Consider the following 56,011-nt stretch of genomic DNA (forward strand, 5'->3'; position numbering starts at 1 on the left):
CCGGTCGCCCCGGAGCCGTCGCCGGCCTCCGGCAAGCCCCTTCCCCGCGGGCCGCTCACCGGCCGCACCGTGGTGATCGACCCGGGCCACAACCCCGGGAACCGCGACCACACGCGGGAGATCAACAGCAGGGTGGCCATCGGCACGGGGCGCAAGGAGTGCGACACCACGGGCACGGCCACCGACGCGGGGTACGCCGAGGCGCGGTTCACCCTGGACGTCTCGCGCCGCCTGCGCACGCTGCTGGAGAAGCGGGGCGCGAAGGTGGTGCTCACCCAGGACGGCGACCGCCCCTACGGACCGTGCATCGACGAGCGGGCCCGGATCGGCAACGGGGCCGGGGCCGACGCGGTCGTGTCGGTGCACGCGGACGGTTCGGCGCACGGCAACCGCGGCTTCCACGTCATCCTGCCCGCCGCCGTGCGCGGAGGGGGCGCGGACACCTCGGGGATCGTCGTCCCGTCCCGTGAACTGGGCGAGCGGATCGCCGGGAATTTCGCACGCGTTACCGGAAGTGCCCCCTCCAATTACATCGGCGGGGATACCGGACTGGACACCCGCAAGGATCTCGGCGGCCTGAATCTGTCGACCGTGCCCAAAGTGTTCATCGAATGCGGCAATATGCGTGACCCTGAGGACGCCGCTCTGCTCACCAGCGCGGACTGGCGCCAGAAAGCGGCTCTCGGCATTGCCGAGGGCATCGGCGGCTTTCTGAAGAGGTAGTTCTGCGGTGATGGTGACGACATTGGGGGGATAGCCGGTCCGAGGTCCGGGCAGCCTCACCACGCACCCGGGCAGACGATAGATTCATCCATACGATGGGGGCCGCGCCCGAGCTTCGCGCCGTACCCGCCGTTCCGGCGGCATCGACGACCGCCCCGACGAGACGACCGACTAAGGACCTTCACGTGAATATCCGCTCCCTCTCCCGAGGCGACGGCGTGGTGATCGGAGCAGCGGTCGTGCTGTTCATCGCCTCTTTCCTCGACCTCTCCGGCTTCGACTGCCCCTCGGGCGTGGACTGTTCCGGCTACAGCGCGAACGCCTGGGACTCGCTCTCCCTCCTGATGGGCATCTTCCTGGCCGGCATCATCGGCGCCGCGCTGCTGATCGTCAGCCGCGCGATGCCGGGCCGCAAGATCGCCGGTTTCGAACTGGGCCAGTTCGGCGCGGCGTTCACCGTGTACGCGCTGTGGACCATGTTCTGGACGATCATCGACGCCGGTGACGCCGGTGCCGGTCTGATCCTCGGGCTGCTCGCCACCCTCGTGCTGGCGGGCGCCGCGGTCGCCACCCCGCTGGTCCCCGCGCTGAAGGCGCCGCTCATGGGCGCTCCCCGTCCGGCGCAGGGCGTCCAGCCGGCCTACGGCCAGCAGCCCGGCCAGGGGTACGGCTACCCGGGCCAGCAGCAGTTCGGCGGACAGCAGGGCCAGCCGCAGCCGTACGGCGCGCAGCAGGCGCAGCCCGGCCAGCAGGAGCAGCACGCGGCTCCGCAGACCTCCCAGGGCGGTGGCGCACCGGCCGCCGACTTCACGCCGTTCTGGTTCGCGGTGCCGGTCGCGCGTCCGCTGTACGGCGAGGACGGCTCCCCCAACCCGATCGCGGAGCTCGCCCCCGGCACGTGGTACCTCGCGGTCGAGCAGCGCGGCCCCGGGCTCATCGCCCAGACGCAGGACGGCCGTCGCGGCCTGCTGCAGGACACCACGGGCATCCAGCGAGGCTGATCCGTCGCAGGCAGAGTGGCCCCCGCCGGACGGCGGGGGCCACTGCCGTCGCCGGACCGGTGCGCCGGCCCGGGCGGGCCGCTCAGCCGAACGACGACCTCTCCAGCCAGAAGTCCAGCAGGCTCCGGTCGCCCAGCACCTCCAGTCCGCCCTCGTCCGGCTTCCGCCTGCGGTTGAACGCGAGCATGAGCCCGGTCAGCGGGCCCCGGAGGGCCACCGTCGCCTTCGCGTGGGCGTGCCGCCAGGTGAACCCGTCCTCGCCGAACTCGATCAGCCACTCCGCGTCGGCCGCGTCGGTCGCGTGCAGGTGCAAGGACCGCCCGCCGCCCCGGAGTTCGGCTGCTTCGGGGTCTCCCCCGGCCTGGGCGAACGCGACGATCTCCAGCCATTCGGTGATCGTGTCGGCGGCCAGGTCCGGCGCCACCTCGAAGTCCCGGCCCACGGCCGCCGCGGCGTCCGCCCGGTGGACGGCGGTCTCGTGGGCCATGCGACGGGCCCAGAACGCGGTGCGGCGTTCCCACGCCCACGTCCACACCTCCGTGTCCGGGCCTGCCTCCCGCAGGGCGGCGACGGTCGCGGCGGCGCCCTCGGCGAGCCAGGCGTCCAGTGCGGCGGCGTCACCGGAGGCCGGACCCCCGCTGCCGGGCACCGCGTCGTCCGGGATCTCCGCGGCCGCCCGGGTGCGCACGATCTCACCGGCCCAGCGGTGCGCCCCGCCGACGTGGACGACCAGCTCGCGCAGGTTCCAGTCGGGGCAGGTGGGAACCCGCGCGGCCAGGTCCGCGTCCCTGACGAGATCCCTCAACAGGTCGGTCTGGGCCAGGATCTCGTCGCAGTAGCGCGCGTGCGCAAGAGGCGTCATCCCCGCACCCTATGGGGCTGCCCCGGGCCGCTTCAGCCGGATTTCCGGCCCGCCGTCATCCGGTCAGCTGGGAGGTGGACGGCACCTTGTCCGTCACCTCGGCGCCCGCACTCCTCCCGGCGTCCTTGACACCGTTGATGACGTCCTCGACGGCGCCGACGTCACCGGCCCCCGCCTCGCCCTTGCCGAACTTCGCGGCCAGGCCCTCCAGGGACGCGATGCCCGCGGTGAGGGGAGCGACGGCCCTGGACAGCAGGGGGTCGCCCTTGGCGTTGCCCGCGGCCGCCTTGAGCCGGTTGAACGCGAAGGCGCTGGCGAGGCCCGCCTTGACCATCGCGAACTTCCGCCCGTCCGCGCCCTTCTTGAACTTGCCGGCCCGGTAGGGCTTCACGATCCACTGGTACGCGGCTCCGGCCGCGAGGCCGGCGTTGGCGACGAACTTCGTCTTCGCGTACTTCTGGGCCTGCGCCGACGTCGTGGGGCTCGCGCCCGTGGAGCTGCCGGCGCTCGCGCTGCTGCTGCCGCCGCCGGAGTCGTCCCCGCCGCAGGCCGTGCCCGCCACGAGCACGGCGCAGCAGAGCAGTACCGGCAGGAGAAGGCGGCGGAGCGGGGCGGTACGGGGCACGGCGAGCCTCCTTGGCCGGCGCTTCACGGTGAGTGACGCGACTCGGCACTCACGGCCAGGCTCACCCCTGCCGCGGCGGTCCGCCACCCGGTGCCCGCCGTACGGGTTTCACCCACGGCGAAGCGGCAATCAGGAGTCCATGTCAACTAGACGAAGCTCAGGAAGCAGCACCGCCGCGCGGGTCATAGCCATCATCGCGGACATCATGGCGTTCATCCTCATCCTGTGGATCCTGATGTACCTGCTCGACGCCAACCGGGGCAACGAGCTGGTCCAGTTCGTCCACGACTCGGCCAACTGGCTGGCCGGCTGGTCGTACGACCTGTTCACCTTCGACAAGGCCTGGGCGCGTGTCGTCGCCGGTTACGGTCTGGCCGCCGTCGTCTACCTCTTCATCGGGCACGCCGTGGCGGGCCGGGTCCGCCGCTGACCCGCCGCCGGCGGCCCTGGCTTCGGGTCCGCACCGAGCCCCGCTCGGTGCGGACCCGAAGCCAGGGGTTACGGGACAGCCCTCAGCGGCAGCAGTCCGGTTCGAGTCCCGACGGCAGGCGCTCGCCGCCGAAGACGGCGGTGGTCGCCTCGTCGCCACCGAGGGCGGCGACCGCGAGGAGCAGCGAGCCGGCCGTCCAGGTGGTGAGCTCCTCCGGCCAGACGGCCTTCTCGCCCTCGAAGACGTAACCCGTCCAGTACAGCCCGCCCTCGGCGCGCAGGTGCTGGACGGACTGCAGGATCTCCAGCGCCCGGTCGGACTCCCCCGTCGCCCAGAGGGCCAGGGCCAGTTCGCAGCTCTCCCCGCCGGTCACCCAGGGGTTGGGCACCACACAGCGCACTCCGAGCCCGGGGACGACGAAGCGGTCCCAGCCCTCCTGGATCCTCCGCGTCGCCTCGGCCCCGGTGACCGCGCCGCCGAGGACCGGGTAGTACCAGTCCATCGAGTAGCGGCTCTTGTCCAGGAAACGCTCAGGGTGCTCGCGGATCGCGTGACCGAGCGCCCCGGCCGCCAGCTCCCAGTCGGGCTGCGGCTCCTCGCGCTGTTCGGCCAGGGCCAGCGCACAGCGCAGCGCCTGGTGGACCGAGGAGGAACCGGTCAGCAGGGCGTCCGTGACGGGGGTGCCGTCCGCCTCGCGTTTCCAGCCGATCTGCCCGCCGGGCTGCTGGAGTCCCAGCACGAACTCCGTCGCCGCGTAGACCGTCGGCCACATCCGGTCGGCGAAGGCGTCGTCGCCGGTGGCCAGGTAGTGGTGCCAGACGCCGACGGCGACGTACGCGCAGAAGTTGCTCTCGCGGCAGTGGTCGGTGGGACGGTCCGGGTCGCCGTCCTGGTACGCGGCGTACCAGGAGCCGTCCTCGTTCTGGTTGCGGGCCAGCCACGCGTAGGCCCGTGCGGCGGCCTCGTGCTCGCCCGCCGCGTCGAGCGCCATGGCGGCCTCGGTGTGGTCCCAGGGGTCGAGGTGGTGGCCGCGGAACCAGGGCAGCGCCCCGTCCTCCCGCTGCACGGCGAGCAGCGCGCCCACCGTCTCGGCGGCCTGCGCGGCGGTGAGGACGCCCGGCAGGACCAGGTGTTCGGTCTGCTCGGGTGTGCTCACGCCTCGGCCCTGGGAAGGTGCGGCTTGGTCGCGTACGCCACGAAGCTCTTCCCGACGACCGGGTTGAGCAGCTGCTCGGCGACCCGGGTGGCCAGGGGCTTCTTCATGATGTCCCAGACCAGGAGCTTGTGATAGGCGCGCACCGGCAGCGCCTTCTCGTTGTCCACGCCGAACGCGCACTTCAGCCACCAGTAGGGGCTGTGCAGGGCGTGCGCGTGGTGGGTGCCGTAGGGCTTGAGACCGGCCTCGCGGATGCGGCCGAGCAGTTCGTCGGCCTTGTAGATCCGGATGTGGCCGCCCTCGACCTCGTGGTAGGCGTCGGAGAGCGCCCAGCAGACCTTCTCGGGGCCGTAGCGGGGCACGGTGACCGCGATCCTGCCGCCCGGCCTCAGCACGCGGACCATCTCGGCGAGTACGCCCTTGTCGTCGGGGATGTGCTCCATGACCTCGGAGATGATCACCACGTCGAAGGACTCGTCGGGGAAGGGCAGGTTGAGCGCGTCGCCCTCCATCGCGGTCGCGGTCGCGCCCTCGGGGGCCTCCCCGGCCTCCTTCATCGCGGCGAACCACTTCGCTACCTCGCGGATCTCCTCGGCGTTCCGGTCGAGGGCCACCACCTGGGCGCCGCGCCGGTAGCACTCGAAGGCGTGCCGGCCGGCGCCGCAGCCCAGATCGAGCACCCGGTCGCCGGCGGCGAGCGGGAAGCGGGTGAAGTCGACGGTCAGCACGGGGGCCTGCCTTCGAGGTCGGAGGTACGGGTTCCGGGGGCGGCGGGGGCGGTCACCTGCGGGCTCCCCGGGCGGCGATCGACCGGCGGTACAGGTCGACGGTGCCGAGGGCGGCGCGGGCCCAGGTGAAGCGGGCCAGCACCCGGGCGCGGCCCGCCCGGCCGAGGCGGGCGCGGAGTCCGGGGTCGCCGAGGAGCCGGCCGAGCGCCGCGGCGAGGGCGTCGGCGTCGCCGGGCGGCACGGCGAGGCAGGTCTCCCCGTCGGGCCCCGTGACCTCGGGGATCGCACCGCCGGTGGTGGCGACCAGCGGGGTGCCGGTGGCCATGGCCTCGGCGGCCGGGAGGGAGAAGCCCTCGTACAGCGAGGGGACGCAGGCGACCTCGGCACCGCGGACCAGGTCGACGAGTTCGGCGTCGCTGATGCCCTTGACGAACTCCACGGCTTCCTGGAGTCCGTAGCGTTCGATGGCCTGGGCGACGGGCCCGTCCTCGGCCCGCTTGCCGACGACCACGAGGTGCGCCGCGGGGTTCTCGGTGCGGAGCTTGGCGAGTGCCTCGACGAGGTGCACGAGGCCCTTGAGGGGGACGTCGGCGCTGGAGGTGGTGACGATCCGTCCGGGGATCTCGGCGACCGACGGGTCGGGCGACCAGAGGTCGGTGTCGGCCCCGATGTGCACGACGTGGACGCGGTCCCGGCGCACTCCGAGGTGCTCGACGATCTCCTGCTGGGAGGAGCCGGAGACGGTGAGGACGGAGGGCAGACGGCGGGCGACCCGCTTCTGCATGCGCGTGAAGGCGTACCAGCGGCGGACGGAGAGGCGCCGCCGCCTGGAGTCGGCGGCGTCCAGGTCGAGTTGCCGGTCCACGGTGATGGGGTGGTGGATCGTGGTGACGAGGGGTGCGCCGAGGTCCCCCAGCAGGCCGTAACCGAGCGTCTGGTTGTCGTGCACGACGTCGAAGTCGCCCCGTCTGGCCAGGAGATGGCGTCGCGCCCGCAGACTGAAGGTCAGCGGCTCCGGGAAACCGCCGGTCCACATGGTGGCGACCTCCGCGGCGTCGATCCAGTCCCGGTACTCGCCGCGTCCGGGGGTGCGGAACGGGTCGGGCTGGCGGTAGAGGTCGAGGCTCGGCAGCTCGGTGAGCGGCACGCCCTCGTCGAGCACGGGGTAGGGCTGGGCGCCGATCACCTCGACGCTGTGGCCGAGCCGGGCGAGTTCGCGGCCGAGGTGGCGGACGTAGACGCCCTGGCCGCCGCAGAAGGGGTTGCCCTTGTAGGTCAGGAGTGCGATGCGCAACGGCCGGTCACCGTCGGTGTCCGACACGCCGCCGCCCGCGAAGGGGCCTGTCTCTATGGCCTCAGCGGTCACACTCGGCCCCCTTCTCACTGCGTTTTCGCCGGAGCGTAACCGGTCGCGCTAATCTAGAACAAGTTACAGACTTGTTCGTTCAACACGCATCGAATCTACCGGCAGGTAGCGTCTGCGCGACGGCCGGATCAGGTGATTCACGCCACGACGGACGCCCTGGCCGGCCGTGCGCGCCCCGAGACCGTGGCCGGCCGGACAGGTAACCGGTTCTCCCTTCTTGGACGGGGCAGATGACAGCGGAAGCCAGGCCTGCGGCAGGCGCCCTGACGGAACGGCAGGAGGCCCGCCGCCGCCGCATCCTCCAGGCCGGCGCCCAGCTGGCCGGGCGGGGCGGCTTCGAAGCGGTGCAGATGCGCGAGGTCGCCGACGCCGCCGGGGTCGCCCTCGGCACGCTGTACCGCTATTTCCCGTCCAAGGTCCATCTCCTGGTCGCGGTGATGCACGACCAGCTCCAGCAGCTTCAGGTCACCCTGCGTCGTCGCCCGCCGGCGGGCGACGACGCGGGCCGACGGGTCTCCGAGACCCTGATGCGCGCCTTCCGCGCCCTCCAGCGCGATCCGCACCTGGCCGACGCGATGGTGCGGGCGCTCACCTTCGCCGACCGCGGGGTCAGCGCCGAGGTGGACGCGGTGTCCCGGCTGACCACGGCGATCGTGCTCGACGCCATGGGGCTGGAGGAGCCGACGCAGGAGCAGCTGTCCGTGGTCCGCGTCATCGGGCACACGTGGCATTCGGCGCTGATCACCTGGCTCTCGGGGCGTGAGTCGATCGCCCAGGTGGGGCGGGACATCGAGACGGTGTGCGGGCTGATCGGCCGGACGGCCGGCGCCCGCTGAGGCGTGCCCATGTGCGGCACGCACACCGGCACCCGCCGAGGTGAGGTGGTCTGCACCATGTCGACGGCGCCCCGGTGTTCGTACGGTTCGGCCGACATCACCCGAACCACGCCGAGGAGCCGGTCACCATGCGTCGCAGAGCCGTAGGCACCGTCCAGAGAAGAACCCTGACCGCGGTCGCGCTCTGCGCCGCGGGTCTGCTCGTGGCGGGCTGCACCGCCGCCGGACAGGCGGGCAGCGAGACCGGGTCCGCCAAGGACGGCGACGGCAGCGTGAAGGTCGGCCTCGTCTACTCCCGCACGGGCCTGCTCGCCGCGTACGGGAAGCAGTACCGCGACGGGTTCATGGCGGGCCTCGACTACGCCACGAAGGGCACCGGCAAGGCGGGCGGCCACACGATCGAGGTCACCGAGCAGGACGACGCGGGCGACCCCGGCAAGGCGGTGTCCGCGGCGAAGAACCTGATCGGCAAGGGCTACAAGGTGCTGGCGGGCACCACCGACTCCGGCGTGGCCCTGCAGATGGCCCCGCTCGCCGCCCAGAACGAGGTGCTCTACGTCAACGGCCCCGCCGCCACGGACGCCCTGACCGGGGTCAACGACTACACCTTCCGCTCGGGCCGGCAGTCCTACCAGGACATCCTCACCGCGGGCACCATGCTCGGGGACCCCAAGGGCAAGAAGGTCACCGTCCTCGCCCAGGACTCCACCTTCGGACAGGCCAACGTCGCGGCCGTCAAGGCGGTCCTCGGCGCCCGGGGCGCGACGGTCGGATCGGTCCTCGCGCCGCCCAGCGCCACCGACCTGACGCCCTTCGCCCGGCAGGTCAAGGCCGGCGGGCCCGACCTGGTCTTCGTCGCCTGGGCCGGTGCCACCGCGCCCGCCCTGTGGACCGCGCTCGACCAGCAGGGCGTCCTGACGGCCGGCAAGGTCGTCACGGGCCTGGCGGGCACCGCCTCGTACCCCGTGTTCGGGAAGGCGGGCGCGAAGGTCTCCTTCCTCGCGCACTACTTCCCGGGCGCGGGCGGCGGCAACGCCGTGGAGAAGGCGATGCTGGAGCGCGTCGGGAAGGCGGGCGGCACCCCCGACCTGTTCACCCCCGACGGTTTCACCGCGGCGCAGATGGTGGTGCGCGCGGTCGAGGAGGGCGGCGCCACCGACACCGCCGCGATGGTGAAGGCCCTGGAGGGCTGGAGCTTCGACGGGGTGAAGGGCAGGGAGCAGATCCGGGCCGAGGACCACGCGCTGGTCCAGCCGATGTTCGTGGCCAGGCTGAAGGGCGCGGGAGCCGCCGCGCTGCCCGAGCTGGTCAGCACGCAGCCGGCCGACGCCGTGGCGCCGCCCGCGAAGCCCTCGGCGGGCTGACCCGTGACCGCGACCGGCTCCGCCACCGAGCGGGACGAGGGGACGCGCACGGGCGCCCCGGTGCTTCGACTGGACGGCCTGGGCTGGCGCGTCGGCGGGGCGACCATCGTCGAGGACGTCACCCTCGACGTCCGGGAGGGCGAGTTCCTCGCCTTCATCGGTCCCAACGGGGCAGGCAAGACCTCCCTGTTCAACCTGATCAGCGGGATCGTGCGGCCCACCGCGGGCACCCTCGCTCTGGACGGCGAGGACCTCACCCACGCGCCCGTCCACACCCGGGCCCGGCGCGGGATCGGCCGGACCTTCCAGACGTCCAGCCTCTGGCCCGCGATGACGGTGGCCGAGCACGTGCGGCTGGCCGCGCAGGCCGCGCACGGGGGATCGCACCGGCTGTGGCGGCGGGCCTCGGCGTACCCGGCCGAGGTGGCCGGCGTCCTGGAGCGCACCGGGCTCGGCCACCGGGCCGGGGCCACGGCGGCCGAGCTGTCGCACGGCGAGAAGCGGAAGCTGGAGCTCGCGGTGCTGCTGGTCGGCGAGCCCCGGCTGATGCTGCTCGACGAGCCGATGGCCGGGGTGAGCGCCGAGGAGGTGCCGGCCCTCACCGAGCTCATCCGCACCCTGCACCGCGAGGAGGGCCGCACCGTGCTCATGGTCGAGCACCACATGGACGTCCTGCTGGGCCTCGCGGACCGGCTCGCCGTGATGCACCACGGCAGCCTGCTGGCCCTGGACACCCCGGCGGCGGTGACGGCCGACCCGGTCGTCCAGCAGGCCTACCTCGGGGAGGGGCTGTGACGACGCCCGAGACGCCCCTGCTGGCGGTACGGGACCTGCGGGTCCTCATCGGCGGCCGGCACATCCTGCACGGCGTGGACCTGGAGGTCGCCCGCCACGGCGTGACCGCTCTGCTCGGCCGCAACGGCGCGGGCAAGACCACGACCGTGCGCGGCATCCTCGGACTCGTGCCCCGCGCCGGGAGCGTGCGCCTCGACGGCGAGGAGACCGTGGGGATGGCCACCCACACCCTGGTCCGCCGGGGTATCGGTTACGCCCCCGAGGACCGTGGGATCTTCGCCGGCCTCACCGTCGCCGAGAACCTGCGCCTGGCGGAACGCCGCGGCGCGGACGGGCCGGCGTACGGCCTGGTCCATGAGCTCTTCCCCGAACTGAAGCGCCGAGCGGCCCAGTCGGCCGGGACCCTGTCCGGCGGCCAGCAGCAGATGGTGGCGATCGGGCGGACCCTGCTGAACGGCAACCGGCTGATCATCGCCGACGAGCCCACCAAGGGCCTGGCGCCCAAGGTGGTCACCGAGGTGACCCAGGTCCTGGAGCGCGCCGCCGAGGCCGTCCCCGTGCTCCTGGTCGAGCAGAACCTCGCCGTCGTACGCCGGCTCGCCCTGCGGTGCGTGGTGCTCGCCGACGGCCGGACGGCCCACCGGGGCGACGCGGCCGCGCTGCTGGGCGACGCGCGCGCCACGCGCGACCTGCTCGGCGTGGGCCGCGGCCCGCTCGCCACACACACCGCGGAGGCGGATTCCTGATGTCCACCATCGTGCTGCTCACCATGACCGGACTCGGCCTGGGTGCGCTCTACTTCCTCATCGCGTCGGGCCTCTCCCTGATCTTCGGCCTGATGGACGTGCTCAACTTCGCCCACGGCGCGCTGCTGTCGATCGGCGCGTACGGCACCTGGTGGGCCGCGTCCGGCCATCTGCCCGGCGCGGGTCCCGGCGGGTGGGGCTTCGCCCTGGCCGTGCTGTTCGGGACAGCGGTGGGCACGCTGGCCGCCGTGGTCCTGGAACTCGCCGTCGTGCGCCCGCTCTACACCAGGCCGCGCGAGCAGGTGCTCGCGACGGTCGGCGTGGGGCTCGCCGTGCCCGCCCTGCTGTCCGGCATCTGGGGTTCGGACGCCCGGACCTTCCCCGGGCCCGAGGCCCTGTCCGGCACCTTCGGACTGCTGGGGGCCGAAGTGCCCGTCAACCGGCTGGTGCTGATCGCGGCCGCGGTCCTGGTGCTGCTCGCGCTGCGGGTGTTCCTCGGCCGGACGCGGCACGGCCTCGTCGTACGCGCCGGTGTCGAGGACCGTGCCATGGTCACGGCGCTGGGCATCGACGTCCGCACAGCGTTCACCCTGGTCTTCGCGATCGGCGGCTGCGTCGCCGCGCTCGGCGGGGCGCTCGGCGGGCTGTACTTCGGCTCGGTCGACCCCCGTCAGGGCACCTCGCTGCTGATCTTCGCGTTCGTCGTCGTGGTCACCGGAGGCATGGGGTCGGTGACCGGCGCCGCCGCGGCGGCCGTCGTCATCGGCCTGGTCCAGCAGTTCGCCAACTACTACACCGCAGCGGGCCTCGGCGACCTGGCGGTCGTCGTCCTGCTCGCCGCGCTGCTGCTGTTCCGGCCGCGCGGACTGACCGGGAGGCTCGCGTGAGCACCGCCACCACACCCGCACCCGCGCCCGCCGCGGTCACCACCGCACCGGAGCCGCGCGGGGCCCGGCTGCTGCGCTGGTGGCCGGCCGGGGTCCTCGTGCTGCTGGCCGTCGCGCCCTACAGCGCGCTCCCCGCGCCCGGCCTGCTCGACGGCCCGGTCGGAAGCCCGGGGTCCCTGCAACTCCTGGCGACCTGCCTGCTGTTCGGCGCACTCGCCACCGGGTACGACCTGTTGCTCGGCCGGACCGGTCTGCTCTCCTTCGGGCACGCCCTGTACTTCGCGGCGGGCAGCTACGCCACGAACATGTTCCTGCTGGAGGCCGGGCTGCCGTTCGCGCTCGCGGCCGTGCTGGGGCTGTGCTCCGGCATCGTGCTCGCCGTGGTCCTGGGGTCGGTGAGCCTGCGGGTCACCGGCATCGGCTTCTCGATGGTGACGCTCGCCTTCGCCCAGGCCGGCTCGATCCTCGTCTCCCGCAACCCGGGCGGTCTCACCGGCGGCGAGGAGGGCCGGGCGGCCCCGGCGGAGCTCCTGCCGTCCTGGCTGGTCGGCATCGGCAACACCGCGAACCTGTACTGGATCGCCCTCGCCTACCTCGTCCTCACCCTGGCCGTGGTCCGGTGGGCGGTGCGCTCCCCCACCGGCCGGGTCTGGGAGGGCATCAAGGAGAACGAACGCAGGGTCGAGGTGCTGGGCCTGAAACCGTACGGCTTCAAGCTGACGGCCTTCGTGCTGGCCGGGGCGCTGGCGGCGGTCGGCGGGCTCGTCCACCTGCTGCTCACCGGTGGCTCCACCCCCCAGACCACGACCTCGGACTTCACCCTGTCGCTGCTCGTGATGGTGGTGCTCGGCGGATCGGGCACCCGCTGGGGTCCGATGGTCGGCGGCATCCTCTACACCTGGGCCGACCACAGGCTCGGCGACCTGGCGGGGTCGGGCGCCGTCGCCGACCTGCCGGCGGTCCTGCGCGTGCCGCTCTCGCAGCCGCTGTTCCTGCTCGGGGTGCTGTTCGTGGCCGTGGTACACCTGCTGCCGGGCGGCCTGGCCCGCCTGCCGTCCCGTCTGAGCCGGTCCCGTGAGGAGAAACGATGATCCCGTACGAGGAGATACGCGTCCCCGTGGCAGGGGGCGAGACGGCCGCGCTGCGCTGGCCCGCCCGCGACCCGGGAGCCGCCCCCGTGATCGTGGCCCTGCACGGCATCACGGCCAACGCCCTCTCGTGGGCCGCGGTCGCCCGCCACCTGGACGGCCGGGCCACGCTGATCGCGCCGGACCTGCGGGGCCGGGCCGCCAGTGCGGGGCTGCCCGGTCCGTACGGCATCGCCGCGCACGCGGACGACACCGCCGCCCTCGCCGCCTGGCTGGGGCTCGACGGGGTGGTGCTGGCCGGCCACTCGATGGGCGCCTTCGTGGCGGCGCTCGCGGCCGTGCGCCACCCGGAACGCTTCGGTGAACTGGTCCTCGTCGACGGCGGGTTCGGCTTCCCGGCGCCGACGCACCTGTCGGCGGACGAGCTGATGACGGCGGTGATCGGCCCGGCCATGGACCGGCTGTCGATGACGTTCACCGACCGGGAGGCCTACCGGTCGTTCTGGCGGGCCCACCCCGCGTTCGGCGCCGACGCCTGGTCGCCGGAGGTGGACGCCTACATCCAGCGGGACCTGACGGGCGAGGAGCCCGCCATGCGCTCCAGCTGCCTCCTGGAGGCCGTGCGCACGGACGGCGTGGGGCTGTTCCAGGACGAGGTGCTCAAAGCCGTACACGAACTCCCGCACCCGGCCGTGCTGTTGTGGGCGGAGCGCGGCCTGATGAACGAGGAGCAGGGGCTGTACGACGAGTCCCGGCTCGCGACGGCGGGGCAGCCCGGGACGGGCGTCCGGGCGGTACGCGTCGACGGGGTCAACCACTACACCGTACTGACCGGCGACAAGGGGGCCGGGGAGGTCGCCCGGTCGCTGCTGGAGGCGGCGCGCTGAGCCCGCCGGGGCCGTACGCCCGACGGGGCGTGCGGCCCCTCAGCCGTCCCGGCCGCCGGACAGCAGGTGCAGTCTCAGGGCGAGTTGCAGCTCCAGGGCCCGGTCGGGCTCGTTCCAGTCGCGGCCGAGCAGCACCTGGATGCGGTCGAGGCGCTGCACCACCGTGTTGACGTGCACGTGCAGTTCGTCCTTGGCCCGGATGAGGCTGCCGCCGGCCCCGAAGTACGCGCGGAGCGTCCGCACGAGGTGGGTGCCGCGCCGCTCGTCGTAGCGGAGCAGCGGGCCCAGCACGGCGCTCACGAAGCCGTCCACGTCCTTGGCGTTGCCCAGCACGACGCCCAGGAAGCCGAGTTCGTCGACGCAGGCGCCCTCGCCCCCGCGCCCGAGCACGCGCATGGCGCGCAGGCAGCGGGCCGCCTCCGCGTAGGCGGCGGCGAGTGCGCGGGCACCCTGGGCGGGGCCCGTCGCGGCGACGGTCACGGGGGCCTGGACGAGGTGGCCGAGCTGCGCCGCCGCCGCGCGCGCGGCGTCCCCGGCGTCGGCGGCGGAGCGGCCTTCGCCGTCGATCAGCAGGACGACGGTGCCCGCGTGTTCGGCGCTCACCCCGTGGATGTCGCCGCCGAAGAGGTAGCGCATGGCCGCGCCGCCGAGCTTCTCGCGTGCGGCGGCCTCGGCCACCAGCAGCAGGTGCGGCCGGTCGAGGTCGATGCCCAGGCGCCGGCCGCGTTCCGCCAGGCCGGCGGGGTCGCGTTCCGGGTCCCCGAGCAGGTCGCTGATCAGCTCGCCGCGTATCCGGTTCTCGGTCTCGGCGACGGTGCGGCGCAGCAGCAGGAGGAGGCCGGTGACGACGGCGGCGCGTTCGAAGAGCCGCCGGTCGGAGTCGTCGAGCCGGTCGGGCCGGTGCAGGACGAGGCTGGCGAGCAGTTCCTGGCCCGCCAGCACGGCGCAGACCCACCGGCCGTCGCGGTGCACCGCCCTCGCCCCGTGGCGGGACTCCTCGGCGGCGGCGTCGAGCCAGCCCGCGTCCATGCTGTCGGCGGCGAACGCGGAGCCGTCGGGCCGCACGGCGGCCAGCGGGCGCCCGCCGGGGTCGTGGATGGTCAGGGGCCACTCCAGCAGGCCGGCCACGGACACGGCGACGTCCGTCACGTCACCGCCGCGCAGCACGAGGTCGGTGAGCCGGTCGTGGGCCTCCTCGGCCCGCTGCATGGCCGCCGAGTGCGCGCGCACGGCGGCGTTGGCCCCGGCCAGTTCGGCGTTCGCGCCGGCGAGTTCGGCCAGAGCGGTCCTGGTGTCGTCGAGGGCCCGGGCGGTGTCGATGGCGATCGCGGCATGCGCGGCGAGCGAGCAGAGCAGGGCCACCTCGTCGGGGCTGAACACCCGCGCCGCGCGGTCGGCGGCGAAGAGCACGCCGATGACCTTGCCCGTACCGCCCCGGCTGGAGCCGAGCAGCAGGGGAACACCGAGGATCGCGACGAGCCCCTCGTCGAGCACACCGGCGTTGATGTTGCGGGTGTGGCGGAAGCGTTCGTCGGTGCGGTAGTCGGGGGTCGCGTACGGGCTGGCGGTCTGGGCCACGAGCCCGCCGAGTCCCTCGCCCAGTTCGAGCCGGAGCCGCTGGAACAGCACGGAGACCGAACCGTCGGTCACCCGCATGTAGGTGTCCCCGGCCTCCTCGTCGGGGAGCGTGAGGTAGGCGGTGTCGGTGCCTAGCAGCATCCTGGCCCGCCGCACGATCGCCTTGAGGACGTCGTCCAGGTCCCTGGAGGCGGCCAGGTCGCCCGCCGTGTCGAACAGCGCGGTGAGCTGGAGTTCCCTGCGCCGGTGCTGGCGCAGGGCGCTCCTGATCCGCAGCGCGGTGGCGGCCGCCCGCTCCACCTCGGCCAGTTCGGCGGCGGGCACGCCGGCGGCCCGCGCCCGGGAGGTGACGGCGCCCAGTTCCTCGGCCGGGGCGTCGTCGGCCAGCAGGTCGAAAAGGCGGGCCGTCAGGTGCGCGGCGGAGGGGGAGGGTTCAGACATGGGCGGCCATCGTTCTTCCGGCTTGCGGGGGCGGTCGGGTGTCAGTTGGCGGTCCAGCCGCCGTCCATGGCCAGCGAGCTCCCGGTGACGTGGGCCGTCCCCGGGCCGCACAGCCACAGGACCGCACCGGCCACGTCGTCCGGCTCGATCAGGGACTTGAGGGCGCTGCGCTCCAGGAGCACCTTGCCGACGACCTCCTGCTCGGAGATGCCGTGGCTGCGGGCCTGGTCGGCGATCTGGTTCTCGACCAGCGGCGTGCGGACGTAGCCCGGGTTGACGCAGTTGCTCGTCACGCCGTGCGGCGCCGCTTCGAGTGCGACCACTTTGCTGAGCCCCTCCAGTGCGTGCTTGGCCGAGACGTACGCCGACTTGTAGGGGCTGGCGCGCAGCCCGTGTACGGACGAGATGTTGACGACGCGGCCCCAGCCGCGTTCGTACATCCCCGGGAGCGTACGGCGCAAGATGCGGAACGGTGCTTCCACCATGACGCGGTGGATCAGCGCGAAGCGGTCCGGCGGGAACTCGTGCACGGGGGCCACGTGCTGGAGCCCGGCGTTGTTGACGACGATGTCGGCGTCGGCGGGCAGCGCGTCCACCGCCTCGGGCACCGAGAGGTCGGCCACCCAGGCCGTCCCCCCGATCCGTTCGGCCAGGCTCCTGGCGGCCTCCCCCTGCTTGTCCACCACGTGCACGTGCGCGCCGGCGGCGGCGAGCGCCTGTGCGCAGGCCAGTCCGATGCCGCTCGCGGCCCCGGTGACCAGGGCGGTGCGCCCGGCGAGGGAGGCGGGGGCGGGAGGTTCGTGCTGCGGGGTCCGGGAAGTCTGCATGGGCGTCACCGTAAGGACGTCGCCGCCGCCATCACACGGGGTCGGTGCACACACCCCCGGGCGGCGGCATGGTGGCGGCGTACATGGTGCGGGTGGCGGCCCCGGAGCGGGCGGCCCGCCCCTGGTCCGGGGCGTGGCGGAGGTGCGGGGGCCCGCGCAAGGGGAGCGCCGCACACAGCGGTGCGCGGCGCGTGGCCGCCTGCCACATGGGCGGCGCCGCCCCCGGCTCGTAGGTTCCGGCAGCATCCCGCACGTCCGACCAGGGAGGCCCCACCGTGCGTCCACCGAACCCCCGCCCGCCGATCCTGCGCCGCCTGCTCCGCCGCGTCGCCCCCCTCGCCGTCCTGGCGCTGCTCGCCGTGAACCCGGCGCCTGCGTCGGCCGCTCCGGCGGCCACCGCCGCCGCGGGCCTCCAGCAGGTCACCGGCTTCGGCTCGAACCCCGGCAACCTGCAGATGTTCGCGTACACGCCCGACGACGTGCCCGCCGGGCGGCCGCTGGTCGTGGCCCTGCACGGCTGCACCCAGACGGCGAACGCCTACTACACCAACTCGGGCTGGCCGAAGTACGCCGACCTGTGGGGCTTCGACGTGGTCTTCCCGCAGACCACCTCGGCGAACAACTCGCTGTCGTGCTTCGGCTGGTTCGACCCCGCCGACAGCACCCGGGGCAGGGGCGAGGCGGCGTCCGTCGTGCAGATGGTCGAGTACGCGAAGCAGACGTACGGCTCGGACGGCCGCCGCGTGTACGTCACGGGGCTCTCGGCGGGCGGCGGGATGACCGCCGACCTGCTGGCCGCCTACCCGGACGTGTTCGCGGGCGGGTCCGTGGCCTCCGGGCTGCCGGCGCAGTGCGCCACCAGTCAGGCCGCCGCCTCCGGCTGCCAGACCGGACCGCAGAAGCTGACGCCCGCGCAGTGGGGCGACAAGGTCCGCGGCTCCTACCCGGGCTGGACCGGTCCGTGGCCCAGGGTCGCGATCTGGCAGGGCACGTCCGACTACACGGTCTATCCCGCCAACGCCACGGCGCTGCGCGACCAGTGGACGAACGTGTGGGGGCTCGGCCAGACCCCGTCCCGCACCGAGACCCTGCCGGGGAACACCACCCGGAGCGTCTACGACGACGCGTCCGGGCGGCCCGCGGTGGAGACCTTCTCGGTGTCCGGCATGGGGCACGGCCTGCCGGTCGGCCCGGGGTCGGGCACCGAGCAGTGCGGGTCGACGGCCGCGTACTTCCTGAACACCATCTGCTCGACGTACCACACCGGCGTGTTCTGGGGGCTGGACGAGGACGCCCCGGGCGGTGGGACCGGGCTGCCCGCCCCCACCGGACTGAAGGTCGCCGGGGTCACCGACAGCACCGCGTCGCTGGCGTGGAACACGGTCGGTTCGGCGGCCTCGTACCTCGTGTACCGGGACGGCGCGAAGGTCGCCACGACCACCGCGGCGTCGTACACGGACACCGGGCTGAAGGCCGGCACCTCCTACCGCTACACCGTGGCCGCGGCCGACTCCGGAGGCACGGCGGGGGCCGCGTCCGCCGCGGTCACCGCGACGACGTCGGGCGGCACGGCGCCCGCCCGGTGCTTCACGGCCACGAACTACGCCCACGTCACGGCGGGCCGGGCGCGCACCTCCGGCGGGCACGCCTACGCGAACGGTTCCGGGCAGGACATGGGCCTCTACAACGTGTTCGTGACCCACACGCTCCGGGAGTCGCCCACCGGGTACTTCGTGATCGCGGACTCGGGCTGCCAGGCCTGACCGGTCCTGTCTCTCAGGCCGGGTCCTCGTAGTCGCCCCTGATCTGCCGGGGCAGCTCGCAGCCGTCCTCCACGGCGGTGAGGGACACGATCTGGTCGGGGCCGAAGCCCTTCATCGTGTAATGCCTGGCGAAGAGCTTCCAGCCCCGCTTGGCGAGGGTGCGGTAGGTGACGTCCTTCTCCGCGTGACTGGAGACGATCTCCCAGTCGTGCTGCCGCAACCGCGTCACCGTCGCGTCGAACGCGCCGGCGGCCCCGGCCGCCGGCGCTTCGCCCAGCCAGGGCGCCACGCACGACCGGTAGTCGCCCGTCGGCAGCCCGGCCGTGGAGGTGTCCCCGTCCGGCAGCCCCCCGGCCCGGGCGAGCGACGCTATCTCCGTCGCCGCCGACTCCCTGGTGTACGGGACGAGCGGCACCGGGGAGGCCGCCGGCGCGGCCTCGTCGTGCCCGACGAGTCCGCAGCCCGTCATCGTCATGAATCCGGCCACCGCCGCGGCCGCGGCCGCCGTACCTCTTGTGCGCACTGGTGCTTCCCACCCGGTCGTGTCCGGCCACGGGCGGGCGCCCAGGTGACCCCGCCGGAGTCTGGCACGGGCTCTGACCTGCTGGGAAGCCCTCGTGACCGGGGGATGCGGGCGTCCGCCCGGAGGGGGCGCGGACCGCCCCGGTAGAGTGAGTGACTCGTCATCCTGCCCGTACAGGGGGAAGCCGGTGCGAATCCGGCGCCGGTCCTTCCCCGCGCGCCCGGTTCCGCCCGGCAGGGGAAACCCGTTCGAGAGGCCCAGCCCGTCATGTCCGTACGCCGCCGCGCGGCAGCGCTCGCGATCACCGCCGTGCTCTGTGGAGCGGCCGCCCCGGCGGCGCTCGCCGCGCCGAGTCCGACCCCCTCCCCCTCGGCGCCCGCCCTCCCGGCCGGCCTGTACGGGACCAAGGACCCGACGTACGACGGGGTGTGGCGCCAGTCGATGGCCTTCCTCGCCCAGCGCGTCGAGCTGGTGACCCCGGCCGTGAAGTCGGTGGACTGGCTCGTGGGCCAGCAGTGCGCGAGCGGGGCCTTCGCCTCGTACCGCGACGCCTCCGAGCCCTGCGACGCGAAGACCGTCGCGGACACCAACGCCACGGCGGCCGCGGTCCAGGCCCTGGTCGAGCTCGCCGCGCACCGCGACGTCGTGGACAACGGCGTCAGCTGGCTGAAGTCCGTGCAGAACGAGGACGGCGGCTGGGGCTACAACCCGGGCAGCCCGAGCGACGCCAACTCCACCGCCGTGGTGACGGGCGCCCTGGCCAGGGCGGGCGTGCCGCTGGCCGACCTCACCAAGGACGGCGGGAAGACCCCGTACACCGCGCTGCAGTCCTTCGCGCTGCCCTGCGGGGGCGAGGACGGCGGGGCGTTCGCCTACCAGCCCGACAAGAACGGCAAGCTCACGGCCAACGCGGACGCCACGGCGGCCGCGGTGATCGGCGCGATGGGCAAGGGCATGGCCGCGGGCAACTCCAACGCCGTGAAGGCGCCCGTCTGCACCGACGGCACCGGCCTGACGCCGGAGCAGTCCGCACAGAACGGCGCCCACTACCTCGCCGGCGCACTCGCCGTCTCCGGCCGTCTCGACCTGCCGCCGATGCCGGGCGCCGAGGACTCGGCCCCGCAGCCCGACTTCGGCAACACGGCGGACGCGGTCGTGGCGCTCGCGGCCTCCGGCCACAAGGACAAGGCCGCCAAGGCGGTCGCCTACCTGGAGAAGAACGCCCAGGGCTGGGCCCGCGAGGGCGGCCCCGCCGCCTCCGCCCAGCTGGTGCTGGCCGCCCACGCGACCGGGACCGACGCGCGGAACTTCGGCGGTGTCGACCTCGTGAAGCAGCTCAACGCGACGGGCCCGGCGCCGGCTGCCACCGCCGTGCCCTCCCCCACGGCCACCTCGCCCGAGAAGCCCGCGGACACGAGCAGCGACGACGAGGGCCTCGGCCTCTGGTGGATCATCGGCATCGGTCTCGCCTTCGGCGCGGGCATCGGCTTCCTGCTGAGCGGCCGCCGGAAGAACCAGCAGCTGTGAGGCGCCCGCTGGGTACGGCGGTGCTGCTCCTGCTGGTCGGCGCCGTGCTCGCCGTACTCGGCGCGGGCGGTGCCCAGGCCGCCGGCTACCGCTACTGGTCCTTCTGGGAAGGGGACGGCGGCACGGGCTGGACCTACGCCACCCAGGGCCCGTCGCTGGTCCGCCCGGACGACGGCGCCGTGCAGGGCTTCCGCTTCTCGGTGAGCGAGGACTCCCAGGACTCGGCCCGCCCCCGCCGCGCCCCGGACTTCGGGGCGGTCTGCGCGGACACCCCGGCGAAGGACGGCCGCAAGCGGGTCGCCGTGGTCATCGACCCGGGCACCCCCGCGGACGCTCCGGACGGCGAGCGGCCGCCCGCCCTGCGCGCCGCGTGTGCCCAGGTGGCACCGGACGCGAGCACCGCGGAGGCGCTGGCCTCCGTCGCCAGACCCCTGCGGTACGACAGCGCCGCGATGCTCTGTGCGATATCCGGCTATCCGCGGTCGGGCTGCGGTGAGCAGGTCGCGGACGGCGGCCGGGACGAGGTGACCGGTGCGGCCGAGCCGTCCGCCGCCGGTTCAGGTGACGGCGATGGTGACGGCGATGGTGACAACGGCGGCGGCGCGTCGGTGGGAGTGCTCACCGGCGTGGGCGCGGTGCTCGTGCTGGGTCTCGCCGCAGTGCTCAGGGCCCGCCGCCGCCGATGACCCGTTCCACCGGCCCCGCCCGGCTCCGCCATGCCCTGAGCGCCCCGGGCGCCACGCGCGGCAACGCGACACCGGCGGGGGCCTGGTGGCTGTGGGCACTGGGGCTGGCGACCGCCGCGTCCCGCACCTCCCATCCGCTGCTGCTGGGTCTGCTGGTGGGCGTGGCCGGCTATGTCGTGGCCGCGCGCCGCACGGACGCGCCGTGGGCCCGCTCCTACGGGGCGTTCATCCGGCTCGGGCTGTTCGTGGTCGCGGTGCGGCTGGTCTTCTCCGTCGTCCTCGGCTCCCCGGTGCCCGGCGCGCACCCGCTGTTCACGCTGCCCGAGGTGCCGCTGCCCGGCTGGGCGCAGGGGGTCAGGCTCGGCGGGCGCGTCACCGCCGAACAGCTGGTCTTCGCGCTGTACGACGGGGCGAAGCTGGCCACCCTGCTGATCTGCGTCGGCGCGGCGAACGCGCTGGCCAATCCGGCGCGGCTGCTGAAGTCGCTGCCGGGCGCCCTGTACGAGGTGGGGGTCGCCGTCGTCGTGGCCATGACCTTCGCGCCGAACATGGTCGCCGACGTGGCCCGCCTGCGGACGGCCCGCCGGCTGCGCGGCCGTCCCACCGGCGGCATCGGCGCGGTGCTCCAGATCGGCCTTCCGGTGCTGGAGGGCGCGCTGGAGCGGTCGGTGGCCGTGGCGGCATCGATGGACGCGCGGGGGTACGGGCGCACCGCCCGGGTCCCGCGCGCCGTGCGGCGTACCACCCATGTGCTCACCCTCGGCGGGCTGCTGGGGGTGTGCGCGGGCACCTACGGACTGCTGGCCGCCCAGGGCGCGGTGTACGGACTGCCGCTGCTGCTGGCCGGGCTGGCGGCGGCGATGGCCGGGCTCAGGCTCGGCGGGCGCCGCTCGGTCCGCACCCGCTACCGGCCCGACCGCTGGGACGTACGCGCCTGGCTCGTCGCGGGGTCGGGCGTCGCCGTGGCCGCCGCGATGATCTGGGCGGGCGCCGCGGACCCGGAAGCCCTGCACCCCGGTGTCGTACCGCTGACGGCTCCCGTACTGCCCCTGTGGCCCGCCGCCGCCGTCCTGACCGGGCTGCTGCCCGCCGTCGTGGCGCCGCTGCCCCCTTCCCTCCCGGACTCCAAGGAGAGCGCGTGATCCGGTTCGAGCAGGTCTCGGTGCGGTACGAGGGTGCCGCGCACCCCACCCTGTCCGGGGTCGACCTCACGGTGCCCGAGGGCGAACTCGTGCTCGTCGTCGGCCCGTCCGGGGTCGGGAAGTCGACCCTGCTGGGCGCGGTGTCCGGTCTCGTGCCGCATTTCACGGGCGGGGTGCTGTCCGGGCGGGTCACGGTCGGCGGCCGTGACACCCGCACCCACAAGCCGCGCGAACTCGCGGACCTCGTCGGCACGGTGGGCCAGGACCCGCTGGCCCACTTCGTCACCGACATCGTCGAGGACGAGCTGGCGTACGGCATGGAGTCGCTCGGCCTCCCCCCGGACGTCATGCGGCGGCGCGTCGAGGAGACGCTGGACCTGCTGGGCCTGGCCGACCTGCGCGACCGGCCGATCGCCACGCTCTCCGGGGGCCAGCGGCAGCGGGTCGCGATCGGCTCGGTCCTCACCCCGCACCCCCGCGTGCTGGTCCTCGACGAGCCGACGTCCGCACTCGACCCGGCGGCCGCCGAGGACGTCCTCGCGGTGCTCCAGCGGCTGGTGCACGACCTGGGCACGACGGTGCTGATGGCCGAACACCGGCTGGAGCGCGTCGTGCAGTACGCCGACCAGGTCCTCCTGCTGCCCTCGCCGGGTGCCGCCCCGCTGATGGGGCCTCCGGCGGAGGTCATGACCCTGTCGCCGGTCCGGCCGCCGGTCGTGGACCTGGGCCGGCTGGTGGGCTGGGACCCGCTGCCGCTGTCGGTGCGCGACGCGCGGCGCAGGGCGGCGGACCTGCGCGAGCGGCTGACCGGCGTCGAACCGCCGCCGCCCGCCGGGCCGGTGGCCTCCGCCGTCGCCCCGCTGCCCGCGCCCGTCCCCGCCCGCCCCGGGTTCCTGGACCGTCTGCTCGGCCGTCGCACGCCCGACGCCCCTGCGGGTCCCCCTCCCGGCGCTCCCGTCACCCGGACCGAGGGACTCGGGGTCCGGCGTGGACGGGTCCAGGCGCTGCGCGGGGTGACGCTCTCCTTCGCACCGGGCGAGACCGTGGCCCTGATGGGCCGCAACGGCGCGGGCAAGTCCACGCTGCTGACCACGCTCGTCGGGATGACCGAGCCCACGACGGGTTCGGTGCTGGTCGGCGGCGTGTCCCCGTCCCGTACGCCGCCCCGCGACATGGTGCGCCGGGTCGGGCTCGTGCCGCAGGAGCCACGCGACCTGCTGTACGCGGACACGGTCGCCGCCGAATGCGCGGCCGCGGACTCCGACGCGGGCGCGCCGGGCGGCACCTGCCGCGCCCTGGTCTCCGAGCTGCTGCCCGGTGTGCCGGACGACGTCCACCCCCGTGATCTGTCCGAGGGGCAGCGGCTGGCGCTGGCCCTCGCCCTGGTGCTGACCGCCCGGCCTCCGCTGCTCCTGCTGGACGAGCCGACGCGCGGCCTCGACTACGCGGCGAAGGCCCGGCTGGTCGGGGTGCTGCGCCGGCTGGCCGCCGGGGGCCACGCCATCGTGCTGGCCACCCACGACGTGGAACTGGCCGCCGACCTGGCGCACCGGGTGGTGATACTCGCCGACGGGGAGGTCGTCGCGGACGGCCCGACCCGGCAGGTCGTGGTCTCGTCCCCGGCGTTCGCCCCGCAGACCGCGAAGATCCTGGCGCCGCTGGCGTGGCTGACCGTGGCACAGGTGCGTGCCGCGCTGGACGGTCCGTCGTGAGCGCCCGGTCCCCGCGCGCGGTGCGGCTGGGTCCCCGGGCCGTCGCCGCGCTCGTGCTGGTGGGCGCGGTCGGTCTGGTCGCGTTCGGCTGGCCGCTGCTGGCCGGTGCGGATTCGGGCCTGGCCCACGCCGAGGACGCGCCGTGGCTGTTCGCCGCGCTCCTGGCGCTGCTGGTCGCCGTGGTCGTCGCGACGATCGCCGACTCCGGTCTGGACGCCAAGGCCGTCGCGATGCTGGGGGTGCTGGCCGCCGTGGGCGCGGCGCTGCGCCCGCTGGGCGCGGGGACGGCCGGCCTGGAGCCGATGTTCTTCCTGATGGTGCTGAGCGGGCGGGTGCTGGGGCCCGGATTCGGCTTCGTGCTGGGTTCGGTGACGATGTTCGCCTCGGCGCTGCTGACCGGCGGGGTCGGGCCGTGGATGCCGTTCCAGATGCTGTCGATGGGCTGGTTCACGATGGGCGCGGGGATGCTGCCCGGCCACGGACGCCTGCGCGGCCGGGGCGAACTGCTGATGCTCGCGGTGTACGGCTTCGTGGCGGCCTTCGCGTACGGCACGGTGATGAACCTGTACGGCTGGACGATCGTGCCGGGCCTCGGATCCGGCATCTCCTTCGTCGCGGGCGACCCGCTGCACGAGAACCTGGTCCGCTTCCTGGCGTACTGCACCGCGACGTCGCTCGGCTGGGACCTGGGCCGGGCCGTGCTCACGGCGGCCCTGACCCTCGCCGTCGGCCCCGCTCTCCTGCGGGCTCTGCGCCGGGCGACACGCCGCGCGGCCTTCGACGCGCGGCCCGCCTTCGAACGGCCGCCGGCCGAGGCGCAGGCGCAGGACGTGCGGGAGGCCGGGGGCTGAGACGAGCCGCCCCGGCCCCCCGCCCGCGAACAGGGTGGCTACACCGGGCTGCCGGCGGTCCCGGCGCGTTCGGGGACCGGTGGTCCGGCGGCCTCCGCGGGCTCAGGGCCCGGGGACTCGTCCGCCGCGGCGCCGGACCGCAGCCGCCGCGGCCCGCACAGGACGTACGTCAGGCCGAATCCGGCGGCCACCACGGCGCCGCCGCCGACCGCGTCCAGCACCCAGTGGTTGCCGGTGGCCACGATCGTGGAGACCGTGAACAGCGGGTGCAGCATGCCCAGGACCTTCATCCACACCTTGGGGGCGAGGAGGAGGATCACGACACCGCACCAGAGCGACCAGCCGAAGTGCAGGGACGGCATGGCCGCGTACTGGTTGGTCACCGCGGTCAGCGCCCCGAAGTCGGGGCTGTCCAGGTTCTGCACCCCGTGGACCGTGTCGATGAAGCCGAGTCCCGGCATCAGGCGCGGCGGGGCCAGCGGGTAGAACCAGAACCCGGCCAGGGCGAGGACCGTCGCGAAGCCGATGGAGCTGCGGACCCAGCGGTAGTCCGAGGGCCGCCGCACGTACAGCACCCCGAGGATCGTGAGCGGCACGATGAAGTGGAAGGTCGAGTAGTAGTAGTCGAAGAAGTCGCGCAGCCACGGGACGCCGACGACCGTGTGGTTGGCCCAGTGCTCGATGTCGATGTGCAGCCACCGCTCGGCGGCGTGGATCTGCCGCCCGTGCTCCTCCGCGGTGGGCCGTCCGGCCGTGGCGGCCAGCCTCACCTTCGCGTACGCCGAGTAGACGACCCTGATGAGCAGGAGTTCCAGCAGCAGGTTGGGGCGGCTGAGCACACGGCGCCAGAACGGGAACAGGGGTACCCACGCGAAGCGCGGCTCCACCGGCCGGGCGTGGTCCGTGGGGACCGGGCGCGCCCAGTGCGGGGAGGTCCGGGACAGGAACGGCGCCACGCAGGCCGCGCCGAGCGCCGCGACCAGCAGCACGTTGTCGCGTACGGGCAGCAGCACGCCGACGTTCGGCAGCAGCATCTTCCCGGGCAGGGTGAGCACGAGCACCACCACGGCCGGCCAGACGAGCCGGTCGGAGGCCCGTGTGCCGACCCGGCCCACGACGGCGAGCAGCACCCAGAGCAGCTGGTGCTGCCAGGCGGTCGGCGACACGGCGACGGCGACGCAGCCCGTGACGGCGACGGCCAGGAGCAGCTGCCCGTCCCGGGCGTAACGCACGGCGCGGCGCAGGCCCACGATGACCACGGCGGCGGCCAGGACGAGGAACAGGGCGGTCTCCAGCGGCCCCTGGAGACCGAAGCGGAGCAGAGCGCCGTGCAGGGACTGGTTGGCCAGGCTGTCGGGCCGCTCGCCCAGCCCGGCACCCGCGAGATGGTGCACCCAGTACGTCCACGAGTCCTGCGGCATCACCGCCCAGGCCAGCGCCGTACAGGCGGCGAAGGTGGCGCCCCCGGTGGCAGCGGCCCTGCGTCTCCCGGTCAGCCAGAACAGCGCGGCGAAGAGCAGGACGGCGGGCTGGAAGGCCGCCGCGATGCCGGTCAGCACTCCCGGGAGCCGCTCGCCCCGTGCGACGAAGCAGGCGAGGAGCACCAGCAGGACGGGCAGGATGCTGGTCTGACCGAGGAACAGGGTGTTGCGGACGGGCAGCGACACCATGAGCAGCGCGATCGCGAAGGGGGCTGCCAGGAACGCGGTGCGCCGGCTCACCGGGGCGGGCAGCGCGCGGACGGCGACGAATCCCAGCGCCACGACGAGCAGCAGCGACCCGAAGGTCCAGACGACCCCGAGGGCGTCCTCGGCGGAGGCCGTGAGCGGCTTCAGGACCAGCCCGGCGAACGGCGTCCCGGTGAACCGGCCCGGGTCGTAGAGGGAGCCTGCCATGTGCAGGACCCCGCTCGCCCCGGTCCAGGTCTCGAAGTCGGTGAGGCGCTCGCCGGGCGGCCTGCGCAGCACCACGGCGACCTGCCGGACCGCCAGGACGGCGACCAGTACCCAGAGGACGGCCCGGGCCGCCGCGGCCCTCGTCCCGGGATCCGCGGCCGCGTCCCCCCGCACACTGTGTTCAGCATTCGTCACGCTGCGCCGATCCTCCCAGTTCGTGCACTGTCCCCTCGGCCCGGGTATGTGCGGATGAAGCCTTGCATTGCCCTATGAGGTAGACACAATCAACCCCCTCTTCGCCTGAGTGTCACTACGCATAGGGCGAAAGAATGCGGGGAGACTGCCCGCCGGACCCGGGAGCGTCGGCCGGTCAGCACCTCTGTGCGCAGGGTGACGCCGCCGCGCCGGCGTCCTCGGCGCCGGCGCGGACCGGCGTAAAACGGGTCGTCATCCCGTCGCGCCACGCCGAGAATGACCCGATGACCTGGACCGTGGCCCCCGAACACTTCGCCCGTCCCGACGCGCTCCAGCTGCGCCGGGACTACTACGACGAGGTGGCGAGCCGCTACTGGGGCCGCCCGGCCACCCGCGCCGAGATCGACGAGGGCATGACGGACGACGGCGTGGAGCTGCTCGCCCCGCCCACCGGGGAGTTCCTGGTCGGACGGTACGACGACCGGCCGGCGAGCTGCGCGGGCCTGCGCCGGGCCGGCGAGGGCGTGGCGGAGCTGACCCGGGTGTACGTGCGCCCCGGGTTCCGCTCCACGGGCGGCGGCGGGCTGCTGCTCGCGGGCATCGAGAGCGCGGCGCGGGCGCTGGGGGTGCGGCGGATCAGGCTCGACACGCGCACCGACCTGGTCGAGGCCCGCGGACTGTACGCGAAACACGGGTACCGCGAGGTCCCGGCGTTCAACCAGGGGCCGTACGCGGAACACTGGTTCGCCAAGGACCTGTGAGGGCCCGGGCCGCACAGCCCGACGGGCTCGCGGGTGCGTCCGGGCGGCCTCCCGGCCCCGGGCTCCCGCAGGGGCGTGCGGTCAGCCGGCCCAGTGGTCGCGGCGCGGCTCGGGCATGTGCGGCCGTTCCCTGCTCGACCCGCTCACCTCGGCCGTCAGCTCCGTCACCAGGCGGACCAGGTCGGTGGGCCGGTCGGGGCCCCACCAGTCGCCCAGCAGTTCGGCCAGTGACTCCTCGCGGGCGTGCGACAGCCGTACCACCGCCTCGGCGCCCGGCTCGGTGAGGACCAGTTGCATGCCTTCCCGCCGGGCCAGCCCCCGCTCCTCGATCTGCCGGGCGGCGGAGGTGATGACCCGGAGCGGCACGGGGGCGACGTCCGCGAGCAGGGACGGTTCGACGGTGCCGTGCCGTTTGATGCGGAGCAGGAGCCAGCTCGCGGCGGGCTGCAGGTCGTAGCCCGCTCTGGCGGTGATCTTCTCGTAGATCTCCCGGCGTCCCTCACGGCTGGCGAGCACCGACAGCGCACGGGCGCACTCGTCGTAGGAGGACCGCTCCACCGGGTTCGTGGCCAGGGTCTCGCTCGCGTCGGGTGCGGTGACCGAGCCGCGCAGCGGTTCCTCCTTGAGGAACCAGGCGAGGACGAACGCGACCAGGACGATGGGAGCGGCGTAGAGGAAGACGTCGGTGATCGAGGTCGAGTACGCGCCGAGGACGGACCGGCGCAGGTCCTCGGGGAGCCGGCCGATGGCCCGCGGGTCGGCGGAGAGCGACCCGACGTCGACACCGGCCGGCAGGTCGCGGCCGGTGAGGGCCTTCTCCAGCTGGCCCGTCAGCCCGCTGGCGAAGATGGTGCCGAAGATGGCCACGCCGAACGATCCGCCGATCGACCGGAAGAACGTCACCCCGGACGTGGCGACGCCGAGGTCCTCGTACGTGACGGCGTTCTGCACGACCAGCACCAGCACCTGGATGACCATCCCGAGCCCTGCCCCGAAGACGAAGAAGCACAGGCTCGTCGCCCAGGTGGAGCTGGTCTCGGACAGCCGGCCGAGCAGCAGCAGGCCGACCGCGGCGACCGCGGTCCCGGCGATCGGGAACACCTTCCAGCGCCCCGTACGGCTGACGATCTGGCCGGAGGCCGTCGAGGTCACCAGCAGGCCGAGGACCATCGGCAGCAGGTGGACACCGGACAGGGTCGGGCTGATGCCGTGCACGATCTGGAGGAACGTCGGCAGGTAGGCGAGCGCGCCGAACATGGCGAAACCGACGACCAGGCTGATCGCGGAGACGAGCGTGAAGGTCCTGATCCGGAACAGCTTGAGCGGCAGGACGGGTTCGGCCGCCCGGCGCTCCACCGCGACGAACGCGCCGATCAGCACCACGGAGAGGACCGCGAGGCCGACGATCTGGCCGGAGCCCCAGGCCCACGTGGTTCCGCCGAGTGAGGCGACGAGGACCAGTGAGGTGGCGGCCGAGGCGATCAGCAGCGTGCCCAGGTAGTCGATGGTGTGCTTGGTGCGCCGGACGGGGATGTGCAGGCTCACCGCGATGACCATGAGCGCGACCACACCGATCGGCAGGTTGATGTAGAAGACCCAGCGCCAGCTGAGGTGCTCGGTGAAGAAGCCGCCGAGGAGGGGTCCCAGCACGCTGGTCACGCCGAACACCGCACCGAAGAGACCCTGGTACTTGCCCCGTTCGCGCGGTGCGACGATGTCGCCGACGATCGCCGTCGACAGCACGATCAGCCCTCCGCCGCCGAGCCCTTGCAGGGCGCGGAAGCCGATCAGCTGCGGAAGGTTCCCGGCCACCCCGCAGAGGGCGGAACCGATGAGGAAGATGACGATGGCCGCGAGGAAGAGCTTCTTGCGTCCGTACTGGTCGCCGAGCTTGCCCCAGAGCGGCGTCGCGGCGGTGGCCGCCAGGATGTACGCGGTGACGACCCAGGAGAGGTGCTCCAGGCCGCCCAGCTCGCTGACGATCGTCGGCAGGGCGGTGGAGACGATGGTCTGATCGAGTGCGGCGAGCAGCAGACCCAGCAGCAGGGCGCCGATGGACACCAGTACATTCCGCCGCGACCGCCCCTCACCCGGTGCGAGGGGCGGCGGGTTCAGCTGCTGGGCCATGGACGTCTCCTCGGGTCCGGTTCACCCCATCCTGGCCGCAACATGCCGTTACGGCCTGCCGAGCAGCGGTACGGCCGTTGGGCTTCTCCGCGGCGACCTGCATAATCGCAGGCAGTTCAAAGGGGAGGGGAACCCACGATGACCGGACATATGTGCCCGGAGTGCGGCGGCGAGCGGGAAGCGAGACCCGGCGCCGGGTGCGTCTGCGGTGACCGCGCCGCGTCCGGGGAGGCCCGGCGGGCCGCCCGATCGGCGGAGACGGCGGCGGCCGAGGACTTCGACCCGTTGCGGATCCGCCCGTACGTGACGCTGCACAGCGACGACGCGCACACCCACGACGACGCGGACACGGCGGCGTTGCCGGTGCTCCCGGAGGAGGCGCCCGCCCCGGCCCCGCATCCGGTGCCCGGCCCGCTGCCCGATGCCGTGGCCGCGGACGGGAGCCGCCGGCGCAGCGCGGCCGCCTATGCGGGCGACGGCCCCGATCCCGTGCAGCCCCGCCGGCGGAGGCCGTTCGCCGTGGTCGCGGTCGGTGCCGCCGTCGCGGCCGTGGTGGGTACGGCCGCCTTCGCGGGCGGCCTGTTCGACGACCGCGGCGGTGACGACGCGGCCCTGCCCGAGGTCACGGCGGAGGTCCAGGACGCATCGGAGGCACCGGCGGTGTCCGTGTCGGAGTCTCCGTCGGCCTCACCCTCGGCCACGGCGTCCCGCTCCGCGTCCGCGTCCGCGTCGCCCTCGGCGTCCCCCACCCCGTCACAGAGCCCGTCCGCGTCCCGGTCCGCCGCCGCGCCGACGACGGCCCCGCCCCCCTCGGCGTCCGCGACATCGGCGCCCCCCACGCTCGCGGCACCGCCGCCGGCCCAGGCACCGGACGGCACGCTGCGGCCCGGCGACACCGGCGCGGAGGTCGGGGAGCTCCAGCGCCGCCTCCAGGAGATCTGGGTCTACCGGGGACCGGACGACGGCAGGTACTCGGACCGGGTGGAGCAGGCGGTCGCGGAGTTCCAGCGATGGATGTCGGTCCGGAACGACCCCTCGGGGGTCTACGGACCGGAGACCCGCCAGGCGCTGGAGTCGCGGACGACGGGCCAGGGGCGCCACTCCTGACGGAGGGGGTGCGGGGCGCCGTCGCGCGAGGTTCGAGGGCCGGGATTGGCGTTTCGGGCGCGGTTTTTGTATCGTGGTGGAACAAAGTAGCCTCCGCCCGTTCTCCCTGACCGGCGGGCGGGGCTGCTTGTCTCTCTTCACCCGCAGCAGTGAGCTGTCCCCCCGCGCTCTGGAGCACGCCGATGCCCGCCACCGTCCTCGAAGCCCGTGCCCTCCTGCTGGACATGGACGGCACCCTCGTGAACTCCGACGCGGTGGTGGAGCGCTGCTGGCGGCGCTGGGCGCTCGCGCAGGGGCTCGACCCCGTCGCGGCCCTCAAGGTGGTGCACGGCCGCCAGGGCTACGCCACGATGGCCGCCCTGCTGCCGGACCGGCCGATGGAGCAGAACTACGCCGAGAACCGGATCATGCTCGCCGAGGAGACCGCCGACACCGAGGGCGTGGTGCCCGTCGCCGGAGCCCCGGCCTTCATGGCGTCCATCGCCTCCCTGCCGCACGCGCTGGTGACGTCGGCCGACGAGGCACTCGCTCAGGCCAGGATGACGGCCGCCGCCCTGCCGATGCCGGCGACCCGGGTCACCGCGGAGCTGGTCGGTGCGAGCAAGCCGGACCCCGAGGGCTTCCTGAAGGGCGCGGCCGAGCTGGGCTTCGCCCCGGCGGACTGCGTCGTCTTCGAGGACTCCGAGGCAGGCATCACCGCGGGCCGGGCGGCCGGCATGCGCGTCGTGGGCATCGGCCCCCGCGCGGCGGCCCTCTCCCCCGACGCCCACGTGGACGACCTGACGCGGCTGCGGGTCGAAGCGGGCGCGGACGGGACGATCCTGCTGCACTTCGACGCCCGCTGACCCCGGGCGGCCACGCCCGCACGACGGTCGCGGCTCCCGCACCGGTCACCGATCGCCGGTGACCGCCCCCGACGGGGCGGTCACCGGCGATTCGGCGTTCCCCCGTACGCACCGCGACGGCGAACACCAGTGCCGGGAAACCCCGCGAGGACTCCGGGAGTGAACCACCCGGCCGGTGAGCATCAATACGCCGGCGGGCCGCGCCGCGGCTCGCATCCGCGCCGCCGATCCGCCCATCCGTCAGTCCTTTTGTCCGAACAGACTTCGGACGGGACGTCAGAACGATCGTCCTGCCTCTTGATGTGACGTGCGCATGTCGCCACTCTGTTACCTGGCGACCACCCCACCGAAACCCGGCGCCGCCACGATGGCCTGGCTCCACAGGTCGCCGCCCGCCAAGGTTCCCCCACATCAAGGGAGTTCGCATGTCCGGTATCTACGCGCGTCGCAGCCACGGTCGCCGCATAGCCGTCGTCGTCGCCTCGGCCGCGCTCGCCGCCTCGTCCGGGCTCCTCACCGCCCCGGCCGCCCAGGCCGCGATGCCCACCCCGGTCAGCGCCTCGACCGCCCGCACCTACCTGGGCCAGCTCACGGTCTCCGCCGAGGGCTCCTCCTCCGGCTACAGCCGCGACAAGTTCCCGCACTGGATCACCCAGTCCGGCGCCTGCGACACCCGCGAAGTCGTCCTCAAGCGCGACGGCACCGGCGTCGTCCAGAGCTCCACCTGCGCCGCGACGAGCGGCAGTTGGTACTCGGAGTACGACGGGGCCACCTGGACCGCCGCCTCCGACCTGGACATCGACCACATGGTCCCGCTCGCCGAGGCCTGGCGGTCCGGGGCCAGCGGCTGGACCACCGCCCAGCGCCAGTCCTTCGCCAACGACCTGACCCGCCCTCAGCTCATCGCCGTCACCGACAACGTCAACCAGTCCAAGAGCGACCAGGACCCCGGTGAGTGGCTCCCGTCGCGCACGGCGTACCGCTGCACCTACGCCCGCGCCTGGGTGCACGTGAAGCACTACTACGGCCTGAGCGTCGACTCCACCGAGAAGAGCGCCCTGCAGTCCGTGCTGAACGGCTGCTGACCCGCCCCGCCCGGGGCGGAAGGGTCCCGCCCTCCTCCGTCGTTCCGTACCCTTCGGAGCCATCGGTCACGGCGACGCGAGGAGGGCACACATGAGCGGGCTGCGCCTGGGACCACTGCTGCGGTACGTCGACTGGGAGACGGGCTCACGGGCGACGGTCTGGGTGGAGACGACCAGGCCCTGCACGGCGGAGGTCCGCTGCGCGGACGGGGCGGCGGGCACCTCGCCCACGTTCGCCGTACAGGGGCACCACTACGCCCTGGTCGTCGTGGACGGTCTGACCCCCGGCTCGACGACGGCCTACGAGGTGCTGCTCGACGGGCGCCGGGCGTGGCCGCCCGAGGACTCCCGCTTCCCGCCGAGCACCATCAGCACTCCCGCCGTGCCCCGGCCCGAGGACGCGGGTCCGGTGCGGGTCGCCTTCGGCTCCTGCCGCTGGGCCGCCCCTCCCGCCGACGGCCACGACCCGGTCGGCCCCGACGCGCTGGACACGCTGGCCGTCCGCCTCGCGGCCGACCCCGGGGCGACCCGCCCCGACGTCCTCCTGCTGCTCGGCGACCAGGTGTACGCCGACGAGACGTCGAAGGCCATCCAGCGGCGCATCGCCGCCCGCCGCGATCTGGCCGAGGCACCGGGCGCGGAGGTCGCGGACTACGAGGAGTACACCCACCTCTACGACGAGTCCTGGCGCGACCCGGACGTGCGGTGGCTGCTGTCCACCGTCCCCAGCTGCATGATCTTCGACGACCACGACGTCGTGGACGACTGGAACACCAGCGCCGCCTGGGTCCGCGACATGCGCGCCACACCGTGGTGGCACGAGCGGATCGTCAGCGGCCTCATGTCGTACTGGGTCTACCAGCACATCGGCAACCTCTCCCCCGAGGCCCTGGAGGCCGACCCGGTCTACGCGGCCGTGCGCGCGGTTCCCGACGGCACCGAGACCCTGCGCGAGCACGCGGCGGCCTCCGACGCCGAGCCCGCCCGGACCCGGTGGAGCTACCGGCGCGTCTTCGGCCGCGTGCGACTGGTCATGGTGGACACGCGGGCGGCCCGGGTCCTCGACGAGCAGGACCGGGCGATGCTGCGCGACGAGGAGGCCCGCTGGCTGCGCGCGGAGATGCTCGACCGCCCGGACTCCTACGACCACCTCCTGATCGGCACCTCGCTGCCGTGGCTGCTGCCGCACCTGATCCACGACGCGGAGACCTGGAACGCGGCGCTGTGCCGGGGCGAGCGGGGCGGCCGCTGGGCGCGTCTTGGGGAGAAGGTCCGCCGCGCCTGCGACCTGGAGCACTGGGCGGCCTTCCCGGAGTCCTTCCGCCGGCTGTCGGAGCTGCTGCGGGAGGCGGGGACGGGTCCCGCCGCTCCCGCGACGGTCTGCGTGCTCTCGGGCGATGTGCACCACGCGTACATCGCGGAGCCCAGGTGGCCCGCCTCCACCCCGGGCGGCAGTCCCTCCGCACGCGTCCTCCAGCTGACCTGCTCCCCCGTCCACAACTCCGTCCCGGCGTCGATCCGCCTCGGATTCCGCTTCGGCTGGAGCCGGGCGGGCCGGTGGCTCGGGCGGGTGCTCGCGGCCCACGGGCGCACGGGAGGCCCGCCGATGCCGTGGCGCAGGACGGGCGGCCCCTGGTTCGGCAATCAGCTGATGACCCTTAGTCTGCGTGGCCGGAAAGCGACTCTGACATTGGTGCAGGCCACCTCCGGTCCCGCCGGAGCCCAGCTGGAGACCACCTTGGAGCGCTCTCTCACCCCGGAAGAGTGACGGCTACTTTCAGCCAAACGACCGAATGTTGAACTTGTAAGCACTAATGAGGCATTCCTAACCTGATGGGCCCCACTCGGTTCACGTCCCCAACCGAAGGAGCTCGTCACCATGTCCGTACGCCTGAACCAGGCCCAGCCCTACGCACTCGGTCTCTTCCGCGCAGTCGTCGGATTCCTCTTCGCCTGCCACGGGGCAGCGGCCCTGTTCGGGATACTCGGCGGTGCCATGGGCGGCGGCACCGTCCCGGCCGGCGCCTGGCCGGGCTGGTACGCCGCCGTCATACAGCTCGTCGGCGGCACCCTGGTCGCCCTCGGCCTCGGCACCCGTGGCGCCGCGCTCGTCGCCTCCGGGTCGATGGCGTACGCCTACTTCAAGGTCCACCAGCCCGAGTCGCTGTTCCCCCTGCAGAACGGCGGCGAGGCCTCGGCGGTCTTCTGCTGGGCGTTCCTGCTGATCGTCTTCACCGGCCCCGGCGCCCTCGCCCTGGACCGGCTGTTCTCCTCCCGGGCGGCCGACGCCGTCCGGCTCGCCGGATCCCGGGCCGAGAAGACCCGGCCCGTCTCCGTCTGAGCTCCCGCGCCGTGTGTGCTCCGGCCCCTCCCCCGCGAGGGGCCGGAGCACACACGGCGCGGACGGCCCGAGCGCCGCACACCGCCACCCGCCGGGAGCCACGTGACCTGCACAACATCATCCGCACATCGGCGATTGCCTGGCGAAGCACAGGCGTACGCTGTACAGCTGAGCCTGCCGCTCCTGCCGCTCCCCTGCGACGCCGCGGTGTTGACGCGAAGAACCGGGAACGGGGAGTAGAAGTGCTGGAGAGTGTGGGCGCGCTGACAGGCAGCCCATGGATCTACGTGGTGGTCGCCCTCTCGGTGCTCCTGGACGTCTTCCTGCCCGTCCTGCCGAGCGGTGTGCTCGTGATCAGCGCGGCCACGGCGGCCGCGGCGAGCACGACGACGGTCACCGCGGCCGCCGGGGAAGCCACCCGGCACGTGCCGTCGCTCCTCGTCCTGACCCTCTGCGCGGCCGCCGCCTCGGTCCTCGGCGACCTCGTCGCCTACCGGCTGGCCTGGCGCGGCGGGGACCGCCTCGAACGTGCCATCGCCCGCTCCCGCCGCCTCACCTCCGCGCAGGAGCGCCTCGGCACGGCCCTGAGCCGCGGCGGTGGCGCCCTCGTCGTCATCGCACGCTTCGCGCCGGCCGGGCGCTCGGTCGTCTCGCTGGGCGCGGGCGCGGCGCACCGCAGGGTGAAGGAGTTCCTGCCGTGGTCGGCCGTGGCGGGTGTCGCCTGGGCGGTCTACAGCGTGGGCCTCGGCTACTTCGGGGGCCAGTGGCTGGGCGCGGGCTGGCTCGGCACGGCCGTCTCCGTCCTCGCCCTGTTCGTCGCGGGCGCCCTCGCGGCCGTCGTCATCCGTCGCCCCCGGGACGCGGCGGCCCTCACCTCGGCGGGAGCCGCGGCCGGGACCTGAGACGGCGGGCGCCCACGGTCAGACCCGCGCGGCGCCCCTCACCTCCAGGCCGTCCAGCAGCCGCCGGGTGGCCTCGGCGATCTCCTCGACGGCACGGTCGAAGACCTCCTGGTTGTGCGCTGCGGGAGCGCGGAAGCCCGACACCTTGCGCACGTACTGCAGGGCGGCGGCTCTCATCTCCTCCTCGGTGGCCTCTTCGGGGAGGGCGGGCGGTCGGAGCGTCTTGATACTGCGGCACATGACTCCAGTGTGCGGCGTGCCACTGACAACGCGCCCCTCGGCGCACACGCGACGGGCCGCCGACGGGCCGGGCGCTACCCCTCGGGGCCTTCCCGCAGCCGCTCGACCGGCGGGATCACGTAACTCCCGTCGAGGACGCCGCGCTCGGGAAGGTACAGGCGCGTCACCGGACGGAAGGCCCCGGCCGGCACGGGAAGCCAGTTCGCCGCCCGGTCCGCCTCCGCCGGCCGCCGCGCGGACAGGTACAGGGTCAGCGAGCCGTCCTCGGCGTACACCAGGCCGGGGGTCCGGCTCCCGACGACGTAGCGCTCCTCGGGATTCGGGGCCAGGCCGCCGCCGGGACCGTACACGGTCACCGACCAGAAGGCCCGGACGGGCGGCGGCTCCGCGAAGCGGAGGGTGTAGCCGTGCGCCCCGTCGAACGGCCGTCCCCGGGAGTCGTGCGGTGTGTGGGCGTCGACGGCCTCGTAACCGTGGGACGGCTGTCCGGGCCATCGCGCCGCCACCGCCCGGAGCAGGTACGAGGCCTGCCGGTCGGGCACCTGCCACTCGGGCGGGCCGAGCGTGCCGACGCCGAAGTGGTCCAGGTTGTAGTCGCGCAGGTGCGGCTCCGTGTGCCAGGAGCCCTGCGGGCCGCCCGCCTCCGCCGACCGCAGTGCCTCCTCCACCCGCGACCGGCCGAGCGCGAGTCCCCGTGTCAGCGCGCGCACGAGCCCGGGCGGGGCCGAGACGTACGGGGAGACGCCCTCCTCCAGGAGGCCGAGCGGCTGGAAGCGGTCCTGGTGGGCGCGATCGGCCGCGGCGGGCGGGAAGTCCGCCATCCACACCCTGAGCTCCTCGAAGAAGCGCAGTTCCTCGGGCACCCCGGTCTCGGCCGACGGGAGCCCGGTCCGGTGGGCGCGGTCCCCCAGGTGCGTGAGGGTGAGCTCCTGCTGGAGCGACCGGATCCGCGCCATGTCGTGCGGGCCGTCGCAGGCGAGCCCGCCGACGAGGGACACGACGGAGGTGGGTGCGTCGATCACCCCGGACAGCCCCTCGGGCACGGTGCCGGCCCATCCGGGCGGAACGACCAGCCAGTCCCCCTCCTCCGTACCCGTGGCCCGGGTGCCCAGGTAGGCGAAGACGTTGCTCCAGGCGTCCACGAACCGCAGGACGAAGTAGGCGCCCGGGGTGTCCGGCACGTGGAGCCGTACCGGCCCCCCGGACAGATCGAGCTGTGCGAGCGCGTCGACGAGGTCGGCGGGCGCGTAGGGCGCGTGGGCACCGGGTACGGCCGGCCCGTCCGCGTGGGCGAAGGCGTTGAAGGGCGTGGGCCCGGCCGCCCCGCGGCCCCCCTGGAGGCAGGCCCGGATCCTCCACAGCCGGTGGACCAGCGGCGCCCCGTAGACATACGCGTCCGCGGCCAGGGCCGTCCTGCCCTCCGTCATCGCGTACGTCTCACGGGTCACGTCAGTAGGCCCCCTTCGGCCGGTCCGTGCCGTCCGCACGGTCGGTGTGGTGCGTGTGGTGCGTGTGGTCCGTGCACAGGGCCCAGATCACGAACGCGTCGATCGCGATCGAGACGATCGCCCAGACCGGCTGGTAGGGCAGCCAGATGAAGTTGGCGATGATGTTCAGGGCGGCGAGACCGACACCCGCGCCACGGGCCCAGACGGAGCCCTTCAGGATGCCCAGGCCGACGATCACGAGGATCACGCCGAGGACCAGGTGGATCCACCCCCACGACGTCACGTTGAAGGCGAACGTGTAGTTGTTGACGACCGCGTAGACGTCGTCCGTGGCGATGCCCGCGATCCCCTTGAAGACGGACAGCAGCCCGTCGACGAGCAGCAGCACCCCGGCGAACATCGTGCCGCCGGCCGCCCAGCCGCCTCCGCCCTGCCCGGTGCCGGTGCCGGTGCCGGTGCCGGTGGGCCGGGGGTTTCCGGGGGTGGGAGCTGACTGAGCCATGGATCCTCCACTCGGCAGACGAACGGCCCGGCAGGTCGGCGGGCAGGACCGACCCTGTGCCAAGGGCGCCCCCGCGACGAGCCGGAGGCCCCCGTTCGGGTGACGCGGTCCGGCCGTCGACGGGGCGTCGGACTCACCCCCAGGTGTCGAGGTCACCGCCCCGCCACTCGATCAACTCCGGCTGGTCGAGGTCGATGTCACCGGCGCCCGGGGCGAACCCGGCCTGCCGCAGCAGGGAGGCGACCTCCCCGCGCCCGTGCGCCAGCCCGACGATCCGGCCGTGCACCGTGACGCGCCGGCCTCCCGTCGACGAGGGCGGATAGACGATCACGGGGCGGTGTCCGGACATGCCTCCACGGTCCCCCGTGCCCCGCCCGCGCGCATCCCGGACCGTGTCGGGGGCGCGGGATCCCCGCGCAAGGCGCACCCCCGCAGGGGGAACCCGTCTGCCGTACGGCCGCGGGCTCTGCTGTACTGCTGGCAGTGTGGGTACGGCCGGGCGAGCGGGGGAAGAGCATGGACGCGGGCAGCCGTGGGGTACTGGCCGTCGTGGGTGCGGCGGCGGACGGGGTCGAGAGGCTGCGGACCGGCCTGGTCGAGCCGGCCATGGCGCTCGGCTGGACCGTGGCCGTGACCCTGACCCCGAACGCCGGACGGTGGCTGCGGGCGAACGGTGAGGTGGACCGCCTGGAGCGGCTGACGGGCCTGCCGGTGCGCGACACACCACGCCTGCCGGCCGAGCCCCGGCCCCACCCGGTCGCCGACTGCTACGCCGTCGCCCCCGCCAGCGCCGACTTCGTCGCCAAGCTCGCGACGGGCATCGCCGACAACCAGGCCCTGACGCAGGTGGGCGAGGCGCTGGGCACCGTCGGCGTACCCGTCGTGCTCTTCCCCCGGGTGAACGCCGCACACGCGCGGCACCCGGCCTGGGACGGACACCTCGCGGCGCTGCGGAGGGCGGAGGTCGAGGTCGTCCAGGGCGCCGGCGTCTGGACGCTCCACGAGCCGCGCGAGGGACCCGCGGTGCGCGAGCTCCCCTGGTCCGCCGTGCTGGACGCCGTCACGCGGCTGACGGCCCCCGCCCGGGACCCTGACGGGACGCGTGCGGCCGGGAATCCGCCACCCGGGCCCTTGGACCGCCCTTAGGGTCGCACGCATGGGTACTGCCATAGCCACCATGGTCACGGCCGTCGTCGGGGTGCTGGGCACGCTCTCCGCCCCGCTGGTGACCACCTGGGTGACACGACGTCAGCAACTGGCGGACAGTCAGGTCGACGAGGTGAGGCGGAACTTCGAGGACCGGCGCACCGCGTACACCGCGATGAACCGGGCGTCCCGCACCTTCCACACCATGCTGAAGGACGCCCTGCACCGCCTGCGCGACGGCGTCTACACCGAGGACGAACGCACGCGGGTCGAGGAGGCCAGGCGCGACTACCGGGACCGCTACGCCGAGTCGCAGATGATCGTCCCCGAAGTCGTGCTCGCGGCGTCCCGTGAGGTGAACGTCGTCCTGGCCGCCGTCGACGCCGCCGCCAAGCGCATCGACCGCGGCCTCGCCCGGGACGGCGAGAGCGCGGAGCAGGCGCTCATCGACCTGAAGGCCGCGGAGCCCGCGCTCACGGCGATGCGCCGGATCATGCGCGAGGACCTGGGAGTTGCCGACTGACGACGCCCACGAACGCCCCCACGGGCCGCGCGCCGAACGGCGCCCGGACCGCCGTACTCGGGTGGATCTGAGTACGTGCACCCTGTTCCCCGGGGCGGCGGGCCGCGACGCTGTTGCCATGTCCACACGAACCCCGAGAACGACGACTTTCCGGCTGCTGCCCGCCCTCGCCCTCGCCGGCGTCGCCGCGGCCTCCTGGGCCGCCTGGCTGGGCTGGGACCAGCACCGCGATGTCCACCCGGACGGCTCGACGACGGGCCCGTACGAGGCGTGGCAGGTGATCGGGCTGGTGCTGACCTTGCTGGTGGCGGTGTACTGGACGGCCTCCCGAGGCCAGGTCGTGACGGCTGTGGCCGGGATCGGCGCAGGACTGACGGCGTCCGCCGCCTACGACTGGTCGGACGACTCCAGCGGCCTCTTCGCGGTCGGAGTGGCCATGATCCTCATCGGGAGCGTCCTCGTCACCACCGCCGTGTCGCTCGCCGCCGCCGCCCTGCACGGGCACCTGCGCGACCGGAATCGCGGCGGCGGACGGACCGGGGCCGGATCCTGACGGACGCCCCCGCCCCCTGCTCCTCCTCCGGCCCACACCTCCACACGCGGGGCCCGGGGCCCGGCCGCCGGCCGGTGCCCCGGGCCCCGCGCCGCGTGTGGAACCGGTGCACCCGGCTCCCCAACGGGCGCGCTTGGGCCCGGCTTTGGGCCCACGGGCCCATCTGGCGACCGCCCGGGTGACCTAGTCTCGGCGCGGGGGGTGGGACGGGTATGTCCTTCTATGTTGGTGCCACCGGTACGGGCGGAGCGGTTCGCCGCGCCATGCCGCAGCAACTCGTGGTCGCACGCTGGCTCGTGTACGTCCTGTTCGGGGCCACGATCGTCGGCGGCATCGGGCTGCTGCTCGCCGCGGCGCAGGTCGACGCACTGGGCGGCCTGGTGCTCGGCACCCTGCTGTACGCGGCGGCGCCCGGCGTCGCCGGGTGGGTGCTCGCGCGCCGGGCGTGGACGGGCGGCAAGGGGGTCCGCCGAGGGCTCGTCGCCGTACAGGTGTGGCTCGTCCTCGGGGCACTCGCCAACGTGCGGGACGGCTCGCTGCAGGGGCTCACCCAGCTCATGCTGCCCGTCGTGATCCTGGTCTTCCTGTGCACGAAGGACACGCGGGAGTGGTTCGGCTCGGCGCCGTCCGAGCGTCAGGAGCAACCGCCCTTCTCCCTCCCCCACATGCTCACCTGGCGCCGCGACCGGGGGCAGTCGGCGGTGGAGTACACCGGCCTGGTCGTCGTGGTCGCGGCCATCATCGCTGCCCTGGTGCTGAGCGGCGTCGGCGCGCAGATCTCCGGCAGGCTGCAGGAGGCGATCTGCTCCCTGGTCGGGCAGTCCTGCCCGGCGGGCGGCAGCACGACCCAGGCGGACGGGAACACCGAGGAGGGCACGGCCGGCGGTTCCACCCAGGGCGCCGACGGAGGCGCCACGGGCGGCACCACGGGCGGCGGTTCCGGCGGTACGACCGGCGGCGCGGGCGGCAGCACCGGGGGAACGACCGGCGGTTCCACGGAGGGCTCCACCGGTGGCGGGGAGACGGGCGGGGGCACCCAGGACGGCCCCGGCGGCGGACCGCCCGGCTCCGAGGACGACGAGGCCGGGGACCCGACCGACCCGTACGAGCCCATCGGCGACAGCAGCAGGAAGGACGACGGCGACGGGGGCGACGGCGACGACAAGAAGGAGGAGTGCTCCGGCTTCTGGGGCTGCACCGTCGACCAGCTGGGGCAGGTCGGCGAGGGCATCTTCGTCGACGGCATCTGGGGTGACCTCACGGACACCTGGGACACGATCATCCACCCGATCGACAGCATCACGGGCTTCGCGGACTACGGCAAAGTGCTCGGCGACACCTGGACCGAGGGCACCAAGAACGCCGGCGACAAGTGGGACAAGGGCGATTACTGGGACGCGCTGACCGACTGGGGCGGGAGCGGTGTCGACGTCGTGGTGAAGCCGCTGGACGACATGTTCATCGGCGACGACGTACGGGAGACCTGGAACAGGGGCGAGGAGACGCAGGCCGTCAGCAACGTCGTCTGGAACGTCGGCTCGCTGTTCATCCCCGGCTACGGCGAGGCGAAGGCCGCGGCCAAGCTCGGCAAGCTCGGCCGCCTGGGCAAGATCGCGGGAGCGATCACCGAGGCCGTCGACAAGGCGAAGGACGTGACGAAGCGCGCCCGCAAGGCCGCGGACGCGGGTGACGTCAAGGGCGCGCGGGACGCGGCCGACGAGGCCCAGGACATCGCCGACGACGCGAAGAAGAAGGTCGAGGAGGCGGGCGAGTGCAAGCTCGCCGCCTTCGGCGGCGCCCGTCTCGTACCGTACGGCGGCGGGATCCCCCGGCCGCTGGGCGGCCCGGGCGGCGGCACCCTCGTCCTCGCGGCGGCGCCCGGGACGGTCCGTGTGGGCTTCGTCGCCGAGAACGGGACGGAGCCCTGCACGGGCGCCGAGGCGGACGACGCCCGCGAGGCGCAGAAGGAGGCGGACGACGCCGACAGGGCGGCCGACGCCGCCGAACTCGGCGACGTGGCCGCACGGCTCAAGCAGACGATCCTGGACGCGCGCGACAAGCAGAAGACGCCCAAGTCGGACCGCCTCACGCTCAACGAGAAGGGCATCGACAACCTGGTCGCCAAGGCCAAGGACGATCCCGACTACAGCAAGGGCGAGTTCAGCAAGCAGGAGCTGGCCGCCGCGTTGAAGGATCTCGACGGCATGCTCAACAACAAGGCGATCGACACCCAGACGCGGGGGTCCCTGGCGTCCGAGGTGCTCAAGGCGGGCGACCGCCACAAGCTCGCAGAGTCGATGGCCGAGGTACGGGCCGCCCAGCGAGCGGTCTCCGAGGCGGCCGACGGCACCAAGGTGTACGGCGCGGTCGGCGCCAAGAAGGGCCGGCAGTCCGTCGACATGGGCGACGGTACGACGGCCGACGTCAGCGGCGTGGACGACGTGGACGTCCTCTACAAGGGGAAGGACGGCAACGTCCACGCCGTGGAGGTGAAGAACACCGCCAACGCGGCGACCAAGTACACCGTCCCCGCCCAGGCGAAGCGGCTGGCCGAATGGGCCAAGCAGGAGGGCAGCACACCGCCCCGGGTCGCGCGCTACGAGATCGAGCAGCAGAAGGACTGGCACAAGATCTTCGACGGCTACCAGACGGACAGGAGGAACAACGTCACCCCGGGAGGCACACCGGCGCAGACCTTCGCGGAGAACGGCCTCGGCGTACGCATCGCGGGGCAGGACTTCACACCGCAGCAGATCAAGGCGATGGACGACGCGTGGAACGCCAAGAGCGACGCGGACAAGCAGGCGGCCCTGGGCTCCGGCAAGATGAACGACCCCAAGAGCGCGATGGAATACCTGGGAGTCAAGTGACCGCCGAAGCCGACGGGACGCCGCTGCTGCCGCCAGTGCTGCAGGCCTACCCGTACCCCTGGGACAACGCCTTCATCTGGACGTCGGAGAAGGAGGACGAGGAGACCCTCGCCTACGCGCGGGCGGTACTGGAAGCCTGCCTGCCGCCCCGACCGCTCGCCGAACCCGAGCCGCCGGCGGAGGTGGCGGTGCACGACTCCTCCGAGGACGGCTATCCGGAGTGGACCGAGATCCGCACGGTGCTGCGGGAGCGCATGCCGTACGCGCGACACGTGACGGCCGAGCGCATGGCCGACGCCGAGGCCGAGTGCGCCCGCCGGGGGCTCACCACGGCGGACTTCGAAGAGGTCTGGACCCGCCGCATCACGGCCTGGATCGCCGAGCAGACGCTGTACTGGTGCGGCCTCATGGTCGACGACGAAGCCGCCCTCACACCGTGGCTGATGGACCTCGCGGAGCGGTACGCCGAACGCGGGACGGCGGCCGCGACGGCGGTGGGGGCACTCACCTGCACCAGGTCGGCCCCGGAGAGCCGCGCGGCACTGGCGAGGCTCGCCGCGCACGAGGGGCTGCCGACGGAGATCCGCGAGCTGATCGAGGACGGGCGGAGCTGAGAGCCCGGCGTCGGGCGGGCACCGTCGGGGCATCTGCGGCGCTACTGGACGCTGGACCTGTGCGGATGCCCGGCATCGGTGGGACAGGCGAAGACGTTCAGGAGGCGGTCGGGGCCGACCGTGGGCTTAGGTCGGACAGGCGTCGCGCAGGTCCTCCGCCGTGTCCCGTTCCTCGACGGGCATCCAGCTGCCGTCATGGCCGTCCCACTCGCTGCTGCCGACGGTGAGCAGCAGGCCATGGGCGCCGCGCAGGCTTCGCAGTGCACCGGAGAGGGATCGGCGTGTGCCAGGGCGCGGACGGTTTCGAACCGCCGACAAATGCTTTGTAAGTTCGCTCGGCTCAGCTGTATGAGGTCTGCTATCAGGTACTGCCATGCCGCTAGTAACCGCGTAACGCTGCCCTCGTCCACCGGCGTTGATGTCAACCGTGGAGATGCGCCGTATGAGTAGCCCTGCTAGCCAGTCAGTACTTCTTTACGCCTACGTGGTCAACGATGAAGCGACGATTTTCGGGGTCTAGGGCGAAGTGAATGCGTCCGCAATCACTGTGTGAAACCCCGTCCCGCACCTTCACATGCGGCAGGGTGTCATACTGCCTACCCTCGTAGGAGGCCCACCGCATCTTCGGATCCTTCTTAATGGTCAGATCGCTCGTTGCCACTCTCAGCCCATGCTGGGTGGAGAACCACTCGTCAAGGCGCGGCATAGACGGCTGCGGCTGCTCATAGAGGTCCGCTGCCGCCTTGGCAAGCAAGATCAACTGATCAGTCATTTCTTCATGGAAGCGGTACTGATCTGACTTCCAGCTCCGCTCACCGTTGGGCGAAAACACGATCCGGCCCTCCGACGCGGCCTCCAGCGCTCGGTATGTGGGAGCAGAGACGCCCTTCTGCAAGCCAGGGATAGTCGCCCACGGATCCACCGGTGCTGAAGGGACACCAATGGAGACGCGTTCCTGCTCATAGAGCTTGCGCCACCGCGTGGCATCCTCTTCGAACTTAGCCGCGTCAGCAGCCTTGGCCACGTGCTCATCCGCCCGGGCCGCCTCCGATATGGCCAGCCCTTCCCAGTCGCTGACGCTTTCTTCCAGCTCACGTACGCGCTGCTCCAGTGCCGCCCGCTCCGCCGCCGCGTCACCAAGGCGACGCGCCTCCTCCACTTGGGCAGCCGCCCTTCGGGCAGCAGTCGCGCGCGCCGACTGACGCGCCGCGTCCCACCCCCGGTCGGAGCCGCGCGCAAGCACGGACAGGTCCGCCAGAGTCCGCATCCAGTGCTCGACCATTCCTTCGACGGCGATCTCGGGCCGGGAATAGCGCGGATGGGACAGCCGGAGCTCGGGCCAGACCAGAAGAGCCCCGCCATCGGGGACCTGCAGTTCAGGAAGTTCCCGCGAAAGAGCGCGGCTGGTTGCGTAGTTGAGAGTGACGACCTGAGCCAGGCCGGCAAGCTGAGAAGACGCCCGCCTGGCGAGCTGCCACGCTGACTCGTCCCGTGGCTGAATAACCAGAGCGGGCAGCCGGGTGGCGGCCGCCAGCGACTCAGCTAGCACCGAAACCTCCTCACTCTGGCGGATCGGTTCGAACCGACCGGTCACCACCTGGTTCAGAGTGCGCAGACTAAGCGCTTCGTCCCCGCATACCCTGCCCAACACATTCGGCCGGTACAACGACGGGTCTTGGATCGGAGCTAGCCAACCACTCGGGATCTCCTGTCCCATCATGACCCGCAACGACACCTGATCGGAGACCTTGGCCAGCGTCACCTGCGTGACGAACCGTGCGCCACTGTCGATCGGATGCGACAGACGTACCCGCAGCGCCTGAGCAACGTCGCCTGTTTCAACCCACCAGTGCACCTGCCTCTGCTCACGGCCGGGCGGCTTGGCAGCCAGCAGCGCCTCTCCTGTGACGACCAGGTCCGCTGCCGTAGGCCCGCCGCTAGGAGGGCTGTTCAGCCACGATGCAAGATGCTCACGCAGTTGCCCAAGCACGTCAAAGGAAGCTCCACGCGTCGACGACACGTCAAAATCGACCGCATACAGAGGCTGCATCCACACTCCTGTGCACAGCGCGCACTGATCACAACGCCTTTGGCGCAACCGTAGTGCGTGGCCGGCCGCAACTGAACAGATCGATACCCATCAGCATGACCTGGCCTCAAGAGATGGATGGTTCACCGCCCCGCGCGCGACCCAGCAACATCAACAGACTCATGCGGAGACGGTGCTTCGCCACCCGCTCTCAAGGTAGCGACCTAGCCCTGCTGCCGACTGGAGGCACCGGCCGACCGATCGAGCCACGCAGCCTGTACCGCTCGTTCACCCGGGTCGCTGGCACCGCTGGACTCAGCGTGGTCCGGCTGCACGATGCCCGGCACGGCTGCGCGACCCTGCTGACCGCCGCCGGCGTCCCGCCTAGCGTCGTGACGGAGATCCTCGGACACAGTCAGATCGCGGTCACGATGAACATCTATGCCCACGTCGTCCAGGACACGCAGCGCGAGGCCGTGAGTCACCTCGACCGCATGCTGAAGCGGCAGCGTCCCGACCGTGGGTGACCGCGCCCGTTGATGTCAGAAGTAGATGTCAACGGCCCCCAACCATGATCGGTTGGGGGCCTTCGTACTGGTGGGCGCGGACGGTTTCGAACCGCCGACATCTGCTTTGTAAGAGCAGCGCTCTACCCCTGAGCTACGCACCCGTGGATGAGCCAACAGGTTACATGGCCCAGGCCCCTCGGCGGCAATCCCGTTCCTCGCCCTGCGGGCGGGCCCGGCCCGTCCTCCGTACGGGCGTGCGGACGGCCGTCGCCGGGGTACGGGGGCTAGCCCCACCCCGGAGACGGTAGGCGTCCGGATCGTTCCGGGGGCGGTGCTTTCATACGGTGGAGCCACATCGGCCGCGCTCTCAGGGGGACTCGATCATGACCATCCGTACACGACGCACCAAGGCACTCATGGCCGTCGGCGGGGCCGCAATCCTCGTCACGGCACTCAGCGGCTGCGGCAGTACGGACGCGGAGGACGCCCCCGCCGAGCACAAGTCTTTCGCCTTCGGCGGGAAGAACCTCACCATCGACGCCTCCAACTCGACCCTGGAGCTCGTGCCCGCCGACGTGGACCGGATCGAGGTGACCCGTCGCGTCGACGGGTGGGTCTTCCTGGGCAGCGGCCCCGATCCCGTGTGGAAGCTCGACGGGGACAAGCTGACGCTCGACGTGAAGTGCAGCGCGATGATCAGCAACTGCGAGGCCCGGCACGAGGTCAAGGTGCCGCGTGGAGTGGCCCTCTCCGTGGAGGGTGACAACGGCAAGGTGACCGCGGCCGGGTTCACGACGCGGCTGAAGATCTCCGCCGACAACGGCGGGATCACCGTGCGGGACGCCTCCGGACCGCTGGAGCTGGAGAGCGACAACGGGTCCGTCGTGGCCGAGCGCGTCTCGGGGGGCTCCGTGGTCGCACACGCGGACAACGGGTCGATCCAGCTCGGTTTCGCCTCCGTACCGGATCTCGTGGACACCGTCAGCGACAACGGCAGCATCGACATCGACCTCCCTGCGGGGACGGACACGTACGCGGTGTCCGCCCGGGCCGACAACGGTGACGTCTCCGTGAGGGTGCCCCGCAGCGACAGCAGCCGGCATGTGGTGAAGGCGCGCAGCGACAACGGTGAAGTCACCGTCCGAAGCGCGAACTAACCGGCCCGTGTGTTCGTCCTTACTGGTGCGAGAATGAACCGGGCGGGGCGAATCGGCACGGGAGAGGGATGTGACGGCGACACACACGCGGCCGCAGGCGAAAGCGAGTGTTGGTCCCGCCGTGAGGGACGTCCTGATGCTGGCGCTGCTGCCGGTTCCGCTGATCGTCGCGGCCCTGCCGGGCGCGTTCGCCGGTGGGGGGACCCGGCGCTGGTTCGGGGGCCGCGGGGAGAATCAGCGGGCCGACGCCCAGGCCGCGAAGGACGCGGCTGCCTCCGCCTTCTACGAGCTCGACACCGCCCAGCGTGATCTCCAGATCTCGATCGAGACGATCACCGCCGTCGACAGTTCACCCCGCGCCCGCAAGGTGGCGGACGATTTCGCGGCCCTCGGGCGCCGCATCGACCAGGTCAGCCACACCTACATCACCGCCGTCGACGCCCACGACCTGGACCGGGACGATCTGGAGCCCTCGGCCGCGGCCGGCGCGAAATCTCAGCTGACCCGTGCCAAGGACGAGCTGGTGCGGGTGAAGGGCGAGCTCGACCGGTTCGCCGAAGGGCTCGGGACGCTGCTCAACAGCGCGGAGACCCAGCTCGCGCGTCTCGCGCCCGCGGTGGAGCGGGCCCGGCAGGCGTTGCTCGCCGCGAGCAATGCCCTGGACGCCGTGCGCGCGTCCGGGCTGCGCGCGGACGATCTGGCCGCCCGCCTGGCCGCCCTCGCCCCGGAGCTGACCAAGCTCAACCAGGGCGCGGGAAAGCACGGCGTCGCCGAAACCCTTCAGCGCGCGGACCAGGTTCTGCGCGATGCCGAAGCGGTGCGCGCGGAGGCGGACCGCCTCCCGGAACACGCCGCCGAGATCGATCGCAGGCTCGTGTCCCTGCGCACCCGCGCCCAGGCGCTGACGACCCGCTCCGGCCAGGTCGAGCCGGTACTCAGTGAGCTCCGGAGGCGTTTCTCCGCGGCCTGCTGGCAGGACCTGCAGCCGGTTCCCGAGCAGGCGGCGGCCAACGTCCGGCAGGCGGAGGCGAAGCTGGCCGAGGCCGCCGAGGCGCGTGCCGAGCAGCGCTGGGCGGATGCGACGTCCCGGCTCAGCACGGTCCGGGCGCTGCTGAACACGACGGACGAGGCCGTGTCCGCCGCGGGTGACCGGTTGCAGCGGCTCGACGCGGTGGCGAAGAATCCGCAGGCGGAGATCGACCGCACCCGGTTCGCCCTCAGGGACGCCCAGCGCCTTGCCATGGCCGGGCGCAACACGCCCGATCCGCGCCATGCCCGTCCGCTGGACGATGCCGTGGCCCGGCTGGAGCAGGCGATCGCGGGGCTGGAGGGGCGTCATCCCGACTACTGGCACTTCCTGACCGAGACCGAGGCCGTACGGCAGACCGCGACCCGGGTCGTCTCCGCGATCCGCGGGGAGCTGGGCGGCGGTTCCTGACCACGCCGCCGGCCGTGTCCTGACCGCGCCGTCGGCCGTGTACCGGACGGCCGCCGGTCGTGTACCGGACGCGCGTGCCGACCGAGGCCGCGCCGTGCCGGCCGTGTCCTGACCACAGATCCCAGCCGTTCGCTGCGGCCGCTTCCGTCCCCTCCGGCCCGCGTCGCTCGCACCGGCGAAACCGTCCACAGCGCCTCCGAAGAGCAACCGTCCGATTTGTCCTCGGCCGTGGATGGGCCGACCCTTGAGGTACGCAGCGGCTTCCGCTGACGCGTTCCGGTGGCCGCACGCGGCCTGAAGGAGGCCGTCATGGCCACACACGTCCTGCATTCCGCCGGTCGACGCCACAAGGCCATCCGGCTCGACGAACACCTGCCCGTCGACCATCGGCTCAGCCGGTTCTACCGGGTGGGTGCCGGGCTCATGGGCCTCGTACTCGTCGTCTTCGGCATCCTGGGGCTCATCGACCGCATCGGCTTCTTCGACACGGGCGGGGACACGGTCGCCGGGCTCAACACGAACGGCACGCTGAGCGTCCTGTCGATCTGCATCGGGATGCTGCTCTTCATCGGGATGGTCATCGGCGGGAACCTCGCGTCGACCCTCAACATGGTCATCGGCATCGCCTTCGTCCTCAGCGGATTCGTGAATCTGGCGCTGCTGGACACGGACGCGAACTTCCTGGCCTTCGAGATGCAGAACGTGATCTTCAGCTTCATCGTCGGGCTGCTGCTGATGACGTTCGGCATGTACGGGAGAGTGAGTGGCGGGCTGCCCCACGACAACCCGTACTGGCGGGCCCGGCACCCCGAGCAGGCCACGCAGGAGCAGCGACGCCGCCGCACGCCGATGCCCGAGGTGACGAACGGTCCGAGGCTCTAATCTGGGGCCATGCCTCGTTACGAGTACCGCTGCCGCCCCTGCGGCGAGACGTTCGAAGTCAGCCGTCCGATGGCCGAGTCCTCCGCTCCGGCGTCCTGCCCCGCCGGGCACGCGGACACCGTGAAGCTGCTCTCCGCCGTCGCCGTGGGCGGCTCCTCCGGCTCCGCCGCTCCCGCCCCGTCGGGCGGAGGCGGCGGGTGCTGCGGCGGCGGCTGCTGCGGCTGACCCACCGGCGTGGACGTGGACGGCCGGCGGGCGCCCGTACCCCGGTCCGGCAGCCACGCCCCGGCCCGGGCCGGTTCGCACGCCCGCACCCCGGTCCGGCAGCCACGCCCCGGGCCGGCACCGCGCCCGCAGCCCCGTCCGGCACCCCCCGTCGGGCGCGCCGGACGCTCACGTCCGGCGTGACAGCGTCAGCCCGTCCGCCACGGTGAGCAGGACGCTCTCCATACGGGTGTCGGCCGCCACGTGGTCGTTGAACTGCCTGATCGCCGCTGCGGCCCCCGTGGCCAGCGGGTCCGCGACGCGGCCGCCGTAGAGCACGTTGTCGGTGACGACGAGGCCGCCCGCGCGCAGCCTGGGGACCAGTTCCTCCCAGTACGGGATGTAGTTCTCCTTGTCCGCGTCGAGGTAGGCCATGTCGATGTGCGGTTCGGCGGGCATGGCCCGCAGCGTGTCGAGTGCGGGCGCGATCCGCAGGTCGATGCGGTCGGCGACACCCGCCGTGCGCCACGCCTCCACTCCGTACGCCGTCCACTCCTCCGAGATGTCGCAGGCGATCAGCTTCCCGACGGGCGGCAGGGCCTGGGCCATGGACAGGGCCGAGAAGCCGGTGAACGTCCCGACCTCCACGATGTGGCGGGCTCCCGTCAGCCGGACGAGGAAGGCGAGCAGCGGCCCCTGCTCCTGCGCGGACTGCATGCGGGCCTGGCCGGGCAGGTCGGCGTAGGTGGTCTCGACGAGGTCGCGCTGCACCGCGTCCAGCGGGGGGTTGTGGGCCAGCATGTAGGCGTACAGCTCGTCCGTGATCTTGGTTTCGTTGCCCTTGGTCATGTGCGCATCCTCCGGTCGCGACGGCCCGTCCAGCTTGTCCCAGCCGGCCCTGAAGATCGAGTCACGTCGTCCCGGCTCGCTCATCGGGCCCGCCATCCGAGTACGTTCACCAGGTCCACGCCCACGTTCAGGTCGCAGAATCCGGTCTTCGTCCCGTGGCCCTGCCGCACCCCTGTCGTCTGCAACGAGTGGGCGAGTCGCGCTCAGCGCCCCGCACGCACCGGATCGGAGGCGCGCAGGAAGCGGCGCAGGATCTCCTCCCCCGCCCCAACGCCCCGCTCCCTGAGCACTTCGGTGTTGGGCGCCCCCCAGCCGCTGTCGGCGAGCTCGCCGTGGCCCGGGCGCCAGGCGCGGTCGGCCGCGAGCAGCAGGTCGGCGTCCAGGAGCGAGTCACCGGCGGCGAGGGTCTTCGCGGCGCCGCAGCGGCGAGCCACCTCGCGCATCGCGGCGCTCTTGGTGAGCGGCTTCGGTACGGCGTAGATCTTGCGGCCTTGGAGGGAGACGGTCCAGCCCTTGGGGTCGGCCCAGTCCGCGAGTTCCTTGACCCAGCCCTCGGGCAGCGCGCCGCGGTCGACGACGAGGTAGGCGAAGAGGTCCTCGGCGACCCGCTCCTTGAGCAGCCAGGAGGGGTGGCTCGCGGCCTGGAGGTGGGCCCGGACCTCGGCGAGCGAGGCGCATTCCTCGGCGAGCCGGCGGGTGACCCGCTCCTGCCATCGCGGGTCGGAGACGCCGTCGACCAGGATGTGGCCGCCGTTGGCGCAGATCGCGTACCGGGGGGCGGGTCCGGGCAGGTGGATGCGGCCGTACTGCTCGCGGGTCCGGGTGGTGGTCGGTACGAACACGGTGGTGCGGGCCAGTTCGCCCATCAGGGCGGCGGCCGTCTCCGTCATGTAGGAGAGGGGCGCCCGGCCGTAGACCTCCACGCAGAGCAGGCGCGGCGCCCGCTCGTCCGGCATGTCGAGCTGGAGCGCCGCCGCCGAGTAGATGAGCGTGCGGTCGAGGTCACTGGCGACCAGCGTCACGGGGGCGTCCGGCCCTGCGGGTCCGTGCGGGGCGGCGGGCGCGTCCGGGGTGTCGGTCACTTCGCCGTCACCGCCGTGCCGTCGGCGCCGGTCGCGCCGCGGGTGTACTTGGGATGGATCAACCCGACGCAGGTGTAAGGGAGTTCGTCGACCTCCTCGACGGGGACGCCGCGCTGTTCGGCGAGCAGGCGTACGTGGTCGAGGTCGGCGCCGGCTCCCCGCTTCGCGAGGATCTTCCAGGGGACGCGGCGCAGCAGCACCCGGGTCGTCTCGCCCACACCGGGCTTGACCAGGTTCACGTCGTGGATGCCGTACTCCTCGCTGATCCTCTCGACGGCGGCCCAGCCGTCCCAGGTCGGGGCACGGTCGGCGCCGAGCATCTCCTTGGCCTCGGCGTCCACCGCGTCGGCGACCTCGTCGAAGCGGGCGACGACGGTGTCGATGAACAGGCCGGACACGTCGGAGTCCGCGAGTTCGCGGTAGAACTTCGCGCCGTGGAAGTCGTGCGGGCCCACCAGGTCGGAGCGCAGGACGGTGCGGGAGATCAGCCCGGACACCGTGGAGTTGAGGCAGGCCGACGGGATGAGGAAGTCCTCGCGCGTGCCGTAGGTCCGGACGCAGCCGCCCGGGTCGGCCAGTACGGCGATGTCCGGGTTGAAGCCGCCGAACTCCTCCAGGGCAGCGGCGAGTTCACGGGTGATGGCGCCCTTCCCCGTCCAGCCGTCGACGAAGACGACGTCGGCCGGGTCATGGTGGGCGGCGAGCCAGCGCAGCGCGTTGGCGTCGATGCCGCGGCCCCGGACGATGGAGACGGCGTAGTGCGGCAGGTCGAGGCCGTGCCGGTGGAGGGCCCAGCGGCGCATCAGGACGCCGACGGGCGTGCCGGCCCGGGCGAGGGAGACGAGGACGGGCGTCCTGTCGCCGGAACCCGGCCGGGAGGAGGGGGCCTCCGCGAGGATCGTCTCGGTGACCGTGCCGACGGCGCGGGCGATGCGGGCCGCCGAGGTGTCCAGGGCCGCCTTGAACAGTTCCTGGTACTGCGGGGTGGGCTGGTATTCGACGGGCAGCGACTCGGCGTAGTGCGCGCCGCCGCTCTGGATCGCCTCCTCCCGCTCCTCGGTCGGTGCTTCCAGGGCCGTGTCCGAGAGGTCCTGGAGCAGCCAGCCGACATCTTCCGCCGCGTAGGAGGAGAAGGCGGGGCCCCGGAGGGGTTCGGGCAGCATGGCGGCTTCCTGCCTGTGGGAGGTCGGGACGTACGAGGGGACGACGGCGAGCAGCACGCGGTCGGTGTGCGCGGCGAGCGTGGCGAGCAGTCCTCCGGGGGCGTGCAGGGCCTCGGTGTCGGCGGCGGAGTCGACGACGGCGACGACCGCGTCGAAGCCGCCGCCCGCGACGTTGTAGGCGTAGCGGTCGCCGGGGCCGTCGGCGGGGTCGTCGTGGGCCGGGAAGACGAGGCGGCTGCGGATCGCGTAGCCCGGGTCGTCCACGGCGAGGACGGGCGAGCGGGTGGTGGTGGAGTAGCGCACGTCGGCGGTGGTGGCGTCCTCCAGCGCGGTGCCGAGCCGCAGCGGCGCGTACATCAGCTCCTCGAAGCCGAGGACGAGCACGCGCCGGGCGTCGCCGAGCGCGTCGGCGACGCGTCCGGCCATGGCGGGCAGTGCCGCTTCCAGGGCCGCGCGGTGGGCGGGGGTGAAGCCGTGGCGTCCGCCGTCGGGTACGCCGGCGGGCCAGTCGAGTCCGACGCGCACGGGCGCGGTCCGGGGCGCGGGGGCCCCGGGTGCGGCCGGCTCGCTCTCGTGCGCGGCGACGAGGCTGCGGCCCTTCTCCAGTACGCCGTCCGGGAGGCGCACGGTGCCCCGGGCGCGGGCGACCAGGTCGACGCGGGCGCCGATCTCGGCGGCGAACTCGGCGAGCCTCCCCTGGTCGGCCTCGGAACGCATGTCGACCAGCGCGACGATGACGTAGCGGTCCCGCGGGAAGCGCGCGTGCAGGGCCCGGATGGTGTTGAGCACGGTGTTGCCGGTCGAGAACTCGTCGTCCACCAGGACGAGCGGCGCACCGTCCTCGGTGTTCCGCAGGAGGTCGGGGTTCTCGGGCAGCAGCAGGTGGGAGGTGGCGTGGGAGTGCGCCTCCTCGAAGCCGCCGGCCTGCGCGACGCCGGTGACGGGCCGGCGCGTCGAGTGGAGGTACGGGGCGGTCCCGAGCCCGTCGGCCACGGCGTGCCCGAGTCCGGTCGCCGTCTCCGCGTAGCCGAGGACGACCGCCCGGCGGGCCTCGGCCTCGCCGAGCAGGTTCCTCACCCGTTCGCCCAGCTCGAAGCCGGTGCCGTAGACGACGGACGGGCGCTGGGGCACGTGCTTGCCCAGGACGTTCGACACGAGCAGATGGGCCCGCTTCGGGTTGCGGCGCAGGGCGAGGCCCAGCAGCTCCCGGAGTTCCCCGTCGCCGACGATCTCGATCCCGAGCCGCTCCGCGACCCAGTCACCCGACCACTCCACGTCCACTGCGTCTTCTTCCGGTATGTGCACGGCTTCTTCCCGTGAATGCTCGGCTGTGTGCTCGGCCATGTCCGTGATCAGTCCGTCAGGCCAGCGGCCAGGAGCTCCACGAACCCGACGTCCTCCCGCGCCACGCCGAAGACCTCGGCCCGCTGCAGGGTCCGTTCCGCCCAGGCGCGGTGCGGTTTCACTTCGTTCATCTTGTTCGTGTACGCCGAGCGCAGCACCCCGCCGCCGCCCCGTTCGGGCCGCAGGATGTCCTGGGCGTCGCTGTACTCCTCGTGGCTGACGACGGACAGCGCGTGGACGGGCAGCACGTGGGAGGGGTGGATGCAGGTCTTGCCGAGCAGTCCGTTGGCCCGGTCCAGTTCGATCTCGCGCAGCAGCCCGTCGAGGTCGTGCTCGATCAGGGCGGTGCGCAGCTTCTCGGCCTGTCCCACGAAGGGGCTGCGGCGCAGCTGGGGCTTGAACATCCGCTCCTGGAGGCGGAAGTACTCCCAGACGGGTCCCGTGATGGTGAAGCCGGTGCCGTCCGCCCTGCCGAGGACGTTGACGACGTCGCCGATGACCGCGCCGACGATCTGGACGTCGTACGCCGTCATGTCGGGTGCGCGGCGCAGCCCGTAGGCGGAGCAGAAGTCGGTGACCCCGAGCCGGAGCGCCAGGATCCGCTCCCGGTACTTGTCCACGGTGCGGGCGATCCCCCGCAGGGTCTCGCTCCTGGTCTCCAGGTGCAGCAGTTCGGGGGATTCGAGGACGGGCATGGCGAAAAGCCGGTGCCCGCTCTCCGCCTCGGCCTCGGTGAGGGCTTCGAGGAACAGCTCGCCCCGCTCCTCCGTGAACTTCGGAAGTACGAATCCGGACAACAATCGGACGGAGCTGCCGAGCCGGCGCACGAGGTCGGAGATCTGCTGCGGCTCGCGGACCCTGATGAAGAGCAGTGGCACGTCGACGGCCCGCTCCTCGAGTGCGGCGAACTGCCGGACGAGGTTGGCCTCGGCGTCCACCACTTCGGCGTCGTCGATGGAATCCTCCAGGCAGAGGACCATGGAGACGACCCCGAGGCTCACCTGCTTGACGATGTCGTCGGCGAGCCTGGGCCGTGTGGCCGGGCTGTAGAGAGTGGCTCCCAGGGCCGCGGACAGCACCTGGGCCGAGGAGCCCGCAGTGAAGGCGCACGGCTCTCTGAAGAACAGGCCCTCTCGGACAGCGGGCGAGATGTGCCCGAAATGACGCATGTGTTTCCCCCGTACTGCCAGATAGACCGGACATCGTATGGCCGGTAATAGTACGTTCGGACAGGTGTCGCCGGTTCCCCGCGCATATGAACTTCGGGTAACCCCGGTGTATCCCGTACCCGCGCGGCGCGCCTTCGTGCCTGGCCCGGGCGCCGCCTGGCCTACTGGTTCGTACCCCCGCGTTGTCCGGGTGCCCCACCAGCAGGCAGGATGACCGCCATGACGCACGCGATGCTGAAGGGCTCGAACGTCCCTCTCGACGCCATGGCCGTACGGGCCGTGCTGCACTGGACGCCCGGCGCGGGCGTGCCGGACGTGGACGCCTCCGCGCTTCTGCTGGGTTCCTCCGGTCGGGTGCGTTCCGACGAGGACTTCGTCTTCTACAACCAGCCGCGGCACCCCTCCGGCGCCGTGCGACGGCTGCCCAAGCGGAGCTCGCCCGAGGGGCTCACGGACACCATCGAGGCGGACCTCTCCGCCCTCGACC

The 56,011-nt window shown here is 73.1% G+C and carries 53 protein-coding genes, 1 tRNA gene and 1 pseudogene (2 of these 55 running past the window's edge); 35 read left to right on the forward strand and 20 right to left on the reverse strand.

What is annotated here, in order from left to right; all coding sequences use genetic code 11:
- Together OHT61_RS09625 and OHT61_RS09630 are read left to right on the forward strand one after the other, a co-directional pair.
- On the forward strand, positions 1-723 hold the 3' portion of the coding sequence (locus OHT61_RS09625; RefSeq protein WP_329036854.1) for an N-acetylmuramoyl-L-alanine amidase. 165 nt of this gene lie to the left of the window's left edge; 723 of the gene's 888 nt are visible here — the last part of the coding sequence; the start codon falls outside the window, past its left edge; its stop codon occupies positions 721-723.
- A 185-nt stretch (positions 724-908) separates the two neighbouring features.
- Positions 909-1,724 carry a DUF5336 domain-containing protein gene (locus OHT61_RS09630; RefSeq protein ID WP_329036856.1) on the forward strand — a complete coding sequence of 272 codons (816 nt, stop codon included), beginning with the start codon at positions 909-911 and terminating at the stop codon, positions 1,722-1,724.
- A gap of 82 nt (positions 1,725-1,806) precedes the next feature.
- On the opposite strand, the gene OHT61_RS09635 is transcribed toward OHT61_RS09630, so the two are convergent.
- Together OHT61_RS09635 and OHT61_RS09640 are read right to left on the reverse strand one after the other, a co-directional pair.
- Positions 1,807-2,586 carry a maleylpyruvate isomerase family mycothiol-dependent enzyme gene (locus OHT61_RS09635; RefSeq protein WP_329036859.1) on the reverse strand — a complete coding sequence of 260 codons (780 nt, stop codon included), beginning with the start codon at positions 2,584-2,586 and terminating at the stop codon, positions 1,807-1,809.
- Positions 2,587-2,641: 55 nt separating this feature from the next.
- Entirely contained in the window at positions 2,642-3,211 is a 570-nt protein-coding gene (locus OHT61_RS09640; RefSeq protein WP_329036861.1) for a hypothetical protein, read from the reverse strand.
- Between the two features lie 139 nt (positions 3,212-3,350).
- Between OHT61_RS09640 and OHT61_RS09645 the strand changes: the two genes are divergently transcribed.
- Entirely contained in the window at positions 3,351-3,641 is a 291-nt protein-coding gene (locus OHT61_RS09645) for a hypothetical protein (RefSeq protein WP_329036863.1), read from the forward strand.
- Between the two features lie 82 nt (positions 3,642-3,723).
- On the opposite strand, the gene OHT61_RS09650 is transcribed toward OHT61_RS09645, so the two are convergent.
- Genes OHT61_RS09650 through OHT61_RS09660 form a run of 3 tightly spaced genes read right to left on the reverse strand, consistent with a single transcriptional unit; the run spans position 3,724 to position 6,891 of the window.
- Positions 3,724-4,797 (reverse strand): prenyltransferase, encoded by a 1,074-nt coding sequence (locus OHT61_RS09650; RefSeq protein ID WP_329036865.1) that lies wholly within the window; start codon positions 4,795-4,797, stop codon positions 3,724-3,726.
- Positions 4,794-5,525 (reverse strand): class I SAM-dependent methyltransferase, encoded by a 732-nt coding sequence (locus OHT61_RS09655; RefSeq protein WP_329036866.1) that lies wholly within the window; start codon positions 5,523-5,525, stop codon positions 4,794-4,796. The genes OHT61_RS09650 and OHT61_RS09655 overlap by 4 nt, the downstream gene beginning before the upstream one ends.
- Before the next feature lie 52 nt (positions 5,526-5,577).
- The gene (locus OHT61_RS09660) at positions 5,578-6,891 is read right to left on the reverse strand and encodes a glycosyltransferase family 4 protein (RefSeq protein ID WP_329036869.1); all 1,314 of its coding nucleotides are present in this window, start codon (positions 6,889-6,891) and stop codon (positions 5,578-5,580) included.
- Positions 6,892-7,121: 230 nt separating this feature from the next.
- Here OHT61_RS09660 and OHT61_RS09665 point away from each other — a divergent pair, with 230 nt between their 5' ends.
- From OHT61_RS09665 to OHT61_RS09695, 7 genes are all read left to right on the forward strand, one after another.
- The gene (locus OHT61_RS09665) at positions 7,122-7,727 is read left to right on the forward strand and encodes a TetR family transcriptional regulator (protein ID WP_329036870.1); all 606 of its coding nucleotides are present in this window, start codon (positions 7,122-7,124) and stop codon (positions 7,725-7,727) included.
- 128 nt (positions 7,728-7,855) lie between these two features.
- A complete protein-coding gene (locus OHT61_RS09670; RefSeq protein WP_329036871.1) occupies positions 7,856-9,091 on the forward strand; it encodes a substrate-binding domain-containing protein in 1,236 nt (411 codons plus the stop codon).
- Positions 9,092-9,094: 3 nt separating this feature from the next.
- On the forward strand, positions 9,095-9,886 hold the full coding sequence (locus OHT61_RS09675; RefSeq protein WP_329036873.1) for an ABC transporter ATP-binding protein: 792 nt from the start codon (positions 9,095-9,097) through the stop codon (positions 9,884-9,886).
- Positions 9,883-10,632 (forward strand): ABC transporter ATP-binding protein, encoded by a 750-nt coding sequence (locus OHT61_RS09680; RefSeq protein ID WP_329036876.1) that lies wholly within the window; start codon positions 9,883-9,885, stop codon positions 10,630-10,632. Before OHT61_RS09675 ends, OHT61_RS09680 begins: the two co-directional genes overlap by 4 nt.
- A complete protein-coding gene (locus tag OHT61_RS09685) occupies positions 10,632-11,519 on the forward strand; it encodes a branched-chain amino acid ABC transporter permease (RefSeq protein WP_329036878.1) in 888 nt (295 codons plus the stop codon). The genes OHT61_RS09680 and OHT61_RS09685 overlap by 1 nt, the downstream gene beginning before the upstream one ends.
- Entirely contained in the window at positions 11,516-12,610 is a 1,095-nt protein-coding gene (locus tag OHT61_RS09690) for a branched-chain amino acid ABC transporter permease (RefSeq protein ID WP_329036880.1), read from the forward strand. The genes OHT61_RS09685 and OHT61_RS09690 overlap by 4 nt, the downstream gene beginning before the upstream one ends.
- Complete coding sequence (locus OHT61_RS09695; RefSeq protein WP_329036882.1) at positions 12,607-13,494, forward strand: alpha/beta fold hydrolase; 888 nt, start codon at positions 12,607-12,609, stop codon at positions 13,492-13,494. The genes OHT61_RS09690 and OHT61_RS09695 overlap by 4 nt, the downstream gene beginning before the upstream one ends.
- A gap of 39 nt (positions 13,495-13,533) precedes the next feature.
- On the opposite strand, the gene OHT61_RS09700 is transcribed toward OHT61_RS09695, so the two are convergent.
- Together OHT61_RS09700 and OHT61_RS09705 are read right to left on the reverse strand one after the other, a co-directional pair.
- On the reverse strand, positions 13,534-15,513 hold the full coding sequence (locus OHT61_RS09700) for a helix-turn-helix domain-containing protein (protein WP_329036884.1): 1,980 nt from the start codon (positions 15,511-15,513) through the stop codon (positions 13,534-13,536).
- Positions 15,514-15,554: 41 nt separating this feature from the next.
- Entirely contained in the window at positions 15,555-16,340 is a 786-nt protein-coding gene (locus tag OHT61_RS09705; RefSeq protein WP_329036886.1) for a 3-hydroxybutyrate dehydrogenase, read from the reverse strand.
- 44 nt (positions 16,341-16,384) lie between these two features.
- Here OHT61_RS09705 and OHT61_RS09710 point away from each other — a divergent pair, with 44 nt between their 5' ends.
- Both OHT61_RS09710 and OHT61_RS09715 read left to right on the forward strand, forming a co-directional pair.
- Complete coding sequence (locus tag OHT61_RS09710) at positions 16,385-16,573, forward strand: hypothetical protein (RefSeq protein ID WP_329036888.1); 189 nt, start codon at positions 16,385-16,387, stop codon at positions 16,571-16,573.
- A 42-nt stretch (positions 16,574-16,615) separates the two neighbouring features.
- Positions 16,616-18,103: an extracellular catalytic domain type 1 short-chain-length polyhydroxyalkanoate depolymerase gene (locus OHT61_RS09715; RefSeq protein WP_329036890.1), complete on the forward strand. Its 1,488-nt coding sequence runs from the start codon at positions 16,616-16,618 to the stop codon at positions 18,101-18,103.
- A 13-nt stretch (positions 18,104-18,116) separates the two neighbouring features.
- Here the strand turns inward: OHT61_RS09715 and OHT61_RS09720 are convergent, their stop codons facing one another.
- Positions 18,117-18,626: a hypothetical protein gene (locus tag OHT61_RS09720; protein ID WP_329036892.1), complete on the reverse strand. Its 510-nt coding sequence runs from the start codon at positions 18,624-18,626 to the stop codon at positions 18,117-18,119.
- A 267-nt stretch (positions 18,627-18,893) separates the two neighbouring features.
- Between OHT61_RS09720 and OHT61_RS09725 the strand changes: the two genes are divergently transcribed.
- The 5 genes from OHT61_RS09725 to OHT61_RS09745 are packed head-to-tail and all read left to right on the forward strand — an operon-like array spanning position 18,894 to position 24,544.
- Complete coding sequence (locus tag OHT61_RS09725) at positions 18,894-20,153, forward strand: prenyltransferase/squalene oxidase repeat-containing protein (RefSeq protein ID WP_329036894.1); 1,260 nt, start codon at positions 18,894-18,896, stop codon at positions 20,151-20,153.
- On the forward strand, positions 20,150-20,839 hold the full coding sequence (locus tag OHT61_RS09730; protein ID WP_329036896.1) for an SCO2322 family protein: 690 nt from the start codon (positions 20,150-20,152) through the stop codon (positions 20,837-20,839). Before OHT61_RS09725 ends, OHT61_RS09730 begins: the two co-directional genes overlap by 4 nt.
- Positions 20,836-21,981, forward strand: a complete 1,146-nt coding sequence (locus OHT61_RS09735; RefSeq protein WP_329036898.1) for an energy-coupling factor transporter transmembrane protein EcfT — start codon at positions 20,836-20,838, stop codon at positions 21,979-21,981. Before OHT61_RS09730 ends, OHT61_RS09735 begins: the two co-directional genes overlap by 4 nt.
- Positions 21,978-23,693 (forward strand): ABC transporter ATP-binding protein, encoded by a 1,716-nt coding sequence (locus OHT61_RS09740; RefSeq protein WP_329036899.1) that lies wholly within the window; start codon positions 21,978-21,980, stop codon positions 23,691-23,693. Before OHT61_RS09735 ends, OHT61_RS09740 begins: the two co-directional genes overlap by 4 nt.
- Positions 23,690-24,544 (forward strand): ECF transporter S component, encoded by an 855-nt coding sequence (locus OHT61_RS09745; RefSeq protein ID WP_329036902.1) that lies wholly within the window; start codon positions 23,690-23,692, stop codon positions 24,542-24,544. The genes OHT61_RS09740 and OHT61_RS09745 overlap by 4 nt, the downstream gene beginning before the upstream one ends.
- Positions 24,545-24,582: 38 nt before the next feature.
- Here OHT61_RS09745 and OHT61_RS09750 read toward each other — a convergent pair whose 3' ends face one another.
- Complete coding sequence (locus tag OHT61_RS09750; RefSeq protein WP_329036904.1) at positions 24,583-26,634, reverse strand: bifunctional glycosyltransferase 87/phosphatase PAP2 family protein; 2,052 nt, start codon at positions 26,632-26,634, stop codon at positions 24,583-24,585.
- A 284-nt stretch (positions 26,635-26,918) separates the two neighbouring features.
- On the opposite strand from OHT61_RS09750, the gene OHT61_RS09755 reads away from it, so the two are divergent.
- Positions 26,919-27,395: a GNAT family N-acetyltransferase gene (locus OHT61_RS09755; protein WP_329036905.1), complete on the forward strand. Its 477-nt coding sequence runs from the start codon at positions 26,919-26,921 to the stop codon at positions 27,393-27,395.
- A gap of 81 nt (positions 27,396-27,476) precedes the next feature.
- Here OHT61_RS09755 and OHT61_RS09760 read toward each other — a convergent pair whose 3' ends face one another.
- On the reverse strand, positions 27,477-29,522 hold the full coding sequence (locus OHT61_RS09760) for an MDR family MFS transporter (RefSeq protein WP_329036906.1): 2,046 nt from the start codon (positions 29,520-29,522) through the stop codon (positions 27,477-27,479).
- A gap of 138 nt (positions 29,523-29,660) precedes the next feature.
- On the opposite strand from OHT61_RS09760, the gene OHT61_RS09765 reads away from it, so the two are divergent.
- From OHT61_RS09765 to OHT61_RS09790, 6 genes are all read left to right on the forward strand, one after another.
- Positions 29,661-30,629 carry a peptidoglycan-binding domain-containing protein gene (locus OHT61_RS09765; protein WP_329036909.1) on the forward strand — a complete coding sequence of 323 codons (969 nt, stop codon included), beginning with the start codon at positions 29,661-29,663 and terminating at the stop codon, positions 30,627-30,629.
- 182 nt (positions 30,630-30,811) lie between these two features.
- A complete protein-coding gene (locus tag OHT61_RS09770) occupies positions 30,812-31,474 on the forward strand; it encodes an HAD-IA family hydrolase (RefSeq protein WP_329036912.1) in 663 nt (220 codons plus the stop codon).
- 425 nt (positions 31,475-31,899) lie between these two features.
- Positions 31,900-32,559: an HNH endonuclease family protein gene (locus OHT61_RS09775; protein ID WP_329036914.1), complete on the forward strand. Its 660-nt coding sequence runs from the start codon at positions 31,900-31,902 to the stop codon at positions 32,557-32,559.
- Between the two features lie 91 nt (positions 32,560-32,650).
- Positions 32,651-34,327, forward strand: a complete 1,677-nt coding sequence (locus OHT61_RS09780) for an alkaline phosphatase D family protein (RefSeq protein WP_329036915.1) — start codon at positions 32,651-32,653, stop codon at positions 34,325-34,327.
- A gap of 111 nt (positions 34,328-34,438) precedes the next feature.
- The gene (locus OHT61_RS09785; RefSeq protein WP_329036917.1) at positions 34,439-34,900 is read left to right on the forward strand and encodes a DoxX family protein; all 462 of its coding nucleotides are present in this window, start codon (positions 34,439-34,441) and stop codon (positions 34,898-34,900) included.
- A 242-nt stretch (positions 34,901-35,142) separates the two neighbouring features.
- On the forward strand, positions 35,143-35,802 hold the full coding sequence (locus OHT61_RS09790) for a DedA family protein (protein WP_329036918.1): 660 nt from the start codon (positions 35,143-35,145) through the stop codon (positions 35,800-35,802).
- Between the two features lie 18 nt (positions 35,803-35,820).
- Here the strand turns inward: OHT61_RS09790 and OHT61_RS09795 are convergent, their stop codons facing one another.
- From OHT61_RS09795 to OHT61_RS09810, 4 genes are all read right to left on the reverse strand, one after another.
- Entirely contained in the window at positions 35,821-36,042 is a 222-nt protein-coding gene (locus tag OHT61_RS09795; RefSeq protein WP_329036919.1) for a DUF2277 domain-containing protein, read from the reverse strand.
- Between the two features lie 74 nt (positions 36,043-36,116).
- Positions 36,117-37,469: a DUF1254 domain-containing protein gene (locus tag OHT61_RS09800; protein WP_329043173.1), complete on the reverse strand. Its 1,353-nt coding sequence runs from the start codon at positions 37,467-37,469 to the stop codon at positions 36,117-36,119.
- A 22-nt stretch (positions 37,470-37,491) separates the two neighbouring features.
- A complete protein-coding gene (locus OHT61_RS09805) occupies positions 37,492-37,992 on the reverse strand; it encodes a DUF7144 family membrane protein (protein WP_329036920.1) in 501 nt (166 codons plus the stop codon).
- Positions 37,993-38,125: 133 nt separating this feature from the next.
- The gene (locus tag OHT61_RS09810; RefSeq protein WP_329036922.1) at positions 38,126-38,341 is read right to left on the reverse strand and encodes a hypothetical protein; all 216 of its coding nucleotides are present in this window, start codon (positions 38,339-38,341) and stop codon (positions 38,126-38,128) included.
- A gap of 167 nt (positions 38,342-38,508) precedes the next feature.
- On the opposite strand from OHT61_RS09810, the gene OHT61_RS09815 reads away from it, so the two are divergent.
- The 5 genes from OHT61_RS09815 to OHT61_RS09835 all read left to right on the forward strand — a co-directional run bounded on the left by OHT61_RS09815 (position 38,509) and on the right by OHT61_RS09835 (position 43,698).
- Positions 38,509-39,138, forward strand: a complete 630-nt coding sequence (locus tag OHT61_RS09815; protein WP_329036927.1) for a flavoprotein — start codon at positions 38,509-38,511, stop codon at positions 39,136-39,138.
- Between the two features lie 10 nt (positions 39,139-39,148).
- Complete coding sequence (locus OHT61_RS09820) at positions 39,149-39,661, forward strand: hypothetical protein (protein WP_329036929.1); 513 nt, start codon at positions 39,149-39,151, stop codon at positions 39,659-39,661.
- Between the two features lie 118 nt (positions 39,662-39,779).
- Positions 39,780-40,214, forward strand: a complete 435-nt coding sequence (locus OHT61_RS09825) for a hypothetical protein (protein ID WP_329036932.1) — start codon at positions 39,780-39,782, stop codon at positions 40,212-40,214.
- 212 nt (positions 40,215-40,426) lie between these two features.
- Entirely contained in the window at positions 40,427-43,084 is a 2,658-nt protein-coding gene (locus tag OHT61_RS09830; RefSeq protein ID WP_329036935.1) for a hypothetical protein, read from the forward strand.
- Entirely contained in the window at positions 43,081-43,698 is a 618-nt protein-coding gene (locus OHT61_RS09835; protein WP_329036937.1) for a hypothetical protein, read from the forward strand. Before OHT61_RS09830 ends, OHT61_RS09835 begins: the two co-directional genes overlap by 4 nt.
- Positions 43,699-44,161: 463 nt before the next feature.
- Here OHT61_RS09835 and OHT61_RS09840 read toward each other — a convergent pair whose 3' ends face one another.
- Positions 44,162-45,748 (reverse strand): PspA/IM30 family protein, encoded by a 1,587-nt coding sequence (locus OHT61_RS09840; protein ID WP_329036939.1) that lies wholly within the window; start codon positions 45,746-45,748, stop codon positions 44,162-44,164.
- 140 nt (positions 45,749-45,888) lie between these two features.
- Here OHT61_RS09840 and OHT61_RS09845 point away from each other — a divergent pair.
- Positions 45,889-46,254: pseudogene (locus OHT61_RS09845) on the forward strand (tyrosine-type recombinase/integrase); the annotation flags it as partial.
- Between the two features lie 68 nt (positions 46,255-46,322).
- Here OHT61_RS09845 and OHT61_RS09850 read toward each other — a convergent pair.
- Positions 46,323-46,397: transfer RNA gene (locus tag OHT61_RS09850), tRNA-Val, on the reverse strand.
- A 222-nt stretch (positions 46,398-46,619) separates the two neighbouring features.
- Here OHT61_RS09850 and OHT61_RS09855 point away from each other — a divergent pair.
- The 4 genes from OHT61_RS09855 to OHT61_RS09870 all read left to right on the forward strand — a co-directional run bounded on the left by OHT61_RS09855 (position 46,620) and on the right by OHT61_RS09870 (position 49,938).
- The gene (locus OHT61_RS09855; protein WP_329036941.1) at positions 46,620-47,393 is read left to right on the forward strand and encodes a DUF4097 family beta strand repeat-containing protein; all 774 of its coding nucleotides are present in this window, start codon (positions 46,620-46,622) and stop codon (positions 47,391-47,393) included.
- Between the two features lie 70 nt (positions 47,394-47,463).
- Complete coding sequence (locus tag OHT61_RS09860; protein ID WP_443049390.1) at positions 47,464-48,831, forward strand: hypothetical protein; 1,368 nt, start codon at positions 47,464-47,466, stop codon at positions 48,829-48,831.
- A gap of 309 nt (positions 48,832-49,140) precedes the next feature.
- Positions 49,141-49,713: a DUF4383 domain-containing protein gene (locus tag OHT61_RS09865; protein ID WP_329036944.1), complete on the forward strand. Its 573-nt coding sequence runs from the start codon at positions 49,141-49,143 to the stop codon at positions 49,711-49,713.
- A gap of 9 nt (positions 49,714-49,722) precedes the next feature.
- The gene (locus tag OHT61_RS09870) at positions 49,723-49,938 is read left to right on the forward strand and encodes an FmdB family zinc ribbon protein (protein ID WP_329036947.1); all 216 of its coding nucleotides are present in this window, start codon (positions 49,723-49,725) and stop codon (positions 49,936-49,938) included.
- Positions 49,939-50,106: 168 nt separating this feature from the next.
- Here the strand turns inward: OHT61_RS09870 and OHT61_RS09875 are convergent, their stop codons facing one another.
- The 4 genes from OHT61_RS09875 to OHT61_RS09890 all read right to left on the reverse strand — a co-directional run bounded on the left by OHT61_RS09875 (position 50,107) and on the right by OHT61_RS09890 (position 55,524).
- Entirely contained in the window at positions 50,107-50,766 is a 660-nt protein-coding gene (locus OHT61_RS09875; RefSeq protein WP_329036950.1) for an O-methyltransferase, read from the reverse strand.
- A gap of 203 nt (positions 50,767-50,969) precedes the next feature.
- Positions 50,970-51,848 carry an HAD family hydrolase gene (locus tag OHT61_RS09880; RefSeq protein WP_329036952.1) on the reverse strand — a complete coding sequence of 293 codons (879 nt, stop codon included), beginning with the start codon at positions 51,846-51,848 and terminating at the stop codon, positions 50,970-50,972.
- Positions 51,845-54,292, reverse strand: a complete 2,448-nt coding sequence (locus OHT61_RS09885; protein ID WP_329036955.1) for a phosphoribosyltransferase — start codon at positions 54,290-54,292, stop codon at positions 51,845-51,847. Before OHT61_RS09885 ends, OHT61_RS09880 begins: the two co-directional genes overlap by 4 nt.
- Before the next feature lie 71 nt (positions 54,293-54,363).
- Entirely contained in the window at positions 54,364-55,524 is a 1,161-nt protein-coding gene (locus OHT61_RS09890; protein WP_329036957.1) for an HpcH/HpaI aldolase/citrate lyase family protein, read from the reverse strand.
- A 210-nt stretch (positions 55,525-55,734) separates the two neighbouring features.
- Here OHT61_RS09890 and OHT61_RS09895 point away from each other — a divergent pair, with 210 nt between their 5' ends.
- A protein-coding gene (locus OHT61_RS09895) for a TerD family protein (RefSeq protein ID WP_329036959.1) crosses the window boundary here: on the forward strand, positions 55,735-56,011 show its beginning. It continues 614 nt past the right edge of the window; 277 of the gene's 891 nt are visible here — the first part of the coding sequence; the start codon lies at positions 55,735-55,737; its stop codon lies off the right edge, out of view.

Origin of the sequence: Streptomyces sp. NBC_00178, assembly GCF_036206005.1 — a bacterium.
In the GTDB taxonomy this organism is placed as follows: Bacteria; Actinomycetota; Actinomycetes; order Streptomycetales; family Streptomycetaceae; genus Streptomyces.

Excerpts from the sequence above, each read along its gene's own strand:
- OHT61_RS09645 (WP_329036863.1), top strand. The coding sequence starts at position 3,351 with ATGTCAACTAGACGAAGCTCAGGAAGCAGCACCGCCGCGCGGGTCATA.
- OHT61_RS09775 (WP_329036914.1), top strand. The coding sequence starts at position 31,900 with ATGTCCGGTATCTACGCGCGTCGCAGCCACGGTCGCCGCATAGCCGTC.
- OHT61_RS09755 (WP_329036905.1), top strand. The coding sequence starts at position 26,919 with ATGACCTGGACCGTGGCCCCCGAACACTTCGCCCGTCCCGACGCGCTC.
- OHT61_RS09890 (WP_329036957.1), bottom strand. The coding sequence starts at position 55,524 with ATGCGTCATTTCGGGCACATCTCGCCCGCTGTCCGAGAGGGCCTGTTC.
- OHT61_RS09820 (WP_329036929.1), top strand. The coding sequence starts at position 39,149 with ATGGGTACTGCCATAGCCACCATGGTCACGGCCGTCGTCGGGGTGCTG.
- OHT61_RS09765 (WP_329036909.1), top strand. The coding sequence starts at position 29,661 with ATGACCGGACATATGTGCCCGGAGTGCGGCGGCGAGCGGGAAGCGAGA.
- OHT61_RS09855 (WP_329036941.1), top strand. The coding sequence starts at position 46,620 with ATGACCATCCGTACACGACGCACCAAGGCACTCATGGCCGTCGGCGGG.
- OHT61_RS09665 (WP_329036870.1), top strand. The coding sequence starts at position 7,122 with ATGACAGCGGAAGCCAGGCCTGCGGCAGGCGCCCTGACGGAACGGCAG.
- OHT61_RS09825 (WP_329036932.1), top strand. The coding sequence starts at position 39,780 with ATGTCCACACGAACCCCGAGAACGACGACTTTCCGGCTGCTGCCCGCC.
- OHT61_RS09810 (WP_329036922.1), bottom strand. The coding sequence starts at position 38,341 with ATGTCCGGACACCGCCCCGTGATCGTCTATCCGCCCTCGTCGACGGGA.
- OHT61_RS09865 (WP_329036944.1), top strand. The coding sequence starts at position 49,141 with ATGGCCACACACGTCCTGCATTCCGCCGGTCGACGCCACAAGGCCATC.
- OHT61_RS09635 (WP_329036859.1), bottom strand. The coding sequence starts at position 2,586 with ATGACGCCTCTTGCGCACGCGCGCTACTGCGACGAGATCCTGGCCCAG.
- OHT61_RS09780 (WP_329036915.1), top strand. The coding sequence starts at position 32,651 with ATGAGCGGGCTGCGCCTGGGACCACTGCTGCGGTACGTCGACTGGGAG.
- OHT61_RS09795 (WP_329036919.1), bottom strand. The coding sequence starts at position 36,042 with ATGTGCCGCAGTATCAAGACGCTCCGACCGCCCGCCCTCCCCGAAGAG.
- OHT61_RS09700 (WP_329036884.1), bottom strand. The coding sequence starts at position 15,513 with ATGTCTGAACCCTCCCCCTCCGCCGCGCACCTGACGGCCCGCCTTTTC.
- OHT61_RS09725 (WP_329036894.1), top strand. The coding sequence starts at position 18,894 with ATGTCCGTACGCCGCCGCGCGGCAGCGCTCGCGATCACCGCCGTGCTC.
- OHT61_RS09770 (WP_329036912.1), top strand. The coding sequence starts at position 30,812 with ATGCCCGCCACCGTCCTCGAAGCCCGTGCCCTCCTGCTGGACATGGAC.
- OHT61_RS09800 (WP_329043173.1), bottom strand. The coding sequence starts at position 37,469 with ATGACGGAGGGCAGGACGGCCCTGGCCGCGGACGCGTATGTCTACGGG.
- OHT61_RS09685 (WP_329036878.1), top strand. The coding sequence starts at position 10,632 with ATGTCCACCATCGTGCTGCTCACCATGACCGGACTCGGCCTGGGTGCG.
- OHT61_RS09670 (WP_329036871.1), top strand. The coding sequence starts at position 7,856 with ATGCGTCGCAGAGCCGTAGGCACCGTCCAGAGAAGAACCCTGACCGCG.
- OHT61_RS09735 (WP_329036898.1), top strand. The coding sequence starts at position 20,836 with ATGACCCGTTCCACCGGCCCCGCCCGGCTCCGCCATGCCCTGAGCGCC.
- OHT61_RS09870 (WP_329036947.1), top strand. The coding sequence starts at position 49,723 with ATGCCTCGTTACGAGTACCGCTGCCGCCCCTGCGGCGAGACGTTCGAA.
- OHT61_RS09805 (WP_329036920.1), bottom strand. The coding sequence starts at position 37,992 with ATGGCTCAGTCAGCTCCCACCCCCGGAAACCCCCGGCCCACCGGCACC.
- OHT61_RS09840 (WP_329036939.1), bottom strand. The coding sequence starts at position 45,748 with ATGCAGCCTCTGTATGCGGTCGATTTTGACGTGTCGTCGACGCGTGGA.
- OHT61_RS09785 (WP_329036917.1), top strand. The coding sequence starts at position 34,439 with ATGTCCGTACGCCTGAACCAGGCCCAGCCCTACGCACTCGGTCTCTTC.
- OHT61_RS09815 (WP_329036927.1), top strand. The coding sequence starts at position 38,509 with ATGGACGCGGGCAGCCGTGGGGTACTGGCCGTCGTGGGTGCGGCGGCG.
- OHT61_RS09830 (WP_329036935.1), top strand. The coding sequence starts at position 40,427 with ATGTCCTTCTATGTTGGTGCCACCGGTACGGGCGGAGCGGTTCGCCGC.
- OHT61_RS09875 (WP_329036950.1), bottom strand. The coding sequence starts at position 50,766 with ATGACCAAGGGCAACGAAACCAAGATCACGGACGAGCTGTACGCCTAC.
- OHT61_RS09705 (WP_329036886.1), bottom strand. The coding sequence starts at position 16,340 with ATGCAGACTTCCCGGACCCCGCAGCACGAACCTCCCGCCCCCGCCTCC.
- OHT61_RS09695 (WP_329036882.1), top strand. The coding sequence starts at position 12,607 with ATGATCCCGTACGAGGAGATACGCGTCCCCGTGGCAGGGGGCGAGACG.
- OHT61_RS09760 (WP_329036906.1), bottom strand. The coding sequence starts at position 29,522 with ATGGCCCAGCAGCTGAACCCGCCGCCCCTCGCACCGGGTGAGGGGCGG.